This is a genomic window from Pedococcus badiiscoriae, assembly GCF_013408925.1.
GTDB classification, from domain to species: Bacteria; Actinomycetota; Actinomycetes; order Actinomycetales; family Dermatophilaceae; genus Pedococcus; species Pedococcus badiiscoriae.
In genome coordinates this window covers 284,893-340,659 of record NZ_JACCAB010000001.1, presented here as the reverse complement: position 1 = coordinate 340,659, position 55,767 = coordinate 284,893, and the positions used below count along the sequence as shown (strand labels likewise).

Genomic DNA, 55,767 nt, shown 5'->3' with positions numbered 1-55,767 from the left:
CTCGGGCAGTGTCGTCGTGTTCGCCGAGGACGACGACCAGGTGGGCAAGCTGTGGGAGCGGCGGGTCGACCTGCCCGAGATCACCCGCGTGGTGACCATCGACGGGACGTCCGACGGCGACTGGGTGATCAGCCTCGACGAGCTCGAGCAGATGGGCGCCGAGCTGCTGACGACGAACTCCTCGGCGGTCGACGACCGGATCGACGCCCTCACCAAGGACCAGCTCGCCACCATCATCTACACGTCCGGCACCACCGGGCGCCCCAAGGGCGTCCGGCTCAGCCACGACGCCTGGGTCTACGAGGCCGCGGCAGTCGACTCGATCGGGATCCTCAACCCCCGCGACCTGCAGTACCTCTGGCTGCCGCTGGCGCACGTCTTCGGCAAGGTGCTGCTGACGCTGCCACTGCAGGTGGGCTTCCCGACCGCGATCGACGGTCGCGTCGACAAGATCGTGGACAACCTGGCCGTCGTGCAGCCGACGTTCATGGGGGCGGCGCCGCGCATCTTCGAGAAGGCCTACGCGCGGATCACGACCACCGTCGCCACCGAGGGTGGCGTGAAGGCCAAGCTCTTCGGGTGGGCTACGGGTGTGGGCGCCAAGGTCGCCGACCTGCGCGCCAGGGGCGAGGAGCCCACCGGCCTGCTGGCCCGTCAGCACGCCGTCGCCGACAGCCTGGTGCTGCACAAGGTGCGCGAGCGTTTCGGCGGCCGGATCCGCTTCTTCATCTCCGGCTCCGCGGCGCTCAACAAGGACATCGCGACGTGGTTCGACTCCGTCGGCCTGGTCATCCTCGAGGGCTACGGCCTGACCGAGACCAGTGCCGCGTCGTTCGTCAACCGCCCGGCCAGCAACGTGATCGGCACGGTCGGCTGGGCGCTGCCCGGCACGGAGGTCCGGATCGCGGAGGACGGTGAGGTGCTCCTGCGCGGGCCCGGGGTCATGGAGGGCTACCACGACAAGCCCGAGGACACCGCGGAGGCCAAGGACCCCGACGGCTGGCTGCACACCGGTGACATCGGCACCCTCGACGCCAATGGCTACCTCACGATCACCGACCGCAAGAAGGACTTCTTCAAGACGTCCGGAGGCAAGTACGTCGGGCCGTCCCTCATCGAGTCGACCTTCAAGGGGCTGTGCCCGTACGTCAGCCAGTTCATGGTCTACGGGGCCGACCACAACTTCGTGACGGCGCTGGTCACCCTCGACGCCGACGCGATCAAGGAGTGGGCCGCCGTGCACGGCGTCACCGGCGACTACCGCGCGATCGTCACCTCCCCGGCGGTGCGGGACATGGTGCAGGTGTACATCGACAACCTCAACGTCACCCTCAACCGCTGGGAGCAGATCAAGAAGTTCACGATCCTCGACCACGACCTCACGATCGAGGACGGCGACCTCACCCCCAGCCTCAAGCTGCGCCGCAAGGCCGTGAGCGAGAAGTACCAGGCGACCCTCGACGCGCTCTACGACACCCAGTAGACCGCGCGGAAGGGCTAGTCGGTCACGAGGGGCACGAAGCGGTACCAGCCGTGCTCCTCGACCGTCGGCCCGTCGTCGCGTGCCACCACCCTCAGCATCCGTCCCGCGACGGGGATGACGAGGACCCCGCGCGGTGCCAGCTGCCGAACGAGCTCGGCGGGTAGGGTCCGCGCTTGGGCCGACACCAGGATGCGGTCGAACGGACCGTGTGCCGCGTGCCCGAGCACCCCTGGCACCGCCGCCTCGACGTGGGCCCACGGCATACCCCTCGATGCGAGGTTGGCGGCCCCGAAGGTCACCAGGGCGGGGACCCGCTCGATGCCCGTCACCCCGCCTGTCGGGCCGGTCAGGTGTGCGAGCAGGGCCGTGGACCAGCCCGACCCCGAGCCGACGTCGAGGATGCGGTCGCCGGGCTGGACGTCGAGCAGCTCGAGCATCTGGCGGACGGTCGTCGGCTGGCTGTTGGTCTGCCCGTGACCGATCGGGAGCGGCGCGTCGCGCTCGCTGTGGGGTCGCTGGTCCAGCGGCAGGAAGGCCAGACGGGGCACAGCCTGCATCGCCTCAGCCACTCGTTCGGCCGTGCTCGGCACCCTGCCAGTATCGCCGCAGGGGTCGGTCAGGGACCCACCGCCCGGCTATCAGCCTGCTCTCAACAGCCATGACGCATGCTTGGAGGGGGTGGCCCCGTCGTGGGCCCGTTTCGAGGAGAGTTCAATGCCGTTGCTGGGTTGGCCGCTGTTGGCCACGCTGGGGATGGCGACCGTGCTCTGCACCGTCCTTGCCCTGGTGCTGTGGTCCCGGGTGCGGGGTCCGGCGCCGCTGCGGGTGGCCCAGCGGGTCGCCCTGGTCGTGACGGGGCAGGTCACCGCGGTGCTGCTGGTTGCCGCCGCCCTGAACAACTACGGCTACTTCTACGGGACGTGGTCCGACCTGGTCAGCACCCCGACCGTGGCCGTCCCCGTGGCCCACACCAGCGTCCCCGCCCCGGTGCCGGACCACGCAGGGCTGCCGTTGTCGCTCACCCAGGACGCGTCGCTGTCGGGCCTGGACACCTGGTCGCCCCCGTCGCAGTGGGCGAGGCGGGGTCGGGTGGAGTCGACGAGGCTCACCGGAGCCCACAGCGGGCTGTCCGAGCCCGCCCTCGTGTACCTGCCGCCGCAGTACTTCCAGCCGGCATACGCCCGGTCGGTGTTCCCGGGGGTCGAGGTGCTGACGGGGTATCCCGGCGCAACGCGGGCGCTCGTGTCACGGTTCAAGTACCCCGATGTGCTGCTGTCGGAGATCGCTGCCCACCGGGCGCGCCCGATGGTCCTGGTCATGCTGCGACCGACCGTGGCGCCGCCACGGGACACCGAGTGCACCGACGTCCCGGCCGGGCCCCAGACGCTGACCTACCTCGGTGAGGACGTCCCCAGGACGGTGTCCAGGGCCCTGCGTGTCGCCCCGGTGGGCTGGGGCGCGATCGGTGACTCGACGGGTGGCTACTGCGCCACCAAGCTCCTGCTGACCCACGCGTCCGTCTTCACGACGGGGGCGGCCCTTTCCGGCTACTACCACACCATCAAGGACGGGACGACCGGCGATCTCTGGGGTGGGTCGCCGGTGGTGCGCGACCTGAATGACCCGGTCTGGCTGCTGCGCCACCAGCCTCCGCCCCCCGTCTCGCTGTTCGCGACCATCGGTTCCGGTGAGCACGGTCCCACCGGGATCCGTGACACCCGCCGGTTCGTCTCCCTGGTCCACGCCCCGATGTCCGTGACCAGCGTGGTCGTCCCCGGTGGGGGACACAACTTCGCGACGTGGTCGGCGCTGATGCCACGGGCCCTGGACTTCCTGTCCGACCACCTGCGGACCACCTGACCCACGGCCGCCCTGGCTCGATGGTCCGGTGCCGGGGTGGCGCCCTCAGCGGGGGGTCGCGTCGAGCAGGGCGCGGGCGATCACGTCGTGACCTGCCGCGTTCGGGTGGTCGCCGTCGTCGGCCAGCAGCGGGGTGGGGTTGCGGGTGCCGTCAGCGCTCAGGAACGGCACATAGAGGTCGACGCAGATGTCCCCGAAGGACTGTGCGGCCGCACAGATCGCCTGGTTGGCGGCCATGGTCACGCCGTGGCTCCAGTCGGCGAACCCCGACCCGCGCTGCTGGTCCGCGACGTCCCCGTCCTCGAACACGTTCCAGTAGGTCGTCACCTCGACCCGCTGGCCGGGGTGGCCGAGAGCCTTGATGCGCGCGAGGTCGGGAGCGAGCCTGCTCGCCATCGCAGCCACCGCCGGCCCCTGGCAGGCTGCGTCACACCCTCCGCTGTCCCACTGGTCCTCGAGGGCGCTCAGGTCGTTGGCGCCGATGGTCACGAGAACCGTGTCGGCGGCCGCCACCGCGGCAGAGGGTGCCGGCTCGCTCAGCTGCTGGGCCAGCGACGCGGTCGTCAGGCCCGGTACCCCGAGGTTCGTCGTCGTGACGGGGCGTCCGTCGCGGGCCGCGAGCATCGTGCCGTAGCGCTCCACGAACGATGCGCATGCACAGTTCGACCCGGCCGTGACCGAGTCGCCGAGACCGACCACCGAGAGCGGGGCCGGGGCGGACGACCTCGCGACTCGGGATGAGGCCGACGGGCTGCTCGGTCTCGCCGGGGAGGCATCCGACGCCGAACTGACCGGGTCGGGCGGCCTGACCCCGCCGAGCGTCGCCGCGAGGGCCACCCCCGCGGTCAGGACGCTCACCGCGAGGGCGACCGTCGAGGCCGTCCGCCTGGCTCGGTGCCTGGCGGACGTGCGGACCATCGGCTCGGGGGCTCCGTCCCGCGGTGGGTGGTGTCGGGGCACCCGCCGGATGCTAGGGGGCGCTGCTGTGAGAAACGTGAGAAGTCCGACCCTCGGCCGGGGCCCCGCGCCCTGACCGGCTCGTTTTCGGCGCCCGAGGCTGCCGCCGTTACCCTTGTACCACCATGACCCAGACCCCCGGTGCCTCCGTCTTCCCGCTGCTCGAGCCCCTTCTCGAGCAGGTCAGCAAGCCCATCCAGTACGTCGGGGGCGAGCTGAACTCGACGGTGAAGGACTGGAACTGCGGCGGTCACGGCCCCGGCGGCGAGGAGCTGACCACCCGCTGGGCCCTGATGTACCCCGACGCCTACGAGGTGGGTGTGCCCAACCAGGGCGTCATGATCCTCTACGAAGTGCTCAACGAGCAGCCCGATGCCCTGGCCGAGCGCACGTATGCCGTGTGGCCCGACCTCGAGGCCCTGATGCGTGAGCACGCGGTGCCCCAGTTCACCGTCGACGCCCACCGCTCGCTGCGTGACTTCGACGTCGTGGGGATGTCGTTCTCCACCGAGCTCGGCTACACCAACATGCTCACCGCACTGGACCTCGCCGGCATACCCCTGCATGCCACGGACCGCACCGACGACGACCCGATCGTCGTCGCGGGCGGCCACGCCGCCTTCAACCCCGAGCCCATCGCCGACTTCGTCGACGCCGCCATCGTGGGCGACGGCGAGGAGGCCGTGCTCGCGGTCACCGACCACATCGGCGCGTGGAAGGCGCAGGGTATGCCGGGTGGCCGGCGCGAGCTGCTGCTGCGCCTGGCGCGCACCGGCGGGGTGTACGTGCCGTCGCTCTACGACGTGTCCTACCTGCCGGACGGGCGGATCCAGCGCGTCGCTCCCCAGGCGGACGCCCACGGAGTGCCGTGGCGGGTCTCGAAGCACACCGTGATGGACCTCGATGCGTGGCCCTACCCCAAGCAGCCGCTGGTCCCGCTGGCCGAGTCGGTGCACGAGCGGATGTCGGTCGAGATCTTCCGTGGCTGCACCCGTGGTTGCCGGTTCTGCCAGGCCGGCATGATCACCCGTCCCGTGCGGGAGCGCTCGATCACCGGCATCGGCGAGATGGTCGAGCGCGGGCTCGCGGCCACCGGGTTCGAGGAGGTCGGCCTGCTGTCGCTGTCGTCCGCCGACCACTCCGAGATCGCCGACATCGCCAAGGGACTGGCCGACCGCTACGAGGGGACCCAGACGGGGCTGTCGCTGCCCTCGACGCGGGTCGACGCCTTCAACATCGACCTCGCGAACGAGCTCACCCGCAACGGTCGCCGTTCCGGCCTGACCTTCGCCCCCGAGGGCGGCAGCGAACGCATCCGCAAGGTCATCAACAAGATGGTGTCCGAGGACGACCTCATCAACACCGTGGCCGCGGCCTACGGGGCCGGCTGGCGCCAGGTGAAGCTCTACTTCATGTGCGGCCTGCCGACGGAGACGGACGAGGACGTGCTCCAGATCGCCGAGCTCGCCAAGAAGGTCATCGAGACCGGCCGCCAGGTCAGTGGTCGACGGGACATCCGCTGCACCGTCTCGATCGGTGGGTTCGTGCCCAAGCCGCACACGCCCTTCCAGTGGTGCGGCCAGCTCGGGGCCGAGGAGACCGATGCCCGGCTGGCCAAGCTCCGCGAGGCGATCCGGTCCGACCGCCGCTACGGCTCCTCCATCGGGTTTCGCTACCACGACGGCAAGCCCGGCATCGTCGAGGGACTGCTGTCGCGGGGAGACCGGCGGGTCGGCCGCGTCATCGAGCAGGTCTGGCGTGACGGCGGGAGGTTCGACGGCTGGAGCGAGCACTTCTCGTTCGACCGGTGGATGCAGGCCGCGGACGTGGCCCTGGCGCAGGAACCCGTCGACGTCGCCTGGTACACCACGCGCGAACGAGGCGAGACCGAGGTGCTCCCGTGGGACCACATCGACTCCGGGCTCGACAAGGAGTGGCTGTGGGCCGACTGGCAGGACGCGCTCGACGAGACCGAGGTCGACGACTGCCGCTGGACCCCGTGCTTCGACTGCGGCGTCTGCCCCCAGATGGGCACCGACATCGAGGTCGGCCCGACGGGCAAGACGCTGCTGCCGCTGACGGTCCTCGGTGCGGGTCGGGACGCGATGCTGGCAAGCAGCGCACCGCACTCGCACTGACCCAGCGTTCCCGCGGCATACCACGCTGAGAGTCCGCTGAGTGCCCCCAGGGAACTCACATGAAACGGGTGACAGTTGTCATGGGGGCCGTCGCTGTCGCCGTTGTCCAATGAGTGCAGCGGTCGTTTCCTCCTGACCGCACCCGGTCGCGGACCCCTTCTCCGCACCGGACCCCGGGAAGCTCGTGCGGAGAGCCACCGGATCTGGCGCCGCCCGCGCCCAGGCCCAAGGCCGGGACGCGGGCGGCGCACTCATCTCCGTGCGGGTCGTCAGCTCATCGCCATCCCGGCGGCCGGTGCGCTGGCGAACCAGGGACGGTGCAGGTCGAGGTAGCGCATGTCCCTCACCTGGGCCATCTCCTGCTCGAACTCACCACGCTGCGGGTCGGGCATCTCGAGCTGCTCACCCTTGCGCGCCTCGGCCTCGCTGCGGAACGAGATGGTCTCGGTGAACCAGCCGTCCTCGTCGATGGCGACCGTGCCGCCGATGATCTCGGGCCGCTGCTCGTGGAGCATGTCCATCGGCTGCTCCATGAAGTGCCGGAACCGCTCCGGGTCCTCGAGCCGGCCCTGGATGACCTGGACGAACCCGGCATCGTCGGATCCGCCGTCGAGGAACATCATGGAGTTGTCGCAGTCGTGGAAGGTCACGTCACCGTCGAAGCACTGCTCCATGCGGCTCCACCACTCGCCCTGCTCGGGTCTGGTCGAGTTCCTGGCCGCTGCCTCGCGGCTCTCGAACCGCACGATCCCCACGAACTCGTTGTCGTCGGTGATCCCGTAGGTCCCGCCGAGCCAGCCCTGGGCCCGTGGCGCCTGGGTCTCGCGCCACTCGTCGGTGAGCCGGTGCATCTCGTCGGCGTCGCGACACCTTCCCTGGATGATCTGGATGAACACCTCAACCCTCCGCTCTGTTGCAGGGGCCGCTTCCTGCTGAAGTGGTCCACCTGTCGAAGTTACGCCGGGGGCGGGGCGACGTCACCGGACATACCGGGCCGTGCGCCGAGCGGTCGCCCGCCCGGCGCGGCCCGGGGGTGTTCACGCGTAGAGCGCTCCGACGACCTCGCGGAAGGTGGCGGTGTGCAGGTCGACGTCGGCCCGGCTGGTCTCGGGGCACATCAGGGCCATGTTGTGGAACGGCGTCATGAGGATGCCGCGGTTGCACAGGGCGAGGTGGAGGTAGGCGTCCAGGACGTCGTCGGCCGCCGCTGCCGACTCCTCACCGCTGCGGGGGGCCGGGCGCGCGAAGCGGTACTCGGCGCGCGCGCCCAGCTGGCTTACCGACCAGGGGACCTCGAACTCGTCGAGGGTGGCCTGGACCCCTGCCGTGAAGGTCGTCGCCAGCTCGGTCATGTGGCTGAACGCGGGCTCCGTGAGCACCTCGCCGAGGGTCGCGCGCATGGCCGCCGTCGAGAGCGCGTTGCCGGCCAGCGTCCCTCCCACGCCTCCGACGTCGACGATGTCTGCGTCCCCGGCGTCGGTGTGGCGGGTGATCGCGTCGGCGACCTCGCGGGAGATGCCGTACGCGCCGCAGGGGATGCCGCCACCGATGGACTTGCCGATGACGAAGATGTCCGGCTCCAGTGCCCACTCGCGGGTCGCGCCGCCCCACCCGGCCGAGAACGTGTGCGTCTCGTCGATCATCAGCAGGGCGCCGTGACGGGTGGCGAGCTCGCGCAGACCGGACAGGAACCCCTCGTCCGGGAGCACGATCCCGATGTTGGTCAGGGCGGGCTCGGTCAGGATCGCTGCGACGTCGCCGTGCGCCAGGGCCGCCTCGACGGAGGCGAGGTCGTTCCACGTCGCGACGCGGGTCGTGACCGCGAGGTCGACCGGGGGAGCGACGTTGCCGGGACGGCTCTGGGCCTTGCCGTCGGGGCCGGGCAGCGCGAACGCCTCGTCCACGGAGCCGTGGTAGCAGTACGCGAACACCAGCACCTTGGGTCGGCCGGTGGCCAGCCGCGCCAGCCGGATCGCCCAGCGGTTGGCATCGGTCGCGGACAGCGTGAAGCTCCACAACGGCATACCGAAGCGGCGCTCCAGCTCGGCACCCACCCACTGGGCGTCCGCGGTCGGCAGCATCGTCGTGATCCCGCCGAGGTCGCCGGCCCGGCCCTGCACGGCGGCAACCGTGGCGGCGGGGGAGTGGCCTGCCATCGCGCCGGTGTCGCCGAGGGCGAAGTCGACGTAGGTGTGGCCGTCCACGTCGGTGACCCGGTTGCCGGTGGCGCGGTCGAGGTAGAGCGGGAAGCCGCCGGACCACATGTTCATCCAGGTCATCGGCACCCGGCCGAAGAGGTTGCCGGCCTCCTCGAACAGGGCGCGGCTGCGGGGGTGGTTGTCGGTGTAGGCGGCCTGCTCACGGTCCAGGAGCATGGTGAGCCGGGCGCGATCGATGGAGGGCATGCGCCCACGCTAGGACCCCGGCCGAGCCGGTCGCAGGCAAGTGCGGAATCCGTTGCGGCGCTTGTCAGCCCTTGACGTAGGAGAGCTTCTCGCTGATCAGCCCGTCCCGGAAGCGGATGACGTCGACCCCGCGGACGTGGCCGCGTCCGCCGTCCGGCTCGGTCCAGCCGTAGGACCAGCGGAACAGCGCGCGGTCGCCCGCCACGACCTGCTCCTCCGTCGTGAACAGCGGGTCGGTCGTGTCGGCGAACATCTGGGCCCAGACGCTGCGGACGGCATCCTTTCCCTCGTGGCGGACGCCGTCGGGCGCCGAACCGGTGGCCTCGAACACGCAGTCCGGGGTCATCTCGAGCATGATCGCATCCAGGTCGCCGTTGCCGAAGGCACGCAGGAACCGCGCTGCGCAGGCATGGTTGGGTCCCCACTCCGAGTCCCGTCCGAAGGAGGCGAGCAGGTCGCTCTGGCCCCCGCCGTGGGAGAGGCCCCTGGGTGCGACGGCCCCGGCGCCGCGGTAGGCCTCCTCGCGCTCGGCGAACCAGCCGGCCACGGCCGCCACGAGCGCCGGGTCCAGCCGCCGGTCGGTCCCGGTCGCCGCCGACAGGTCCCAGGCGTGGACGAGATGGTCGGACGCGAGCTGCCACACGTACTCGGACACGTCGGTGTCGCCGAAGGACAGCGGCACCGTGCCACCGCGGGGCAGTCGTTCGGCCACGGACGTGGTCGCCGCCTTCGCCGCGTCGATGGACCGGGCTACCGGCTCGTCGCCGAGCAGGTCCCCGTCGAGGCGCGAACCGACCTCCTCGATGGTGCTGCCGCCCATGAGCTCAGCGGTCCACAAGTCCTCGGACGTCACGTGGTTGACGAGGTCGCGCACGCTCCACTCGCTGCAGGGCGTGGGAGCGTCCCACTGGTCGTCCCGGACGGCGACGACGACGTCCGCCCAGTGCTCCAGGGTGCGGTGGTACAGCGTGTTGAGGTCCATCAGATCGCTCCGCTCTGCAGTGCCGTTCGGGTTGCCTGCACCCACCAGTCGAGGTCCGCGCGCTCCCGGGCCCGGACCACCGGGTCGGGGTGCTCCACCGCGTCGAGGGCCTTGTTCCACCCCAGCCAGACCATGGCGGACAGGAGCCCGAGGTGCATGGTCTGGTCGTCGCAGGCCGGCCCGGCCGCCGCGCGGTACCAGCCCAGCAGGTCCTCCCTCGTCGCATCCACGACGGAGGAGCACCCGGCGACGAACCTGGCCACGTCGAGGGTGCCGGGTCCTTGCGTCGCCATCGCCCAGTCGATGAGGACGAGGTCATCGCCCTCGAAGGCCATGTTGACCGTGGCGAGGTCACCGTGCGCCAGCGTCGTCGGCGCCCGCCGCAGGGCGGCGACCAAGGGTGCGGGCTCGTCGAGCAGGGCGAGCACGGGGCCGGCTACATCGGCCGGGACGGCGTCCGCGAACAGCTCCCACCCCCGCAGGGCCAGCCGCATCAGGTCGACGTCGGCGACGGCCGCCTCCCGGATGCGCCGGGGCGTGAACAGCGTCACGACGAGGTCCAGGGGTGCCAGGCCGGGTGGCGGATGGCAGAGGAACGAGCGGTGCAGCGAGGCGATCGCCGTCATCGTCCGTGCGGCTCGGTCGGCCGACAGCCTGTCGTCCCAGGACAGGACGCGGTCACCCAGGTCGCGAAGCACGAGCACGGTGCAGTCGCCCTCCACCCAGCCGTCCACGACCGCGTGACCGATCCCCGCCGGCAACCGGTCGAAGACCCCGTCGCGCCACAGCAGGAACTCCCGGGACGGGCCGCCGCCCGTCAGGGCGAGGGTCACGTCGTGCTGCGGATCGACCCGCTTGACCACCAGCGCACGGCCGTCCCGGAGCCGGACCCGCTCGAGTCCGGCCCCCGACTTGCCCACGTGGTCGGAGACCACCGTGCGTTCCACGACGTCGCGCAGGACGTCTCCCGCCGCCACGAGTCCACGGTGGCACGGTCTGCTCCGCCCCACCATGGCCCGATGTGGCCAGTCCGGTATGCCGCGTGGCGAAGCCGCCTGCGGGGGCCCCTTAGGCTTTCCCCATGGCCAGGCAGCGCGTTCCCGAAGGACCCCCACCCGCCCTGGCGGTGCAGAAGCTGCGGGTCCGGTACGCCAAGCGGGGGCGGCTCAGGTTCTCCTCCACCAGGGACTTCCAGCGGGCGCTCGAGCGCGCCCTGCGCCGGGCCGGGGTGCCGATGGCGTTCTCCGCCGGCTTCCACCCGCACCCGAAGATCAGCTACGCCAACGCGGCCCCGACCGGGACGGCCAGCGAGGCCGAGTACTTCGAGATCTCGGTGACCGAACGGGTCGACCCGGAGTCGGTGCGGGCGGCCCTCGACGAGGCACTGCCCCAGGGGCTGGACGTGCTCGAGGTCGTCGAGGCCGCCCAGGGCGCACTCGCCGACCGGCTCCAGGGCAGCGACTGGGTGATGGACTTCCCCGGCCTGACCGAGGCACAGCTGCAGCAGGCCGCCGACCAGCTCCTCGCGCTCGACCGGGTCGAGGTCAGCAGGACCTTCAAGACCGGGCCGAGGACGTTCGACGTGAGATCGGCCGTCGTGTCGATGACCACCGCGCCGTCCGAGCGCCCTGACTGTGCGATACTGCGGGTGGTTGTACGGCACACCACACCGGCCGTACGCCCCGACGACGTCCTGACCGCGCTGCGAGCAGCCACGGAGCTCACGCCACCGATGCCACCCCTGGTGACTCGACTGGCGCAAGGCCCGCTGCGACCCGCAACCGCTGGGGTGGCTGATCCACTGGCTGCCGACGAGGACGACGACGGCGCCTGACGTGGTGCCGCGCGAACTGCGCGAGCCTCGACGGGCGTAGCCCACCCGACTTCCGTGCCGACGGCACCCGCCACCGACACGACGCAACACCGCGCACCACATGGCCGATGGGAGAGTCTTCCGGACTCTCGGTGTGGCCTTCGCCCGTGGGTGACGGAAGGGCGCCACGGATGGCCTCCAACGAAGACCTGTTCGCCTCGAACCACGCGGAGACTGCCGACGCTGCGGCGCCGGAGCCCGCTGCCGAGGGCGACGTGAGCGCCCCGGCGCCGGCCCGCAAGCGCGCCCGCAGGGCCACCACGAAGGCGTCCGCCCCGGCGACGGTCGACGCCTCCGTCGACTCCGAGTCCGGCTCTGACGCCTCTGACGCCGGCTCCGCCGACGTGACGGACGCCGCCGACGAGCCCGCGCCGGCGAAGAAGACGGCCAAGAAGGCCGCGGCGAAGAAGACCACGAAGAAGGCCGCGGCGACGAAGGCGGCGCCCGCGAAGGCTGCCAAGGCCGTGAAGGCTTCGTCGGCCGCGGCCGACGAGGCGGCGGACGCCGGCACCGACACGAGCACCGACACGAGCACCGACACGAGCGCCGAGCCGCATACCGCAGGCGACACCGACTCCGCTGCCCGTGCCCCGAGGACCAGGTCCCGTCGAGCGCGCTCCGCCGCGGCCGAGCCGGCGCCCTCCCAGGGCGTCGTCGGCACCTCCGAGGACGAGGCGACGGACGACCCCGAGGTCACCGACGAGGTCACTGACGAGGTCACTGACGAGGACACGGCGCAGGCCGCGACTGACCAGGCGACCGCCGTCGTGCCCAGCTTCGGGGTGCTGTTCCAGGCGCCGGACCCGGCGGCTGGCCGTCCCACCCGCCGGAGAGCGGCCACCAAGGCCGCCGGACCGCCGCAGGTAGCAGCCGACGCCCCGGCCACCGCGCCCGACGAGGCCGCCACGGCCGACCAGGACACCACCGACACCGACAACGTCGCGGTCGACGAGGTGGCGCAGGGCCCCGCTCCGCGCCGTCGCCGCGGCCGCGGGACCAGGCAGCAGACCGGTTCCCCGGCTGAGGCCACGCGCGACAGCGCGGACGGCTCCGAGGACGCCTCGGGCGCCGACCAGGGTGACGACAGCCACGCGGACGACGACACCGAGGGCGGCTCCGACGGCGGTCGCCGCCGGCGTCGCCGCGGCGGCAAGGGCCGCGGCCGTGGCCGTGGGCAGACCGACTCCGACGCGGACTCCGAGTCCGCAGAGGGCGACGAGTCCTCGACCGAGGGCCCCGACTCCGACGCCGGAGACGACCAGCCCGGGGACGGCGATGCCTCGTCGAGCCGTCGTCGTCGTCGCCGTCGCCGCAGCGGGTCCTCCGCCGAGGGGGACGACCCGCCCGGCACCGTGACCCGCGTGCGCGAGGCTCGTCGCGACGAGCCGCAGAGCGTCAAGGGCTCGACCCGCCTCGAGGCCAAGAAGCAGCGTCGCCGCGAGGGCCGCGAGGCCGGCCGTCGCCGCACGATCATCACCGAGGCCGAGTTCCTGGCCCGCCGCGAGAGCGTCGAGCGCGTGATGGTCGTCCGGGAGCGGGAGGGCCGCACCCAGATCGGCGTGCTCGAGGACGACGTCCTGGTCGAGCACTACGTGTCCCGCGAGACCAACGTGTCGATGGCCGGCAACGTGTACCTCGGTCGGGTCCAGAACGTGCTCCCGTCCATGGAGGCCGCCTTCGTCGACATCGGCAAGGGCCGCAACGCCGTGCTGTATGCCGGTGAGGTCAACTGGGATGCCGCCGGCCTGGAGAACAACCAGCCCAAGCGCATCGAGAACGCCCTCAAGTCCGGTGACACCGTGCTCGTGCAGGTGACCAAGGACCCGATCGGCCACAAGGGCGCTCGCCTGACCAGCCAGATCTCCCTGCCCGGCCGCTACCTGGTCTACGTGCCCGAGGGCTCGATGACCGGCATCTCCCGCAAGCTCCCGGACACCGAGCGCAGCCGCCTCAAGGGCATCCTCAAGGAGGTCGTCCCGGACCGGGCCGGCGTCATCGTGCGCACTGCCGCCGAAGGGGCCAGCGAGGAGGAGCTGCGCGCGGACGTGGAGCGCCTCACCAAGACGTGGGACAAGATCAAGGCCAAGGCGGACTCCAAGGGCAAGGCCAAGGGCGGGGCGCCGTCCCTCGTCCACGGGGAGCCCGACCTCACCGTCCGGGTCATCCGCGACGTCTTCAACGAGGACTTCACGTCCCTCGTGGTCGCCGGCGACCAGGCCTACGCGGAGGTCAGTGACTACCTCGGCGACGTCGCCCCCGACCTCGCCGAGCGTCTCCAGCGGTGGACCTCCGAGGAGGACCTGTTCACCCACTACCGCGTGGACGAGCAGATCGCCAAGGCCATGGACCGCAAGGTCTGGCTGCCCTCGGGCGGCTCGCTGGTCATCGACCGCACCGAGGCGATGACGGTCGTCGACGTCAACACCGGCAAGTTCGTCGGCTCGGGTGGCAACCTCGAGGAGACGGTCACCAAGAACAACGTCGAGGCAGCCGAGGAGATCGTGCGTCAGCTCCGGCTGCGCGACATCGGCGGCATCATCGTCATCGACTTCATCGACATGGTCCTGGAGAGCAACCGCGACCTCGTGGTCCGCCGCCTCCTGGAGTGCCTGGGCCGCGACCGGACCAAGCACCAGGTCGCCGAGGTGACCTCCCTGGGCCTGGTCCAGATGACCCGCAAGCGCGTGGGATCGGGCCTCATCGAGGTCTTCTCCGAGACCTGCGAGCACTGCGGCGGACGCGGCATCATCGTGCACGCCGACCCGGTCGACAGGTCGTCCGGCGGCGATGGCCGGGACAACCGGGACAACCGAGACGGCCGTGACAGCGGTGGCGGTCAGGGTGCCGGCTCGAGCGGCCAGAGCTCCCGCAGCGGCCGCGGCCGGCGCGGGCGCTCCGGTTCCTCGGCTCCCGAGGCAGAGGCCCCGCCGCAGCCGGTCCACTCCGGTCCCACCCCGGCGCAGATCGCCGCCGCGGCCCACGCGGCGGCCCTCAAGTCCGCCGACCACCACGGCCACGACGACGACCACGACCACCACGGCCACGACGACGACCACCCGCAGGAGCACGGGTTCGGCGAGGTCGGGCAGGACACTCCTGTGCTCGAAGTGCGCGAGCACCTCGAGCAGGCGCTTCCCGAGGCCGCGGCTGCGCCGGCGCCGGAACCGACGCCGGAACCGACCCCCGAACCGACCCCCGAACCGGTCCGAGCAGCCCCCGAGCCGGTGGCACAGACCCCGAAGCGCCGCAAGCGCGGCCGCGTCGTGGCACCGGCCGGACCGCCCCGTGCGGTGGCCGGCGAGGCCGACGGCGGCCCGTCCGCGGAGGCGGCGGCCGAGCAGGCCTGAGCCGTTGCGGCATACGGGTGGGTGACCTGCCCGTGTGCCGCACGACCGCGGGTTTGGTCGGCAAGGCCCCTAGCCGGTAATCTTCATCCTTGGTGCGCCCACCATCCGGCGTCCGCGCGAGCGGGTAGCTGTCGGCTGGTCCAGACAGAGAGCGCGTGCCTCCCGAAGAAGAAAAGAGTTCCACGTGTACGCGATTGTTCGCGCTGGTGGTCGCCAGGAGAAGGTTTCCGTCGGCGACGTCCTCATCATCGACAAGGTCAGCGGCAAGGCCGGCGACAGCATCGACCTGACCCCCTTGCTCGTCGTCGACGGCTCGACCGTGACCAGCGACGCTGACAAGCTCGCCAAGGTGACCGTCAAGGCCGAGGTCGTCAAGCCCGCCAAGGGCCCGAAGATCACGATCATGAAGTACAAGAACAAGACGGGCTACAAGAAGCGTCAGGGCCACCGTCAGCACCTGACCCAGGTCAAGATCACCTCGATCGACGCCTGAGTTTCGGACCAGAACAAGACATAGGCAGGTACTGACATGGCACACAAGAAGGGTGCGTCCTCGACCCGTAACGGTCGCGACTCGAACGCACAGTTCCTCGGCGTCAAGCGCTTCGGCGGCCAGCTCGTGAACGCGGGCGAGATCCTCGTCCGCCAGCGTGGCACGCACTTCCACCCCGGTGACGGCGTCGGCCGTGGCGGCGACGACACGCTGTTCGCGCTCGTCGCGGGCAACGTCCAGTTCGGCACGAAGCGTCGGCGCAAGGTCGTCAACATCGTCCCGCTGGAGACCTCGGACGCCAGCTGATCCTCGGTATGCCGCGTGGCCCCGCCACGCGCCGCACCGCACCGGAGGGGGCGGGCCCGACACGGGCCCGCCCCCTCCGCACGTCTTCCGGGGCACACCTAGGATTTGCCCCACCCGACCAGAAAGAAGAGCCCCATGACCACGTTCGTCGACCGCGTCGTGCTGCACGTCGCTGCCGGCGACGGCGGACACGGAGTTGCCTCGGTCAAGCGCGAGAAGTTCAAGCCGCTCGGTGGGCCTGACGGCGGCAACGGCGGGCGGGGCGGCAACGTCATCCTGCGCGTCGACCCCAATGTCACCACGCTGCTCGACTACCACCACCACCCCCACCGCAAGGCGACCAACGGCAAGCCCGGCGCCGGGGACGAGCGCAACGGCGCTGACGGCGGCGACCTGGTGCTCACCGTGCCCGAGGGCACCGTCGTCAAGGACGCCTCCGGGGAGGTCCTGATGGACCTCGTCGGCCTCGACGCTGAGTTCGTCGTCGCCAAGGGGGGGCGCGGGGGCCTGGGCAACAAGGCGCTCGCCTCCGCCCGCCGCAAAGCCCCCGGCTTCGCCCTGCTGGGGGAGCCCGGTGATGCCCTGGACATCGTGCTCGAGCTCAAGTCGCTGGCCGATGTCGCGCTGATCGGCTTCCCGTCCGCGGGCAAGTCCTCGCTCGTGTCGGTGCTGTCCGCCGCCCGGCCGAAGATCGCCGACTACCCGTTCACGACCCTGGTGCCCAACCTCGGGGTCGTGCAGGCCGGGGACGCCCGGTTCACCATCGCCGACGTGCCCGGCCTCATCCCCGGCGCCAGCGAGGGCAAGGGCCTCGGCCTGGAGTTCCTGCGCCACGTCGAGCGGTGCTCGGTCCTCGTGCACGTCATCGACTGCGCGACGCTCGAGCCCAGTCGTGACCCGATGACCGACCTCGACGTCATCGAGCGCGAGCTCGCCCAGTACGTGCCGGATGCGACCCTGGGGGGCCGCCCCCTGGCCGAGCGGACCCGCATCGTGGTGCTCAACAAGTCCGACGTCCCCGATGCCCAGGAGCTGGCCGACATGGTCAAGCCCGACCTCGAGGCGCGCGGCATCGAGGTGTTCGTCGTGTCCGCCGTGGCGCACACCGGCCTGCGCGAGCTGACCTTCGCGATGGCCCGGCAGGTCAAGGCCGCCCGGGCCGAGATCGAGGCTGCCGCAGCGGCCGCCCCGCAGCGCATCGTGATCCGGCCCAAGGCCGTCGACGACACCGGCTTCACGATCATCCGCGAGAACACCGCCGACGGCGAGGTCTTCCGCATCGAGGGTGAGCGGCCCACCCGCTGGGTCCGCCAGACCGACTTCTCCAACGACGAGGCCGTGGGCTACCTGGCCGACCGGCTCGGCCGGGCCGGCGTGGAGGAAGCCCTCTTCAAGGCCGGTGCCGTGGCCGGAGCGACGGTGCTGATCGGTCCCAAGGACAACGCCGTCGTCTTCGACTGGGAGCCGACCCTCGTGGCGGGCGCCGAGCTGCTGGGGGCGCGGGGCACCGACCTGCGTCTGGAGGAGGCCGCCCGTCCGACCCGGGACGACAAGCGCGCCGACTACGCCGAGCGACGTGCGGCCAAGACCGCCGCTCGCGACGAGCTCGCGGCCGAGCGCCGGGCCGGTCACTGGGCCACGGCGAAGGACGAGGACGCCGAAGAATGAGCTCGGCGGCATGAGCACCGCTGACCGCCGGGGCGACGTGGCGCGTGCCCGGCGCCTCGTGGTCAAGGTCGGTTCGTCGAGCCTGACCGACGTGGGGGGAGGAGCCCTCGACGAGGAGCGGCTGGTGGCCCTCGTGGACGTGCTGGCCGCCCGGCGCCTCGCCGGGCAGCAGGTCGTGCTCGTCTCCTCGGGCGCCATCGCGGCGGGGATCGCGCCCTTGGGGCTGACCAGGCGACCGTGGGACCTCGCGACCCAGCAGGCGGCGGCCAGCGTGGGGCAGGGAGCCCTCGTGGCGGCATACCAGCGGGCCTTCGGCGTCCACGGGCTGACGGTGGGGCAGGTGCTGCTCACGGCCGACGACGTGACCCGGCGGTCGCACTACACGAACGCCCGCCGCACGCTGGACCGGTTGCTCGAGCTGGGCATCGTGCCCATCGTCAACGAGAACGACACCGTGGCCACCCACGAGATCCGGTTCGGCGACAACGACCGGCTCGCGTCCCTGGTGGCCCACCTCGTGCACGCGGACGGGCTCGTCCTGCTCACCGACGTCGATGCGCTGTATGACGGGCCGCCGAGTCGCGCGGGCGCGACGCGCGTGCCGACCGTGGTCGGTGGGGCGGGCCTGGAGGCGATCACGATCGGGGGCACGGGTTCGAGCGTCGGCAGCGGGGGCATGATCACCAAGGTCGAGGCGGCCTCCATCGCCAACGCGGCCGGGATCACCACCGTGCTCACCAGCGCGTCGCAGGTCGAGCGGGCCCTCGCCGGCGAGGACGTCGGCACGGTGTTCGTCCCCACCGGCTCGCGGCGCACGTCGCGCAAGCTGTGGCTGGCCCACGCAACCACTCCGATGGGCCGGCTGCTGCTCGACGCCGGAGCCGTCCGCGCCGTGACCGAGCGGCGGACGTCCTTGCTGCCTGCCGGGATCACCGGCGTCGAGGGCACGTTCTCCGACGGCGACCCGGTGGACCTGTGCGCCCCCGAGGGGCGCGTGGTCGGCAGGGGGCTGGTCAACTACAGCTCGGCAGAGCTGCCGGGCATGCTCGGCCGCTCGACCCACGACCTGGCCAAGGAGCTCGGTCCCGAGTACGAGCGCGAGGTCGTCCACCGCGACGACCTCGTCATCCTCTAGCCCGGCCGGATCCGCTGGCCCGGCCCCGGCAGGTCACCGGGCTGGTCCCTGCACCACCGACTGCCCGTCGGCCAGGCTGAGCACGGTCCGGTCGCCCAGCGGACGGCGCAGCGGGACCTCGACGCTGCGCCCGGCGCCGACGTCCGCGCACGCGATCTCCTGGCCGCTCGACTTCCGCGGGAGCTCGAGGACCGCAACGACGACGGCTCGGTCGGACTCGAACGCGACCCCGCGGTAGTCGGCCCCACACGGGCCCGGCTCGTCGTGCGCGCCGGTGAAGCTCACGGTGAGGGTCCGGCCACCGGGGGCCTGCTCGAACGACTCCGCGCGCAGGCCGTCGCCGGGCGCGGGGGTCAAGGGGACTGGCGTGCGAACCAGCGCGGACGGGGGCACCGCCACCCGCCGAAGCGTCACGGCGGTGCCCCGCAGCGAGAACCGCCAGGCTGGCACGGTGACGGTCCCGGCCGCGGTGCGCACGTCCATCGTGGTCAGCGTCGCCCCGGTCACCTCCAGGTCGGTGCACCCGCCGCAGCTGCTGCGCCGCGCGGTCATCGCGGCGAGGGCGGCACCCGCCGAGATCACGGTGGAGGAGACGCCTTGCCCCGCCCCGGTGAGCACCATGACGGGACCGGGCGCGGCCGGGAGTGTGGCGACCGCCACGAGGTGCCCGGTGAGCCAGGCGAGCTTGTCGTTCTCGCCGACAGCCGGCTCCCAGTCGCCGTCCTGCTGCTCGAGCTGGTCCCCGAGGTCGAGTGCCGGGGGAGCCGCCTCCGCCTTCGCGGCGGCATAACGGTCGGCCAGCTGGGCCGCCCGGTGGGCCAGGTCCTGGTCGCCCGAGGGGCTCGGCGCCGGGGAACCGCCCGACGCGTCCGTGCCGACCGACCCGCAGGCCGCCAGCGTGGCCACCAGCAGGGAGGTCGTCAGCACGCTGCCGACGCGGGGGAGCCAACTCATACCCGGTAGGACGTCGGGTCCGGCCGGAAGGTTGCGAGGAAGCTCAGCGCAGCTGGGTGACCTCGAACTGCAGGCGCGGTTCGGCGATGGTGGCCTGCGACTGGACGAGCTGGAGCTCGCGCTCGCCCGAGTCGAGGGTGAGCTGCAGGAGGTCGAAGACGCTGCTCGACGTCCGCGCCAGGGCCACCGCCGGGTCCGCGGTCGAGAGCAGGTGGGCGGTGAACAGGGCCGCTGTCACGTCGCCCGACCCGTTGGCCTTCATCGGCAGCCGGGGGGTCCGCACGATCCACGCGCCGTCGTCGGTCACGGCCATCATCTCGATGGTGTCCTGCGGTGCGTCCGGCTGCTCGACGCTCGTCACGAGGACGGTGGACGGTCCCATCGCCCGGACCAGCTCGACCGATGCGAGCGTCTCCTCGATGGTCCGTGGCTCGGTGTCGGTGAGGTAGCCGAGCTCGAACTGGTTGGGCGTGACGAGGTCGGCGGCCGGCACGACGCGCTCGCGCAGCAGGACGGGGATCGCGGGGTGGACGAAGCAGCCGCTCCTGGCGTTGCCCATCACCGGGTCGCACGCGTAGATGGCCGCAGGGTTGGCCTCCTTCACCCGGGCGACGGCGTCGAGGATGACGTCGCCGATGTCCTCACCGCCCTGGTAGCCGGACAGCACCGCGTCGACCCCGGGAAACACCCCCCGCTCCTCGACGCCCCGCAGGACCGCGCGCACGTCGTCGGCGGCCAGCAACGGTCCGCGCCACTCGCCGTACCCGGTGTGGTTCGAGAAGTGCACGGTGTGCACGGGCCAGACCTCGACCCCCAGCCGCTGGAGCGGGAAGACGGCGGCGCTGTTGCCCACGTGGCCGTAGGCGACCGAGGACTGGATCGACAGGATGCTCACGCCCGCATTCAACCAGCCGGCTGCCCCTGGACCACCCCGCCCTGTCGTCCTGCGGTCCGGACGGGCGCCACTCGCGTCCGCCGACGCGGCATACCCTTGGGGCATGGCTGAGATCGACCAGGCTGCCGTCGAGCAGGTGGCCACCGCCGCGCGCGCCGCGCGGGTGGCCTCGCGCCGACTGGCGCTGCTGTCCCGCGCCGACAAGGACGCGGCCCTGGTCGCGCTCGCCGACGGCCTCGACGCCGCCACGGACCAGGTCGTGGCAGCCAACGCCGAGGACCTCGGGCGCGGCCGCGGGTCGGGTATGCCGCAGGGCCTCCTCGACCGCCTGGCCCTCGACCCGCAGCGGCTCGCCGGCGTGGCCCAGGCACTGCGCGACGTGGCCGCCCTGCCGGACCCGGTGGGCGAGGTGGTGCGGGGCTCGACGCTGGCCAACGGCCTGCAGATCCGCCAGGTCCGGGTGCCGATAGGGGTCGTCGGCATGGTCTACGAGGCTCGGCCGAACGTCACCGTGGACGCGGCAGGGCTGGGCCTGAAGTCCGGCAACGCCGTCATCCTGCGCGGAGGTTCGGCCGCCGAGTCGACGAACCGGGCGCTGGTCGACGTGATGCGCGCCGGGCTGGAGTCGCAGGGGCTGCCCGCCGACGCGATCACCCTGCTGGAGGGAGGCCGTGACGCCGTGCGTGCGCTGCTGACCGCCCGGGGGCTCGTCGACCTGATCATCCCGCGTGGGGGAGCGGGACTCATCCAGACCGTCGTGACCGAGTCGACGGTGCCGGTCATCGAGACCGGCGTGGGCATCGTCCACGTCTACGTGGACGCGGCGGCGGACCTCGACAAGGCGCTGGCCATCACGGTCAACTCCAAGACCCACCGGCCGAGCGTCTGCAACGCGGCCGAGTCCCTGCTCGTCCACGAAGCGGTCGCGGCGGACTTCCTGCCCAAGGTCCTGGCCGAGCTCTCAGGTGCCGGGGTGGTCCTGCACACCGACGCGGAGTCGGGCGGCGCGGCAGATGCCGCCGGCGTGGCCCACCAGGGCGTCACCGAGGAGGACTACGCCACCGAGTACCTCGCGCTGGAGATGAGTGTCCGGGTCGTCCCCGACCTCGATGCGGCCCTCGAGCACATCCGGACCTACGGCTCGGGCCACACCGAGGCGATCGTGACCGAGGACCGCGCGGCAGCCCGACGGTTCACCAGCGAGGTGGATGCCGCCGCCGTCATGGTCAACGCCTCGACCCGGTTCACCGACGGTGGTGAGTTCGGTTTCGGCGCGGAGATCGGCATCTCCACCCAGAAGCTGCATGCCAGGGGACCGATGGCGCTCCCGGAGCTCACCACCACCAAGTGGATAGTGGAGGGCGACGGCCAGGTCCGCGCGTGAGGTCTCGACGCGGCATACCCGGGCATGTCGGGCTGCCCCACCGCCAACTGGCAGGATGAACCCCCGTGGAAGGCACTGAGGTACGCAAGCTGGCCGCGCTCGAGGACACCCACTGGTGGTACCGCGAGCGCCGGCACCTGCTGGGCCAGATGGTCGAGGGGCTGCGTCCCGGCACCGCCCTGGACATCGGGGCGGCCGGCGGAGGCAACACCCGCGTGCTGCAGCACCGTGGCTGGTCGGTGAGTGCGCTCGAGTACGGCGCGGACGGAGCCGAGGTGGCCGCCGAGCGTGGCCTTCCGGTGGTTCGCGGTGATGCGACCGCGCTGCCGGTGGACGACTCCAGCCTCGACCTGGTGGTGGCCTTCGACGTGCTGGAGCACATCCTCGACGACGACCTCGCCGTCACCGAGGTCCGCCGGGCACTGCGCCCGGACGGCACGTTCCTGATCGCGGTGCCCGCAGACCCGAGGCTCTGGTCCGACCACGACGTCGCAGTGGACCACGTCCGTCGCTACACCCGCGAGACGCTGCGGGCGGTGCTGGAGCGCAACGGCTTCGAGCTCGACTCGATGACCTCGTGGAACGTCCTACTGCGACCTGTCGTGGCACTGCGGCGGCGCAGGACCAGGGGATCGGACCTCGACACCGTCCACCCCCTCGTGAACCTGGCGCTGAGCTCGATCGTGACCGTCGAGCGCTACCTGCCCGTGAAGGCTATGCCTGGCGTGACGCTGCTGGTGCGGGCTCGTCCGCGGGTGTGACACCCTCGCCCGCGCCCGGAGCCGACTCGGCCACCAGCGGGGCAGGCTCGTCCGCGGGCGTGGCCGGCCCGGTGAGCGAGTCGTAGGCGATGTAGTAGGTCGGACGGGCCTGCAGCTGGGCGTACATCCGCCCGACGTACTCGCCGAGGATGCCCACGCACAACAGCTGCACCGCGCCAACTCCCGCGACCGCCACGACCGTGGACGTCCAGCCGGGCAGGGTCTGGCCCAGCGCGCCGGCGATGAGGGCGTAGGCGAGCAGGGCGAGGGCCCCGAGCCCACCGAGCAGCCCGAGCCACGTGGCCGCGCGCAGCGGGGCGGTCGAGAAGCCGGTCACGCTGTCGAGGGACAGCCGGATCATCTTCGACAGCGGGTACTTCGACTTGCCTGCGGCGCGCTCGTCGCGGCGGTAGGTCACCGACGTCGAGGGGAAGCCGAGGGTGGGCACGACGAACCGCAGGACGCGGTGGTGCTCCGGGAGCGAGTTGATGGCGTTGACGGTGGCCCGGGACATGAGCCGGTAGTCGCCGGCGTCGACCTGGGCGTGGGTGCCCGACAGGATGCGGATGAGCCGGTAGAAGGCTCGCGCGCTGAGCCGCTTGAAGGTCGAGTCGCTCGACCGGTCCGACCGCACGCCGTAGACCACGTCGGCCTTCTGGGCCCGGGCCTGGGCCAGCATCTCGGGGATGACCTCGGGCGGGTCCTGCAGGTCGGCGTCGAGGGTGACCACGTAGGCGCCCCGGGCGCTCGCCAGCCCTGCGGAGATGGCGGCCTGGTGCCCGGCGTTGGCACGCAGCCGGACGACCCGCAGCTGGGGCCACTCGCGTCCCATCCTGACCAGCACGGCAGGGGACAGGTCGTCGCTGCCGTCGTCGACCGCGACCACCTCGTACGTCGTGCCCAGCCCGTCGGCGACGGGCCGGAGGCGGGCGGCCAGCAGGGGCAGCACCTCCTGCTCGTTGTACACGGGGATGACGATGCTGAGCTCGGGGGGCATGAGCACCAGATTACGGGGCTCGGCGCCGTCATCGGGGTGGACGCGTCGCGGGGGGAAAGGTGAGGGCCCCTCGAAGTATGAGTTCGAGGGGCCCTCGGGTGGAGATCCTCCCTGCGGCTGGCAGAACCAGCTGCTGGGTGGATCACCGGTGCGGGTGCTGCCGTCACCGAGGTGACAGCCCTCCCCACGGATGGTGCAGCTCCTGGGCCGGCGGACCGGCCATGACTCTGCCCCTGTCGATCGCCCACCTCTTCCGGCGAACCGGACGATGTGGCCACTGCGACGATGGCGCCCTGTCTGCCCCGGCGAACCGGTGCACCCACGGCGATGCGATCTGGTCAACGGGCCCGGCGTTCCTCCGCGGCGTCGCCCGCGAACCTCTCAGCCCGAGGGCTTCGAGGACCCCTTCCGAGCGAACCCGGTCGAGGCGGTCGTCCGTTATCCGGCTGACCTGTGCTCCTGTCTCACGGCCGTCCCGGGTCTCCCCGTTTCGACCCTCCGACCGGAGCGCGTGAGAGATTTCTAGTGCCCGCATCCACTGCGCCGCAATAGGTTTCGCGAAAGATTATTCGTCCACGGGTTTCCCACACGCTTGTCCACATCCGGCCGTGCTCGCACGCGCTGTTGTGCACACCCCTGTGCACAACATCCGTGGACAGGCAGGGCTGTACGCTGTGGCGCATGTCGTTGTCTTCCGTGTCCCTGTCGTCGGTCTCGCACGTCGTCGTTGTCGCCGAGGGGCAGACCCGCGAGCTTCCGATGTCCCCCTACGCCTTCGGGGCCATCGCGTTCGTGTGCTTCCTCGTGCTCCTGGGCGTCGTGTGGATGTTCCGCGGCACCGCCCAGAGGATCGCCGTCGGCCACCAGGCACACGGCCGCGCCCACCAGCACGACGCCCACGGCGCGCACACCGAGCACCAGGGCAGACACCACTGACCATGCGGCTCGGGGTGATGGGCGGGACGTTCGACCCGATCCACCACGGCCACCTCGTGGCTGCCTCCGAAGTCCAGACCCGGTTCGGGCTCGATGAGGTCGTCTTCGTGCCCACCGGCCAGCCCTGGCAGAAGGACGAGCGCGAGGTGAGCGCGCCGGAGCACCGGTACCTCATGACCGTCGTCGCGACCGCCTCCAACCCTCGTTTCACGGTGAGCCGGGTCGACATCGAACGCCCGGGACCCACCTACACGATCGACACCCTGCGCGACCTGCACCACGAACGGCCCGACGCAGAGCTCTTCTTCATCACCGGCGCCGATGCCCTGGCCCAGATCCTGTCCTGGAAGGACGCCGACGAGCTGTTCGAGCTCGCGCACTTCATCGGTGTCACCCGCCCCGGGTACGTCCTGTCGGAGTCCGGCCTGCCCGCCGACCGGGTCACCTTGCAGGAGGTCCCCGCCATGGCGATCAGCTCCACCGACTGTCGGGCGCGCGTCGAGCGCGCCGAACCCGTCTGGTACCTCGTGCCCGACGGCGTCGTCCAGTACGTCAACAAATACCGCCTGTATGCCGCCGGCTCACCTGCCGGCGCACCGGCACGAACGTAGGAGTGCAGTGCCCGCCACCGAACGATCCCTTGACCTGGCCATCACGGCCGCCAAAGCCGCCGACGACAAGCTGGCCACCACCGTGGCCGGCATCGACGTCAGCGAACAGCTCGCCCTGACCGATGTCTTCGTCATCGTCTCCGCCAGCACCGACCGACAGGTCGGCGCCATCGTCGACGAGGTGGAGGACCAGCTCCGCGAGAAGGGCGCCAAGCCGATCCGCCGTGAGGGGGAGCGGGACGGCCGGTGGGTGCTGCTCGACTTCGGCGACATCGTCGTGCACGTCCAGCACGACGAGGAGCGCGAGTTCTACGAGCTGGAGCGGCTCTGGAAGGACTGCCCCGAGATCGACCTCGGCGTGCCCAAGCGCCGGGACGCATGAGCGGCGAGGCGTCGGCCTCGACCGCTGCGACGACCCCGACCGCTGCGACGACCTCGACGACTCCGAGGACCTCTGGTCGGCGCCGCGTCATCGTGCTGCGGCACGGCCAGACGGACGACAACGCCCGGGGCGTCTGGCAGGGGCAGGTCGACAGCGACCTGTCGTCGCTCGGCCGCGAGCAGGCGCGCGACGCGGCCGGCGCGCTCGCGGCATACGCGCCCTCCGTGGTGGTCGCCTCCGACCTGAAACGGGCGGCGGAGACCGGCGCGGAGGTGGCCAGGGCGTGTGGCGTGCCGATCAGCTATGACGCGCGGTGGCGTGAGATCCACGTCGGCCAGTGGGCGGGCATGACCACCGAGCAGGTGAGCAGCGAGTTCCCGGAGGAACGGCTGCGGCACCTGCGCGGGGAGGACTTCGTGCGCGGGGTGGACGGCGAGTCGTTGTCGGACGTGGCGCAGCGCGTCCGTGCCGCCCTGGACGACCTGCTCGACAGCCTTCCTCCGGGCCAGACGGCGGTGGTGGCGACGCACGGCGTGACCGGGCGGGTGGTCATCGCCGAGCTCGTCGACCTCGACCGGCTGACGGCCTGGCGGGTGCTGGGCGGGTTCGGCAACTGCCACTGGGCCGAGGTCGTCGAGGCCGAGAACGGGTGGCGGATCCAGACCTGGAACGCCTCGGCCTGAGGACAGGGCGCGACCCGTGCCCCGATTTGGAGATTGGGTGGGGGTACTGGGTAAACTTCCGCAGTCCCCTCACGGGGGCGTCCCACTCGGGAGACCGGGGCTGTGGCGCAGTTGGTAGCGCACTTCCATGGCATGGAAGGGGTCAGGGGTTCGAATCCCCTCAGCTCCACAAACGAAGAATGACCGGACACGCTTTTCGTCCGGTCGTTCTTCGTTTCTTGATGTGTATGGGGGGATTCGGGAGGAACGAGCGAGGAACGAGCGAGCGACGGCTCCCTCAGCTCCACCGCATGACGAAGGACCGGACACGGCGTGTGTCCGGTCCTTCGTGCATGAACGTCGGGTGAACAGGACCGTCCGGGCCGTGACCACCACCGGCGCGCGCCGTTGTCCCGGCATGACCATCACTCGCAGACACCTTCTCGCCGGCGCTGGCGCAGCGCTGGGCGGGGCCGCCCTGGGCGTGCCCGAGTCCTCGTCCGCGTCCGCCGCCGGCACCACACTGCCGAACCCGGCCCGCAGCGGCATCGAGCACGTCGTCGTCGTCATGATGGAGAACCGGTCGTTCGACCACTACCTCGGCTGGCTGCCCGGAGCGCGCGGTCGCCAGGCCGGCCTGACGTACACCGACCGGTACGGGGTGCCACACACGACGCACCACCTGACCGACTTCCAGGGCTGCGCGCACCCCGACCCCGACCACTCGTTCGAGGGGGGTCGCGTCGAGTACAACAACGGGCGCTGCGACGGCTGGCTCAAGGCAGGCGACAACGACACCTTCGCCATCGGGTACTACACCGACGCCGACCTCGCGTTCTACGGCCACGCGGCCCGCGACTGGACCGTCTGCGACAACTACTTCTCGGCCATCCTCGCCGAGACCTACCCGAACCGCTTCTACCAGCACGCCGCGCAGACCGACCGCATCCACAACTCGACCGCCATCGCGACCATGCCCACGATCTGGGACCGGCTCGCCGCCGCTGGCGTCAAGGGCACCTACTACTACTACGACACGCCCTTCACCGCGCTGTGGGGCAGCAAGTACCTCGACATCTCCAAGCCCTACCCGCAGTTCCTGGCCGACGCCGCGGCCGGCACGCTGCCTGCGGTGAGCTTCGTCGACCCGAAGTTCCTCGACGAAGGGACCGGCTCCAGCGCCGACGACCACCCGCACGCCGACATCCGCGCCGGGCAGCACTTCCTCGACCAGGTGTACAACGCCGTGACCACGGGTCCCGGCTGGGACAAGACCGTCCTGGTCGTCAACTACGACGAGTGGGGTGGCTTCTTCGACCACGTCGCCCCCACCGCAGCCCCGGATGCCCACCCCGCATGGGGCATGCGCGGCTTCCGGGTGCCCTGCCTGGTCGTCTCCCCCCTCGCGCGTCGCGCCCACGTCGCGAAGAACCTGTACGACCACACGTCGGTGCTGAAGATGATCGAGTGGCGGTGGGGGCTCCCCGCGCTCACCCCTCGTGACGCCGCGGCCCGCAACCTCGCGGAGGTGCTCGACTTCGCCAGCGCGCCGAACACCCACGCCCCCCGGTATGCCGTCCCCCCGTTCGTCAGCGCGCCCTGCCCGCCGGCGGGGACGGCCGACTACGAGGAGTGGCATGCGCTCAAGGACCTCGCCAAAGCCCACGGATGGAGCCTGTGATGACCGACCGCACCCCGAGCCCGCACATCCCCAATCCGAGCACCAGCCCGAGTAGCCGCTTGCGCGGTCGGCGAGGGCGCCTCGCCGTCGCAGTGGCTTCAGCCCTGGTGGGCCTCGTGGTCGTGGCGGCGACCGCGACGACCACCGCGCTGGGAGCCGCGGCCGCACCCGCCGCCAAGCCCGCGGCCAAGTCCGCGGCGGCGCCCGCGGCGAGGGCCGCGGCATACCTGCCCCCGGTCAAGCACGTGTTCGTCATCAACCTCGAGAACAAGGGCTACGACGAGACCTGGGGACCCGGGTCGGCCGCGCCCTACCTGTCCCAGACCCTCCGGGCGCAGGGGAACCTGCTCAGCCAGTACTACGGCACAGCCCACAACAGCCTGCCGAACTACATCGCCCAGGTCAGCGGGCAGGGTCCCAACCCCCAGACGCAGGGCGACTGCCAGGCGTTCAGTGACTTCGCCGGGACCGGCACGGTCGCCCCGGGTCAGTACGTCGGCGACGGGTGCGTCTATCCCACGACGGTGCCCACCCTGCAGGGCCAGCTCCAGGCAGCCGGCCTGACCTGGCGCGGCTACATGGAGGACATGGGCACCCCCTGCCGGCACCCCGCGGTCGGCGCCGCTGACGACACGCAGAAGGCGAAGGTCGGCGACCAGTATGCGACCCGGCACAACCCGTTCATGTACTTCCACTCCATCATCGACAACCCGGCCTCCTGCGCCGCCCACGTCGTCGACAGCACGGCGCTCACCAAGGACCTCGCGTCGGTCGCGACCACGCGCAACCTGACCTACATCACGCCCAACCTGTGCCACGACGGGCACGACACCCCCTGTGTGGACGGCCAGCCCGGCGGGCTGACGTCGGCGGACGCCTGGCTCAAGGCGACGGTGCCGGCCATCCTGGCCTCGCCGGCCTACCGGAGTGACGGCCTCCTGCTGATCACGTTCGACGAGTCCGACGGACCGCAGAGCGACGCCACTGCCTGCTGCGGCGAAGGGCCCGGCCCGAACACCCCGCTGCCCGGCATCACCGGGATGGGCGGCGGTCGCGTCGGCGCGCTCGCACTGTCACCGTTCGTCCGCCCGGGCAGTGTCAGCAGCACCTCGTACAACCACTACTCGCTGCTGGCCAGCATCGAGGACCTGTTCGGCCGGGCGCACCTCGGGTATGCGGCCCAGGCAGGCCTCAACCGGTTCGGCCTCGACGTCTACAACCGTTGAGGTGGGTGGCACCGACATAGGATGCCGAGGTGGCGACCGCCTTCGACTACGACAACACCAGTGGGCGTCCACCCGGCGTCGTGATGAGGGTGCTGTCGGCGGTGCTGCCCGGTGTTGCCAGCGTGGGCAGCCAGACCCAGCCGTATGCCGCGGCGTGGCGCGCCGGCAACGCCGCGGCCCTCGCGGCTGACGGACCGGGGGCGGACCCGCTATGGGTCGCCCTGGGTGACTCGATGACCCAGGGGATCGGCGCGTCCGCCCCTGACCGGGGCTGGGTCGGCCAGCTGGCCGACCACCTGGCGGCCGCGGGTCGTCCGCACCGCGTGGTCAACCTGGCGGTGACCGGCGCCCGGGTGCAGGACGTCATCGACCAGCAGCTGCCGGCCCTGCGTGACCTGCTCGACGCGGGGCTCGCCCCCGACCTCGTCACCGTGGTCATCGGCTCCAACGACGTCGTCTCCCCACGGTGGCGGTCCGGTCTGACTGAGCGCTTCAGCGTGCTGCTCGACGGCCTCCCGGACGGCGCCGTGGTGGCCAACCTCCCGAACCCGCACCGCGAGGCACGGCGCGTCGAGGCGCTGCTGCGTCAGCGCGAAGGGGAGGGGCGGCTGGTCGTGGCCGACATGCGAGCCCACGGACCCCGCAGCTGGCGCGGCAAGCTGGCGGCCGACACGTTCCACCCCAACGACGCGGGGTATGCCGCCATGGCCCACGTCTTCGACGTGGCCCTCGGTCTCGCGCAGCCACGGTGACCGACGACGAGACCGATCGCCTGCTGGCCGTGGTCTCGCGGCTGCGCCGACCTCAGTCGCCGTAGGTGTCGCGCACCGTCGAGTCCCAGCGCCAGTGCGGTGCACGGTTGTCGGGGGTGCGGTGCGTCGCGGTGAGGAAGTCGTGCCAGCCGTCGCCCGTGCGGGTGGCTCCGGGGAAGAGCCGGTTGAGGACGCGCTCGCAGATGTCGCCGTCGATGCGGAAGTCCAGGTCGTGGGCGCTCAGCACGTCCCAGGCGTGGGCTGCCCCCTCCACGATGCCCATGGCCGCGAAGCCGGACGCGTCGGAGCTGCCACAGGGGTGGTAGCCGAGGTGGCCCGGGGGAGCGGTGGTGGTCACGGCGACCAGCAGCCCTCCCGCAGCGTCGACACACCGGACGATGGCCGCAGTGCCGCCGGCCGGGTCGGGCCAGACCAGGTTCGGCGGGGTGGTGGGCTGCCACTGCGGCGGGTTGACGAGGGGGATGTAGCCGTCGAGGTGGACCTCACGGCTGGAGAGGTTCAGCGCGTAGGAGGCGAGGTCGTCGACGAGGTGGGCAGCCGTGTCGCGGCAGTCCCACGCGAGACCGAAGGCGGGGCGCGCCCAGCCGTCGTCGGGGACCTGTGCGAAGCCAACCATGATGGCGTCCACCACGGTGCGCAGGTCGGACGGCGTCGAGACGGGTGCGGTCATGGTCGTGAGCGTAGGACGTGACCCCGACAGGGACCCACCTCGGCGCGTCGGCCGACCCGCACACCGGCGGTTGTCCCCTGGCGCCCCAGCTGGTGCTGGGCGACGCAACCGCCGGTGTGGGGAGCCCGGCCCCCGTCAGGACCTCAGGCACCTACCTCCTGTGTGGAGCTACCTACTGCGCGGAGCGCACCGTGTCTGCGGAGTCCTGCGCCTGGGCCTTGACGTCCGCAGCGGTGCTCTGGCTCTCCTGGACCACCGTGTCCTTCGCGTCCGTGGCCGTCTGCTTGATGCTCTCGGCAGCCTGCCTGGCCGGCTCCTTGAGCTCCTGGGCGGTGTCCTGAGCCACGCTCTTGGCCTCGTCGACGAGCGGCTGGGCCTTGTCCTTCAGCGTGCTCGCGGCCTGCTTCTCCTTCTCGCTGGCGGGCAGCAGCGAGCCGAGGAGCCAGCCCGCGCCGAGGGCGATGAGCCCGGCAGCCAGCGGGTTGCCCTGCGTCGTGCTGCGCGCCTTGGTGGCCGCGGCAGCCGGTGCGTGACCCACGCTGGACGCGGCGTCGGACCCAGTGCTCGCCAGGTCGTCTGCCGTGCCCATGACGCGATCCTTGACCGATGCCGCGACGCCTGCCACCTTGTCGGCCTGGCGGCGGGCGACGTTGGACGGGCTCACCGTCTCGGTGAGCGCGTTGACGTCGCTGCTCAGCCGGCCACGGGTGTCCTCGATCTCCCGACGGATGTCATCCGGGTTGTTCGTCATCGCTTCTCCTCGTTCCCTTTGAGCGCGTCCGGGATCTCCCGTGCCGTCTCAGTCGTCTGTGGAATTCCCTTGACCTGCTTGATCTCTCGTCGTCCGATGCTGGCCAGCACGGCCGCGATGACGGCCCACACGGCTGCCACCACGAGGGCCGACCAGGCGCGGCCGATCTCGTTGCCGAGCCCCCACCAGACGGTGATCGAGAGGAAGAGCAGCACGAAGTGGCCCGCCAGCGCCGCGCCGCCGAGCATGCCCGCGCCCTTGCCTGCCCTGGTGGCCGACTGGCGCACCTCGGCCTTGGCCAGCTCGGTCTCCTGACGGATCAGGGTCGACAGGTCCCGGCTGATGTCGGCGAAGAGCTCGCCGACGTTGCTCAGCGACCGCGGCGGTGACTCGTCGAGCCGTGGTTCCTGGCTCATGCCGGGTACGCCTCGGGGTCCGCCGTGGCCGACACTCCGCTGGTCGGGCTCCCGCCGTAGGCGCCGCTGACAGCGCCGCCGCCGTTGCCCGTGGAGGCGCCGTAGCCGGTGGAGGTGCTGTAGCCGGTGGAGGCGTCGTAGCCCGGGGAGGCGGCGCGGTGGTCGTCGGCCGACTGGTCCTGGTGGTCGGCCACGAGGCCGCGGCTGAGCCGTCCGCCGACCAGACCGATGACGGCCGCGGTCGCCAAGAACGCCCCCGGCCGCTGGCGGGCGAACTGCTTGAGCTCGGTGACCAGGGAGCCGGGGTCGCGCTGGTCGAGCCAGCCGGCCACATCGCCGATGCGCTGCGAGGCCTGATGCGCCAGGTCGCTCGCCACGCCCTGCTGCTCGCTCTGGCGGGCCATGCCGGAGAGCTCCTGGCTCAGGGAGCGAAGTCCCTCGGCGAGGCGGGTCTGCTGCTGGGCGCTCTGCTCGAGCAGCTGGCTGCGGGTCTGCTCCCACAGCTCCTTGGCCTGCTGGCCGGTCTCCTGCGCGACGTTCTTGGCCTCGTCCTTACCCACCTCGGCGACGTGGCGGGCGCCTTCCTTGGCCTGCTGGCCGGTGGCCTTGGCCTCCTCCTTCGCGACGTCCGTCGTGGTGCCGGAGGCGATCGCGCTGTCGGTGCCATGGGTGTCCGTGCCATAGGCGTCCGTGCGGTAGGAGCCGGTGTCATGGGAGCCCGTGCCGGAGGCGGGGGAGACGTCCACCGTGCCCAGGTCTCGGCTCGGGTCGGCGGGGGTGCTGGTCGTTCCGTAGTTGTCGCTCATGTCCATTCCTGTTCTGTCAACGAGTGCTGGACGCGCGGTCTGTGCGGCCGCTGCTTCAGGAGGGATGCCCCGTCCTGACCTGCGCAAACGTCGAAACGTCCGATTTTCGATCGGCCCCCGGATCGTCGCCCAGCAGCGAGAGAAGGGTCCCGGCGTCATGCGGCGCGTGGCCCCGGGCATCGTTGTCGAAGTAGACATGGACGTCCCTGCCGTCCCGCTGCCACTCGCGGATGCGGGAGGCCCAGGCCTCCAGGGCAGCCTGGGAGTAGCCGCTGTGGTAGAGCTCGGTGTCACCGTGGAGGCGGACGTAGACGAGGTCACTCGTGACCACGTCGAACTGCGGCCAGGTGCCCGCACTGTCCGACACGACCATGGCGATCTCATTGCGCTCCAACACGGTGCGAACCTCGGGCGCGTGGAAGCTCTCGTGTCGCGGCTCGAGGGCGTGACGGATCGGAGCGCTGACCAGAGGCGTCGTCAGCGTGCGGCCCTCGGCCAGCTTCGCGTCGTGCTTCGTCGCCAGCTCACCAGCGGCCTCGGTGGTGCGCGGGAGCAGCTGGAAGAAGTCGGTGAGCAGCTCCTCGTCGAACGGCAGGCTGGCGGGCAGCTGCCAGAGGACGGGTCCGAGCTTGGGACCCAGGGCGAGCACCCCGGAGGCGAAGAAGTTGGCGAGGGGAGCCTCCACGTCGGCGAGCCGGCGCATGTGGGTGATGAACCGCCCACCCTTCACGGCGAACAGGAAGTCGTCGGGTGTCTGCTCCGCCCAGGACGCGTAGCTGCTCGGCCGCTGGAGCGAGTAGAAGGAGCCGTTGAGCTCGACGCCGGTGAGCTGGCTGGCCAGGTATGCCAGCTCGTCGCGCTGCCGCAGCCCGGCCGGGTAGAAGTCCCCGCGCCACGAGGGGTACCGCCACCCTGACGTGCCGATGCGGACCTCTCCCGAGCGGACCTCTCCCGAGCGGACCTCTCGCGGGCGGACCGACCCCGAGCCGCCCGGGCCGCGGGGGACGTCAGGCTTCCCCGTGGGTGAGTGGCCGGAGGTTCGCGTCATGGGTCAGGAGGGGTCCGTACTGGTCCTGGGCCCCGAGGGGCCGTCGGTCTGCCCCAGGTGCTCCAGGAGCTCCGCGAGGGACGAGAACTCGCGGGCCCGGGGCAGGGCCGCCAGGCGCCAGAGGAGGTGGCTGGGGGCGTGCCGGGTGCTCAGGATGGCGACCAGTCGGTCATGCGTCGCGGGAAAGCAGCCCGGTCCCAGGTGGTCAGCCAGCTGGTCCGCCCAGTCCGGGTCCTGGTCCGTTGGTCGGGTCGGGGTGGCCATGCGTCTCCTTGGGTCCCGTTGGCACCCGGCGTGCTCCATGGTGCTGTTCGGCCATTCCCCGCACGCACGACCTTTCAAACGGTCGCACCGACGGGGGTGACGCGCCACCCCTCCCGCGCTGTTGGAGACGGGCGACGCGCCCCAGGAAGCCCCCTACCCCCGGACCACGCCGGGAAACGGGCACGCGCACGTGACCTGGAGCGCATACCTCCGCCGTGCGGGCTCGTTTGCGCAGGGGACGACCGGGTAGCACGACAGGACATCCAGACAGTGAGGGCGGCCCACCGTGCACCACCACCAACGCGGTGACGTCCCCGAGGAGGGAAGTCACGTGCTCGACATCCAGCGACTCGGACCGGCCAGCCTGGTCCTGGTCCGTCATGGCGAAAGCATCGGCAACCTCGCGGACGCCAAGGCCAGGCAGGCCGGACAGTCCCGACTCGACCTGCACGAGCGCGACGCCGACGTCCCACTCTCCGACACGGGGCGTGAGCAGGCGCAGGCCCTCGGTCGGCACGTCGCGGACCTCCCGGCGACGGCCCGGCCCACTGCCGTCGTCAGCTCGCCCTACCGGCGCAGCGCCGACACGGCCCGACTGGCGCTCGACACGGCTGGGTCGACCGTCCCGGTGCTGCACGACGAACGGCTCCGCGAGCGCGAGCTGGGTGTGTTCGATGGACTGACCGGCACCGGGATCCGGGCGGAGTACGCCTCCGAGGCGCAGCGCCGCGAGCACCTCGGAAAGTTCTACTACCGGCCGCCGGGAGGCGAGAGCTGGTGCGACGTCGCGCTGCGGGTCCGGTCCTTCCTGCGTGACGTGGGCGCCGAACCTACGACGGACCGCCTGTGGGTCTTCACGCACCAAGCGGTGATCTCGTGCTTCCGCTACGTGCTCGAGGGGATGGACGAGGCGGCCGTCCTCGAGCTCGACCGCACCGTGGCCGTCCCCAACGCCTCCACGACCACCTACCGTCGTGGTCCTTCCGGGGTGCCCGAGCTGGTGCACTACGCGTCGTCCGGCGCCGTGGAGGCGGCCGGCGCCCCGTCGACGCACGAACCCGAGCACGCCGGCCGTGGGAGTACGTCATGAGCCTCGAGGTCCGCGACCTGGAGGTCGACCGGCTCAGGCAGTGGCCGCTGCCCGACCCGGCCGGGGGCAAGGAGGGGCGAGGACGGGTCGTGGTCGTGGGTGGCAGCCGTCGCACCCCTGGCGCCGTACTGCTGGCGGCGGAGGCTGCGATCAGGGCAGGGGCCGGGAAGCCTCAGGTCGCCACGGTGGAGAGCGTGGCCGTCGCCGTGAGCGTCGCGCTGCCCGAAGCCCTGGTGACGGACCTGGAGGAGACCGGTGAAGGCGAGATCGCGGCGAAGGCCGCCGGGCAGGTGCTCGACCTCGCCGACGGCTGTGACGCTCTGCTGCTGGGCCCTGGGCTGCTGTCGCCCGAGTCCGCCTGCGACCTGCTCGAGGCGCTGGTGCCACAGCTGGCGTGCCCGGTGGTGCTGGACGCGTTGGCGATGGCCTACCTGACCGAACACCCCGAAGGGGTCGCGCACCTGGCCGGCAAGGTCGTGCTGACGCCGAACGACTCCGAGCTCGCCCAGACCCTGGGGTACGACGAGGCCAGGGTCGCGGACCACACCGCCGACTGCTGCGCGGAGCTCGCGCGGCGATCCGGTGCCACGGTGGTGGCAGGTGGCGAGACGACCTACGTTGCCACCCACGGTTCGGACGTCGTGTGGCGCCACCCCGGGGTGCCGGGGCTGGGCGTGGCAGGGTCGGGTGACGTGAAGGCCGGCGTCATCGCCGGACTGCTCGCCCGGGGCGTCCCGGCCCAGGGCGCCGCAGCCTGGGGGGTCATGCTCCACCGGGCCGCGGGCAGCGCCGTCAGCGAACAGCAGGCGCCGTTGGGTTTCCTTGCCCGTGAGGTGCTTCCGTGGATCCCGAAGGTGATGGCGCAGCTGACCTCCGAGGCCGGCTGACCACCGCACCGGCGTGACGTCGGCGCTTCGTCGCCCTCGGGAGCTCGGGGGCTCAGGGCAACGTGGCCTGCTGGCTCTCGTTGATCTTGTCCGCGAGTGCCGCGAGCTTGGTGTTCGTGCGGCTGGAGGCGCCGCGCAGGATCTCGAAGGCTTCCTCGGCGGAGACCGAGTGGGCAGCCATCAGCAGGCCGATCGCCTTGCCGATCTCCCGGTTGCTCTCCAGTCCCTTCCGGAGGTTTTCCGCAGTGGCCTGGCGTTCGGAGGCGGCAAGGGCGACAGAGGTGAACGCGGCGAGCACGGCGCCGATGTCGACCGACTCCTGGGTGAGCGCTCCGGGCGTGTCCGAGAAGACGTTGAAGGCCGCCCGGCTCCCGAGACCCTCCAGGAGCTGGTAGCCCAGCATCCCGCGCACCGGCGTGCGGCTGACGGTCAGCTCGGCCAGGCGGGGCCACTTGGTGCCGTCGGTGATGTCGGCGTCGTGCTGGACGGAGTCCTCGAGGATGCTGTCGAGGCACGGACCTTCGTCGGCCTCCGACTCGAGCTTGTCCATGAGGGCGGCGACGTCGTCGGTGGCACCCTGGGTGTGCAGCTTCCTGCTGTCGTCGAGGGTCGAGATGCACGCGTGGTCCGCCCCCGGGATCACCTCCAGCGCGGTCTGGCAGATCGCCGAGAGGATCTCTTCCGTGCCGCCGCCCGCGTAGACGAGCTTGGCAAGGGAGGCGAACGCCTCGGTGGCCTCCCGGGGGATGGGTTTCTGCATGGCGTCAGTATCCCCCGTCAGGCCTCCGCCGGTCACGGCGTCCTCCACAAGGCGCACCTCGGGTGTGAGCTGGTCGCCGCTCACGCGCCCGGCACCCCCGTCCCGGTCGCGGCCGCGCCGGCGTCTCCTGCAGCCGTCACCGAGAACTCGATGGGCTTGCACACGCCGCCGTTGGACTTCTCGGCCGAGCAGGCCGTGAGCCCGACGTGCAGGTCCATCTCGGCCCGCACCACGAACCGGTCACCGGCCACCGACGTCGGCGGGTCGATGTGCAGCTCGCCACCCGGCTCGGGCCACACGTTCATGAAGATGTTGAGGGTCGTGCCGATCTGGTCGGGCTTCACCCCGAAGGGTTCCAGACCGGTCGAGAGGTTCTCCAGGCAGCTGGGGTGGTAGGCGCCGTCGAACTCCGGGTAGAGCAGGTCGAAGGTGTCCTGGCTGCACGGGGTCAGGAGGAAGTCGTGGCGGCCGCAGGTGTCCTCGACCACTGTCAGCATCGGGCGGCTGCGGTTGCTGTAGAGAAGGTGGCCGGTCGTGAGGAAGATCGTGTTGGCATAGTCGATCGTGCGTCCGCTGGACAGCTTCTCGTCGTGGTCGTCGGCCGCGAAGCAGAAGAGGTCGCTGACCTGCCCGCCCTGCGGGTCGATGACGGTCAGCACGTCGCCCGCCCGGAGCAGGAACCCGGTACCGGTCTGGGGTGCCAGGGTGGTGGTCTCGCTCATGCTGACGTCTCCTCGTCCTCGAAGCTGGCCGGCGCCTCCCAGTCTTCCGGCACGGAACGTCCCGAGTACTGCCGGGCCTCGGAGCTGCGTCCGTGGTCGGCGACCATGGGGTTCAGCGACCCCTGCAGCTCGGTGTCGCGCCGCCTGATCGTGTCGCGCATGCGGCTGAACCGGTCCGACGCGCGCAGCTCCTCGAACTGCTCGTGGAGGTTGAAGACCAACGTGGGCAGCGGAGTCCGTCGTGCGATGCGGGACGACTGCGGGTGCAGCCCGACGACGAAGAACGCGGTGCCGCCCACGCTGAAGGCGAAGTGCGGGTTGTCGGGGTCGTCGGACACCCGCGGGTCCCAGGGCTGGCTGTCGGCCTCGTAGAGGAGCTCCAGCTGCCGCCACAGCAGGGTCTCGAAACCGGCCTCGTCCGCGATCTCGGCGGCTCGGAAGACGGCGACGAGGGAGGCGAAGCCGGCGCTGCGGTCGGTCTCGGCGCCGAAGTCCGTCAACGCCTGGAGGAGCGTCTCCGTGGCTTCCTCGGTCGCCATCCGCTCCAGGACGACCAGGGTGGCACGGTCTCGGTTGAAGACCGAGCGAGCCCCCAGGCACGGGTAGTCGGGGTGGAGCACCATCGACTCGACGGCAGCGGCGATCTCGTCGGGCGGAGTGTCTGCGTCGTGCGCCCGGGCCAGGTGCTCGAGGAGCTCCGGCAGGTCGGGACCCTCATGGGCGGGTTGGCCCACTCTCAGGACACCACCGCGTCGACGGCCTTCTTGAGGGCGCTGGGCTGGGCCGGCGAGCGCGGTGCCCTGCGCTTGGCCTCCAGGAGTCGCGCGCCCAGGTCCTGGAGCTGGTTGCGACCGAGCCCCTCCCGCACCTTCGGGAACCAGTCCTGCTCCTCCTCCTCCATGTGATGCCGGACGCTCTCGATGAGGACCGTGGTCTTGGCCTCGAAGCGCTCGTCACCGGGCTTCAGGGTGGAGAGCTCCATCACGAGGACGTCGGCGACGTGGTGCTCCTCGTAGGACTCGAGCACGTCGTCCTCGAGCTCGGGGAGCAGGCGACGTACCTCGGGGTACATCACCTCGTTCTCGATGTAGGTGTGGACGGTCAGCAGCTCGATGACCTTCGAGACGATCGCGCCCTTGCGGGCCTTCGTCGTGGTGGACTTCTCGAACTCGCGGAAGAGCGCGCGGACCTCTTTGTGGTCGTCCTTGAGGATGACGATGGCGTCGGTGGACATGGGTTCTCCTGGCGTTAGGGGGGCGGTGAAGGGGTGGAGCGGGATGTGAAGGGGGCAGTGAAAGGGGTCCGGGCGCAGAGTCGTTCGCGTCCCGGAGCTGTGCCCTACCCCGAGTTGCGGCAGGGCAAACGTGGTGGCGAAACAGGCTCCGACGAGCGGCCCCGGTCGAGGGTCCTCCAGGTCCTCGGGTCGCCATTGTCGGCCCGACGTGGTTGTGTTGAGGGGTAAACCACGTGGTCCAACAGCGGTGCCACCGTCCTCTCCAGAGACGGGACCACCATGTCCACGACCACCCGGGCGACAGCCCGAACAACCACGGCGGCGACAGCCCGAACGGCCGCTCTCGACGCGGTGCCCACCCCGCCGACGAGCCAGCCCACGACCCAGCCCACGACTCCGCACGACCGCGCGGACGCCCTGCTGCTGCTCGCGCTGAGCGCCGCTGACGAGCGCGACGCCGAGTCCCTGCGCGACGAGGCCGTGCTGCTCACCCTCGACCTGCCCGAGCAGGTGGCCCGGCGCTACGCGGGCCGCGGGATCGAGCACGACGACCTCGTCCAGGTCGGTCGGCTCGGGCTGGTGAAGGCCGCAGCCGGCTACCGGGCCGGGATCGGCAGCTGCTTCGCCGCCTATGCCATGCCGACGATCTCTGGAGAGGTCAAGCGACACTTCCGCGACTGCGGCTGGTCCGTGCGTCCGCCCCGCAGGCTCCAGGAGGTGCGCGCCCTGCTCGGTGCCGAGGAGGAGCAGCTCGCCCAGCAGCTGCATCGCACCCCGACGCGTCACGAGGTCGCGGAGCGGCTCGGGATCGACCCGAGCGAGGTCACCTCGGCGAAGCTGTGCGGTTCGGCCTACTCGGCCGTGTCCCTGGACGAGCCCGACGACCGCGGCGCCGCGCGGGTCGAGGTGTTCGCGCAGGAGAGCGCCGACATCGACCGGATGCTCAGCCTCAGCGCGTTGCAGACCGCACTCGGGGTCCTCACCGACCGAGAGCTGCTCATCCTCCGGTTGCGCTTCGTCGAGGAGCGCACCCAGTCGGAGATCGGACGGGTGCTCGGAGTGAGCCAGATGCAGGTCTCCCGGCTGCTCACCTCCATCCTCGCGACGTTGCGCGAGGGGCTGGCGGACCCGGCCTACGCCGCCTGACCCTCCGGCGGTCGCCCGAGCCCTGCGGTAGCCTGTGCCCATGGCACGGTCGCTGCTTCTTCCCGAGCCGCGTTGACGATCCGGACCACCAGGTCCACGTCACCGCGGCCAACCCCTCCTGCGTGAGGGGTTGTTCTGTGTAACGGCCCGGTTCGCACTGGCTCGGGTGCGCAGGACGAAGGGGAGCGGGCACGACCAACAGACGTGAGGATGAGATGAGCGAGACGCCGTACCGCTACACCGCCGAGCTGGCCCAGACGATCGAGCTGGACTGGCAGGACCGCTGGCAGCAGGAGGGCACCTTCCACGCGCCCAACCCTGCGGGGCCCTGGGCCGAGCCCGACAAGGTTGCCGGTCGCGAGAAGCTGCTCGTCCTCGACATGTTCCCCTACCCCAGCGGTGCGGGCCTGCACGTCGGTCACCCGTTGGGCTACATCGCGACCGACGTCTTCGCGCGGTACCACCGGATGACCGGCAAGAACGTCCTGCACTGCCTGGGCTACGACGCCTTCGGCCTGCCCGCGGAGCAGTTCGCCGTGCAGACCGGCCAGCACCCGCGCAAGACGACCGAGGAGAACATGGTCGTGATGAAGCGCCAGCTGCGCAGGCTGGGGCTCGGTCACGACGACCGTCGGACCATCGCGACGATCGACCCCGGCTACTACAAGTGGACGCAGTGGATCTTCACCCAGATCTACAACGCCTGGTACGACCCGCAGGCCGTCCGTCCGGACGGTGGGCAGGGCCGCGCCCGGCCGATCTCGGAGCTCGTCGCCCAGTTCGAGTCCGGCGACCGCCCTACCCCGGACGGTCGGGAGTGGGCTGCGCTGTTGCCTGCCGAGCGCTCCGACATCCTCGACGAGTTCCGGCTGAGCTACACGTCCGAGGCGCCGGTGAACTGGGCTCCCGGGCTCGGCACCGTGCTGTCCAACGAGGAGGTCACCAACGACGGCCGCTCCGAGCGCGGCAACTTCCCCGTCTTCAAGACCAACCTGCGCCAGTGGATGATGCGGATCACCGCGTATGCCGACCGGCTGGCTGACGACCTCGACCGCGTCGACTGGCCGGACAAGGTCAAGGCCATGCAGCGCAACTGGATCGGGCGCAGCCAAGGGGCCCGGGTCGCCTTCCCGGTGGTCGGTCACGACGCGAGGATCGAGGTCTTCACCACCCGTCCCGACACGCTCTTCGGTGCGACCTTCATGGTGCTGGCACCGGAGCACCCGCTGGTGGAGGCGATCGTGTCCCGGGGCGACTGGCCCGCCGGCACCAAGCCGGCCTGGACGGGCGGCGAGTCGTCCCCGGCAGCCGCCGTCGCGGCATACCGGTTGGCGGCGTCGCGCAAGAGCGACGTGGAGCGCCAGACCGAGGGCAAGGACAAGACCGGCGTGTTCACCGGCGCCTTCGCCACGAATCCCGTGAACGGACAACGGATCCCGGTGTTCATCGCCGACTACGTGCTGATGGGCTACGGCACCGGGGCCATCATGGCCGTGCCGGGCCAGGACCAGCGCGACTGGGACTTCGCGAAGCAGTACGGCCTGCCGATCATCCGCACGGTGCAACCGTCGCAAGGCCACCCGGAGGACGAGCCGTTCACCGGTGAGGGACCCGCGATCAACTCGTCCAACGACGAGGTGTCCTTGGACGGGATGGCGGTCCCGGAGGCCAAGGCGACCATCATCGAGTGGTTGGCGAAGAAGGGGTTCGGCGAGCCCACGGTGAGCTACAAGCTGCGCGACTGGCTGTTCAGCCGGCAGCGCTACTGGGGCGAGCCGTTCCCGATCGTCTTCGACGAGGACGGTGTCAGCCACGCGGTGCCGGACTCGATGCTGCCGGTCGAGCTGCCCGACGTCCCGGACTACTCGCCCAAGACGTTCGAGCCCGAGGACGCGAGCAGCCAGCCCGAACCGCCGCTGGGCCGGGTCGAGGACTGGGTCAACGTCGAGCTCGACCTGGGGGACGGCCGGGGCGTCCGCAAGTACCGGCGCGAGACCAACACGATGCCCAACTGGGCCGGGTCCTGTTGGTACTACCTGCGCTACCTCGATCCGGCGAACGACGAGGCCTTCGTCGACCCCGAGAACGAGGCCTACTGGATGGGCCCCCGCCCGACTCCCGTCCTGGGCGCACCGGACGGCGCCGTCGACCCCGGTGGTGTGGACCTCTACATCGGTGGGGTGGAGCACGCCGTGCTGCACCTGCTGTATGCGCGCTTCTGGCACAAGGTGCTCTACGACCTGGGCCACGTCACCAGTGACGAGCCGTTCCGCAAGTACTTCTCGCAGGGGTACATCCAGGCGCCCGCCTACCGCGACGACCGCGGTCAGCCCGTCGAGGCCTCGGAGGTCGAGGAGGTGGTCGACCCGGCCACCGGCGAGCAGTCGTTCACGTGGCACGGCCAGCCCGTCACCCGTGAGTTCGGCAAGATCGGCAAGTCGCTCAAGAACGTCGTCAGCCCGGACGAGATGTTCGAGCAGTACGGCGCCGACACGCTTCGGGTGTACGAGATGTCGATGGGTCCCCTCGAGCTCAGCAAGCCGTGGGAGACCCGTGCGGTCGTGGGGGCGCAGCGGTTCCTGCAGCGCTTGTGGCGCAACGTCGTCGACGAGGAGACCGGAGACGTGAGGGTGGCCGACGCGCCGCTGGACGACGCGACGGCCAGGACGCTGCACCGCACGATCGACGCCGTCTCCACGGACTTCGCGACCCTGGGCTTCAACACGGCCATCGCACGGTTGATCGAGCTGAACAACGCGCTGACCAAGCTCGACGCCGTGCCGCGCGAGGCGGCCGAGAAGCTGGTCGTCATGGTGGCGCCACTGGCTCCGCACATCGCGGAGGAGCTGTGGCAGCGGCTGGGTCACGACGAGTCGATCACCTTCGAGGCATTCCCGGTGGCCGACCCGGCTCTGCTGGTCGAGGACACGGTCACGTGCGTCGTGCAGATCAAGGGCAAGGTCCGCGACCGGCTGGAGGTTCCCGCCGACATCACCGAGGACGCCCTGCGCGAGCAGGTCCTGGCGCTGCCCAAGGTCGTCGCGGCGACCGAGGGCGGCATCCGCACGGTCATCGTCCGGGCCCCCAAGCTCGTCAACATCGTCCCCCTGTGAGGATCGTCGCCTCGTGAGGCTGGGCTGCACCGATGACCGCCACCGGTAGCCTGCGCTCGTGAGCATCGCGATCGTCACCGACTCCACGGCATACCTGCCGGCCGCGGAGCTCGATGCGCACGCGATCCAGGTGGTGCCGCTGCACGTCATCGTGGGCGGCACCGAGTTCAGCGAGGGTGTGGACATCACGACCGCGGAGGTTGCGGCGGCGCTGCGTGCGTTCAAGCCGGTGTCCACGTCGCGACCCTCACCGCAGTCGTTCCTCGACGCGTACGAGAAGGCAGCCGCAAGCGGCGCCGACGGCATCGTCTCCGTGCACATCTCGGCCGACATGTCCTCGACGATCGAGTCGGCGCACCTTGCGGCACAACGCTCCCCGGTCCCCGTGACGGTCGTCGACTCACGGTCGCTCGGCATGGCCATGGGGTTTGCCGTGCTGTCCGCCGCAGAGCTGGCCGAACAGGGTGGGTCGCTGGAAGACGTTGCGGCTCAAGCGAGTTCGCGAGCCGAGGCCTCCACGGTGGTGTTCTACGTCGACACGCTGGAGCACCTGCGACGCGGTGGCCGGATCGGCTCGGCCTCCGCGTTCCTGGGCTCGGCCCTGGCGATCAAGCCCATCCTGGGCCTCGTCGACGGGCAGATCAGGCCGCTGGAGAAGGTGCGCACCTCGTCCCGCGCGCTGGCCCGGCTCGAGGAGCTCGCCATGTCGGCGGTCGACAAGGCAGGGTCGGCGGTCGACATCGCGGTGCACCACCTGGACTCGCAGTCCCGCGCCGACTCCCTGGCAGCCCGACTGGCCGATCGCCTCGACGGGCTGCCGGACGGGGGTGCCGTGCGCGTCGTCGAGCTGGGCGCTGTCGTCGGAGCCCACGTCGGTCCGGGGACCATCGCCGTCGCGGTCTGTCCGCGACCGAACCCATGACCGCAGTCGCGGGGCTGTCGGCGTCAGGGCTCGTCGAAGCCGCCCTCGCTTCGGCCGTGGCCTTCGTCATCGGTGCGGTCAACCCGGCGACGATCCTGGCGACGATCTTTGGGAAGGACCTGCGGCACTCCGGTTCGGGCAACCCCGGCGCCACCAACGCCGGCCGGGTGCTCGGGGCGCGGTGGGGAGTCGTGGTCGGAGTCTTCGACGTGCTGAAGGGTCTGGTCCCCGTGCTCGTCGCCCAGCATTTCCTCGGCACGGTCACCGCCCTGTGCGTCGGGCTGGCCGTGGTGCTCGGCCACATCTGGTCGCCATTCCTGCGCGGGCAGGGCGGCAAGGGCGTGGCGACGTCGCTCGGAGCGATCCTGGCGGTCCAGCCGTGGTTCGGGCTGGGGATGCTCGTGGTCTTCGGCCTGCTGCTGTGGCGGACGCGCTGGGTCGCCGGGGCCTCGGTGTCCGCGTGCCTCGTGCTGCTGGTGCTGGGGGTGCTGACGTGGTTCCGGTGGGTGCCGGTGGGCACCCGCGAGACGGGGGTCTGGTGCGTGCTCCTCGCGCTGCTCGTCATCTACCGGCACCGGCGCAACATCGAGCTGTGGATCTCGGCGCGACGGGATGCCTCGTCCACAGGCTGAGGTGGCGTGGCTCGCCGTCCACAGGGCCGCCCCAGCGAGGTGCCCCGTGCGGTGCCGCCTTCCTAGCGTGCGGGTATGCCGTCTCGTCGTCGACCGTCCGAGTCCTCGGTCCGCGTGCGGGCCCTCCTGGAGTCCGCAGACCGTGCAGCCGAGCGCACAGCCGAGCGCGCGGCGGGGCCCGCTGCGTCACCCGGGGTGCTGCCGTCGCCCCCTGCTGCGGTGGTGCCGTGGCTGCCCGACCGAGGGTGGATCGAGACGGGCACCACGAGTCGCGCGCCTGAGCGGTCGGGCAAGTCCGAGGGGCGCGCGGGCAAGTCCGAGGGGCGCGCGGGCAAGCCGCAGGGGCGGTCGGGCAAGCCGGAGGTCGCGCGCGGCGGCCGCCATCGGCGACCGGTCCCGCCCGGCCCGCGTTTCCTGACCATCCCCGCGTCCCTGCGCGGCGCACGCCTCAGCGGGCCGCGTGCGGCTGCGGCAGGCCTGCTGCTGGTGGTGCTCGTGGCCGCGGCGGGCTTCGGGGTCCGGGTGGCCTGGGCCAAGGCGGCCAGCACCCCGCAGGTCGTGGCGCCGGCGCGACCCGGTTCGGCGCTGGGCGCCGGTGCGTCGACCGGCAGCGGGTTCGCCTCGTCGAACACCGCCTCAGGAGGTGGTGGGCCGCCCGCCGCCGTCACTGTGCACGTGGTCGGCCAGGTGGCCCACCCAGGTGTCTTCAGGCTGCAGGCGGGCTCCCGCGTCTCCGACGCCGTGGCCAAGGCGGGCGCGCGCGCTGGCGCCGACCTGGCCGCGATCAACCTGGCGCGTCCGGTGGTCGACGGCGAGCAGATCCGTGTGCCGAAGCCGGGCGAGGTCCTGTTGGGAGTGGCTGGGGGAGCCGGCTCGGCGGCGGGGTCCGCAGGCACCGGGAGCACCGGCGGCAGCGCGGGAGGGAGCGCTGGAGGGAGCGCGGGCGGGGGTGCCGGGGCCGGGCGGGTCAACCTCAACTCCGCGACTGCCACCGAGCTCGAGGCACTGCCAGGGGTCGGGCCGGTCCTGGCCCAGCGGATTCTCGACTGGCGCACCGAGCACGGTCGGTTCGCATCCGTCGACGAGCTCGGCGAGGTCAGCGGGATCGGCGAGAAGATCTTCGCCGCGCTGCAACCCAAGGTGACGGTGTGAACGACCGGCCCGGGCAGGTCCGGGACGGTGCCGTCCAGCCACGCCTGCTCGACCTGCGGATGCTCGTCCCGGCTCTGACGTCGTGGGTCGTCAGCGCCGCCACGCTCGGTATCGCGCCCCGGGTCCTGGCGGTGGCAGCCGTGTGCAGCGCCGTCGTCGCGGGCGTCCTCGTGTGGGGCCCGCCCCGTCGGCGCTCCGGACGCTCCGGGCGCTCGGCGAGCCTCGTCGCGATCGTCCTGGGTGCGATCACCCTGGTCCTGGCGGCGACGGCAGGGCAGGTCTCTTCGCGCGAGGCCGGACCGGTGCGGGCCCTGGCCGCTGAGCGTGCCTCGGTCACCATGACGGGCGTCGTGACCCGCGATCCGGTGGTCGTGGGCGGCCGACGGCTGGACGGCGCGACTGTGCGTCTCACCCTCCGCGTGGAGGAGGTCGTCGGACGGGGGAGGGTGGCCCGGGTCTCCACGCCGGTGCTCGTCGTGGCCGACCAGCGCTGGGAGACGGTGCGCTGGCACGAACGGGTACGGGTGCAGGGGACGCTGGTCGCGGCCGCACCGGGTGACGGCGTGGTGGCCGTCCTGCGCCCCCGTGGCGCACCGCGTTCGCTCGCGGCTCCGGGACTGGTCGCCAGAGGCGCCGAGCACCTCCGGTCGGGACTGCGCGAGGCGGCGGCGCCACTGCCTGCCGACGCCCGTGGCCTCCTCCCCGCGCTGGTGATCGGGGACACCAGCCGGACCCCGCAGGACCTCACGGACGCGATGCTCGCGACCGGGATGACCCACCTGTCGGCGGTCTCGGGGAGCAATGTCAGCGTGATCCTGGCGTTCGCCCTGGGAGGCGCCTCGCTGGCGGGCGTACGCCGTCGCTGGCGGCCGCTCGTGGCGGTGGTGGTGCTGGCGGGGTTCGTCGTCCTCGCCCGGCCGGAGCCCAGCGTCCTGCGGGCCGCGACGATGGGGACCATCGGGCTGATCGGGCTGAGCCGGTCGCGGCGGGCGGCCGGCATACCCGTCCTGTCCGCGGCGGTGGTCGCTCTGCTCGTCGTCGACCCGTGGCTGAGCAGGTCGTACGGCTTCGCCCTGTCCACGCTCGCCACGCTGGGGCTGTTGCTGTTCACCCGCAGCTGGGGAGACGCGGTCGGGCGACGGCTCCCGACCCGCATCCGAGGTTGGGGTCCCGCCATGGCCATTCCCGTTGCGGCACAGGCGATGTGCGCACCTGTCGTCGTGCTGCTCCAGGGATCGGTGTCGGTGGTCGCCGTGGTGGCCAACCTGCTCGCCGCTCCGCTGGTGGCCCCTGCGACGGTCACCGGTGTGACGGCCGCCGCCGTGGCCCCGCTCTGGCCGTTCGGGGCATCGCTGCTGTGCTGGGTCGGTGCCCTGCCCGCGCTGGGCATCGCCTGGGTGGCCCGCACCTGCGCCACCGTGCCGGGTGGCACGCTGCCGTGGCCGGACGGTGCGCCCGGAGCCATCCTCCTCGCCGTCCTGACCGTGTTCGTGCTGGTCAGTGGCAGGTGGTGGACGCACCGAGCGCGGCTGCACCCGGTCATCGCAGCCAGCGTGTGCCTGCTCGTCCTGGCAGGGGCTGCCCCGACGTCGGCGGTCACCTGGCCGCCGACGGGCTGGCGCTTCGTGGCGTGCGACGTCGGGCAGGGCGATGGCCTGGTCCTGGCCACGACGCCCGGTCATGCCGTGCTGGTGGATGCCGGGTCGGACCCGGCGGCGATCAACGCGTGCTTGCGTCGACTTGAGGTGTCAGTGCTGGATTCCATTGTCCTGAGCCATTTCCACGCCGACCACGTCGATGGCCTTCCCGGTGTACTGGCGGGCCGCGATGTCCGTGAGATCCTCGCGACTCCGATTCGCGACCCTCCCTACCAGTGGGTGCAGGTGCAGGGGTGGGCCCGGGCACGCGGCATACCGGTCCGCGACCTGTCCGCCGGTGACCACCTGACCTGGCCGGGTCTGACGGCCGAAGTGTGGTGGCCGGCACGACGGATCGCCTCCGGGTCCGTGCCGAACAATGCCAGCGTGGTGATGGCGGTGCGCTCCGGTCCGGTCGACCTGTTGTTGCTGGGGGACGTCGAGCGCGAGGCGGCCCACGCCGTGCTCCTCGAGCTGAGACGCAGCCAGGCGATGTCGACGCAGGCGTCCGCGTTCGACGTCGTGAAGGTCGCCCACCACGGCTCGGGCAACCTCGACGAGGGACTCATCGAGGCCGTCCGCGCGCCGCTGGCTGTGATCAGCGTGGGCAAAGACAACGACTACGGACACCCGTCACCCAAGGCCCTGGAGGTGTTGCAGCGCAACGGGTATGCCGTCTACCGCACCGACCAGCGCGGGGACGTCGCCGTGGTGGCGGACGGCGACGGCGTGGCGGTCACGTGGCGTCGCCGATGAGGCTCAGGTGCTCGCCAGGACGCGGGGTTTGGCCTTCGCCGCCTCGACGAGGGCGTCGATGGTGGCCTGGACCGCTGGCACGCGCTGCAGGTCGGCCGTCGTGACCACGCTGATGGACCGCCGGGAGGCCGGGTTGATCGGGAGCGTGACGACGTCGCGGTGGTGGGCCGTGCGCAGGATGAGATCGGGGATCAGGGCCACCCCCAGCCCCTCGGCGACGAGGCCGAGGACGGCCACGTAGTCCTCGGTCTCGAACCCGACATGGGGAGAGAAGCCGGCGGTCGCGCACATCTGCAGCAGGTGGCCCCGGCAGCGCGGGCAGCCGGCGATCCAGTTCTCCTGCGCGAGCGCGGACAGGTCCACCATGTCCAGCGCCGCGAGGGGGTGCTCACGGGGGAGGGCGAGGCGGACCTCGTCATCGAGGAGCTTGTGGGTGACGAAGAGCTCCAGATCCTCCTCGCCGCGGCCCACGTCAGTGCCCTCGTACGCGAAGGCCACGGCGAGGTCGCACTCGCCGGCCTTGAGGGCGGCGAGGGACTCGGGCGGTTCGGCCTCGGTGAAGGTGACCTGGACGTCGGGGAACCGCTGCTTCACGAGGGCGAGCGCCCGGGGGACGAGCGTGGCCGAGCTGGAGGGGAAGGCCATCAGGCGGACCCGCCCGGCACGCAGCCCGGCGATCGCGGCGACCTCCTCCTCGGCGGCGTCCAGAGCGGAGAGCACGGCGACGGCGTGGCGCGCGAGGACCTGCCCGGCCTCGGTCAGGCGGACGTTGCGTCCGACGCGCTCGACCAGCACGGTGCCGGTGCGCTGCTCGAGGCGGCGCACCATCTGCGAGATCGCTGGCTGGGAGTAGCCCAGTGACAGGGCTGCACCGGTGAAGCTGCCCTCATCGGCAATGGCCTTCATGACACGGAGACCTGCGGCGTCGATCATGGTTAAAGCATAACGGCTCGTTATCCAGATCGTTAGTTGTCGATCCATTCGTGATGGTTCACCGTTGGCGACGTGCCTCCGCCCCGCGACGTGTGCGCCGCCCGACGTAGCCTTGCCCCGTGACGCAGACCGCCGCCGTGACCGACCAGCTGGCTGTGATCGCCGGCCTGCTCGAGCGGGGGAACGTCCTCGTCCTCACCGGCGCAGGCATCTCCACCGACTCGGGCATCCCGGACTACCGCGGCCCGGATGGCACCCGTCGGGTGACGCCCATGCAGTACTCCGAGTTCGTCGGGTCGTCGCAGGCGAGGCAGCGCTACTGGGCACGCAGCTACGTCGGGTGGCAGCGGTTCAACCGCGCTCGGCCGAACTCAGGCCACGAGGCCGTGGCGAGGCTCCAGGATCGCGGTCTGGTCGCGTCCGTCATCACCCAGAACGTCGACGGGCTGCACCAGCGCGCCGGCGCGACCGACGTCGAGGAGCTGCACGGGTCGCTGGCCCGCGTGGTGTGCCTGACCTGTGGGGACCGGACCTCCCGCTGGGACCTCGACGAGCGCATGCGGGAGAGCAACCCGACCTATTCGGTCACCAGTGACGAGATCCGCCCCGACGGCGACATCGCGCTGAACGACCTCGACGTCACCGCCTTCCGCACACCGCTGTGTCTCGTCTGCGGCCACGACACCCTCAAGCCCGACGTCGTCTTCTTCGGCGAGTCCGTGCCGAAACCCTTGGTGGAGAGGTGTTTTCGCCTCACCGAGCAAGCCAGCGCGCTGGTGGTGCTGGGCTCAAGCCTCAAGGTCATGAGCGGATACCGGTTCGTCCGCCGGGCTGCCGCGCTCGACATCCCCGTCGCGATCATCACCCGCGGGCCGACCCGCGGCGACGGCGAAGCCATGGCACAGGTCGACGCACCCCTCGCGCCGACTCTCGAGACCCTGCTCCGTCGCCTGGCCGCCTGACCCACGTCAGGCGGGGCTCAGGCCGGGCTCGCCGGGGCCCGACGCGGGGCTCATCGGGGGCTCACCGGGACTCAGGTGAGGCGCCGGGCCACCAGCACGACGTCGATCGCGTCACCCTGGTCGGTGGGCCGCACGTACTCCTCGCAACGCTCGATCTGCAGGTCTCCCGCCGCGGCGCGCAGCTGCTCCGGGGTGTGCAGCAGGGCAGGGTCGGAGGGGCCGCCCACGCCCTCGGTGAGGTTGCGCAGCCCGTGCCCCACGACCACGAGTGCACCGCCCGGCGCCAGCCAGGTCCGCGTGCGCGAGACCACGTCCGAGGGCAGGTGCAGGTACGACACCAGGACGAGGTCGAAGCGGGTCTGGGGAGCGGGGTGCCAGGACCGGGCATCCGCCACGACCCAGTCGACCCGGACCCCGCGGCGGGCGGCCTCCTTCTCGCCCTTGGCCAGGCCCACCGCCGAGAAGTCGACGGCCGTCACCCGCCAGCCCAGCTCCGCCAGCCACACGGCGTGACGACCCTCGCCGGCGCCCAGGTCGAGGGCCCGGCCGGGTGCCCAGCTGCCCACGATGCGCTCCACCTCGGCGTTGGGCGTCGCGCTCCAGACGTGCTCGTGCGCGGCATACCGCTCGTCCCAGAGGGCTTGGCGGTCCGTGGGCGTACCGCGGTCGGGGTCAGGGAGCTTCGCCCCGCCGCTCGAGGCGTCGGTGCCATGGGTGTGCCCGGGCTCGTGGTCCATCCCCCTAGCATCGCCGACATGAGCAGCATCGGCCCGACCAGCGACGCGTCAGTCCTCGTCCGGGACGCGACCGGGGACGACCTGCCCGCGATGGCGGCCATCTACGACGAGCAGGTCCGCACCTCGGTGGCGACGTTCGACACCGAGCCCCGCGGCGCGGCATACCTCAGCGAGAAGGTCGCGGCCACCGACGAGGGCAACGTCGTCCTGGTGGCCTGTGCGGACGACGCGCTGCTCGGCTACGCGTACTCGGGCCCGTTCCGCCCGCGGCCGGCCTACGACGGCACCAAGGAGGTGTCCGTCTACCTCGCGGAGGGCGCCCGCGGCCAAGGCCTCGGCCGCACCCTGTATGCCGCGTTGCTGGCACGGCTCGACGCCGCCCCCGGGGTGCACACCCAGGTCGCGGTGATCGCCCTGCCCAACGACGCGAGCGTGGCCCTGCACCTGTCGTGTGGCTTCGAGCGGGTGGGAGTGCTGCGGGAGGTCGGACACAAGTTCGGTCGATACGTCGACACCGCCTGGTACCAACGGATGAGTCCGCACGACTAGGGCTGGCGTGTCGCCGCGTCTCTTGGCACCCTCGAAGCAGCAGCTAGTCGCACGCGGGAGGTTGGGAGATGGGCGCCAGCGGAGCGGGGCCGTTCGAGAACGACGACGCGCTCGACTTCCTCGACGAGCTCGAGGAGTCCGAGCCGGACGTCCGGCGCAAGAGGGTCGAGTCGGCGCTCGACAGCGTGGTCCGCGCGTCGGGCTACATCGAGGCGCCGGCCATGTCGCAGGCGGTGGCTGCCGCCGTGCTCGTGGCTGCCTGTGACGACCTCGAATCCGTTGTCGGAGAACGCAATGTGCCCTGGTGGGTCGACGACGAACCCATCGACGTGGACGAGGAGCTCGAGGAGCTCGCCACCCAGGCCCTGCACCGGGCTCTCCAGTCCGAGGACAACGAGCTCTGGGAGCTGTGGGCCGACGGTGATGGCGGCGAACGCTTCGCCACCAAGCTCACGCACTACCTCGACGCCCTGGGCGACTAGTCCAAGAATCTGCCCGGCGACCTGCTGCGCGACTAGCCGAGGGACTGGCTGGCCGACGTCCCGGGGGACGCTGCGGCGAGGCTCGGGGCCGGACCCAGCTGCGGACAGAGCCCCAGCGCCGCATCTATCTGGTCCGGGTCCAGGTGCGCGCAGGCCCGGCTCGCGGCGTCGATCAGGTCCGCGAGCAGCTCGATCTCGGACCCGAGCACCTGGTCGGTGAGCTCGGCATCGGGATGGTTCTGCATGTCGGGTCAACGTCCCGGCGCGCTCACCCGTCACGGGGCAGGCACCGCTTCCACCCGTCCCCGCCGTGGTTCGGACCGTTCGGCGGACTGGCCATCGGCCGAACAGGCGAGCTCAGACCCGGCGAAGCACCGCCGTGACCTTGCCGAGGATGGTGGCGTGGTCTCCGTCGATGGGGTCGAAGGCGGTGTTGTGCGGCATCAGCCACACCTTGCCGTCCTTGCGCTTGAACGTCTTGACGGTGGCCTCGTTGTCGAGCATCGCCGCGACGATGTCGCCGTTGTCGGCCGTGGGCTGCTGACGCACGACGACCCAGTCGCCGTCGCAGATGGCGGCGTCGATCATCGAGTCCCCGACGACCTGGAGCAGGAACAGCTGCCCCTCGCCGACGATCTGGCGGGGGAGCGGGAAGACGTCCTCCACGGTCTCCTCGGCCAGGATCGGGACGCCGGCGGCGATGCGACCGAGCACCGGCACGTAGGTCGCCGCAGGGCGCTGGTCGCCCGAATCCGTCTCGTCGTAGGTCGCCGTCTCGTCCTCGGCCGAGGCGCCGCCACGGTAGCCGCGCATGTCTGCGGGGGAGTCGGGGGAGACGACCTCGATGGCACGCGGCCGGTTGGGGTCGCGCCGCAGGAAGCCCTTGCGCTCGAGGGTGGACAGCTGGTGGGCCACAGAGCTGGGGGAGGTGAGCCCGACGGCCTCGCCGATCTCGCGCAGGCTCGGCGGGTAGCCGCGCCGGTCGACCGAGTTGCGGATCACCTCGAGCACCCGTCGCTGGCGGACGGTGAGTCCGTCGCCGCGATCGCGGTCGGGGAGTTCCTTGACGTTGTCGTCGCTCATGCCGCTTCCTCGTTTCCGCAGGTCAGGTGCCGTATGCCGGGTGCTCGGCGAGGCGTTGTCAGTGGCCTCTGATGTGCTTGCGGCATGAACACAGCGTATGGCCTTCGAACGTCTGTGCCAAACATGTGTTCGACGCGTGTCTTGATTGGTTCGAACATGCGTGCTAGAAATCAGCTACGCAGTTCTTCGCACATCCGTTCGAGGAACGCCGCAGAGATCGCCACGATGGAGGACCTGATGAGTGCAGCAGTCGCTTGGGACGTCGCCCCCGCACCGGTGCGGGTTCCCGTTCGCCCGACTCGGCCCCACCTGGTCTCGGTGCCCACCGGGCGCGCCGTCACGACCCCGGCCACGCCGCTGCGGTTGACCCGCGCGGCGCGTCTGGCGCTGACGCTGACCGTGGTTGTGGCGGCCGTCGCGCTGGCGCTCGCCCTGTTCTCCGGCGGCGCCTCGGCCATGGTGATCGACCACTCCACCACGGTGCAGTCAGGGCAGACGCTGTCGCAGATCGCTGTCCAGCAGCTGCCCCAGCTGCCGATGGCGGAGGCTGTCGCCCAGATCCAGATCGCCAACGACCTGACCGGCACCGACGTCCACGCCGGGCAGACGCTGCTCATCCCCAGCGCTGGCTGATCCGCCGGGGCGAGCCGCTGACCGTCGGCCCGCCGTGATGCGCGCTCGGAGTGCATCGTCGCTGGTCGGAGGCGTGCGAGTGCGCAACTGAGTGGCCGTGTCCGAGGTGCTCACGTCGCAAATGTGTGGCATGTTCGGATCGAGGTCGTTCGGACGACGTGGCGGACCAGGCGCTGGAGGTTGCGGTGGATGCAAGGCGGACGTTCCTGTCCTGGCCCGTGGTGCGTCAGGTCACCAGTGGGGACCTCCTCGGTCGCGGCCCGTCGGTGACATCGCGCCAGACTCGCGAGCTCGAGCCCCGCACCTCCACGGCCGACCGGGTCGTGCAGAGCGTGTGCCCCTACTGTGCGGTCGGCTGTGGGCAGCGCGTCTTCGTCAAGGACGCGCGGGTGGTGCAGATCGAGGGCGACCCCGACTCGCCGGTGTCCCGTGGACGGCTGTGTCCCAAGGGTTCGGCGAGCGAGCAGCTCGTCAACAGCCCCGGACGACAGCGCAAGGTGCTCTACCGTCGGCCCCGCGGCACCGAGTGGGAGAGCCTCGACCTCGAGACGGCCATGCAGATGATCACCGACCGGTTCGTGGCGAGCCGCAGGGCGGGTTGGCAGGACCGGGACGAGCATGGTCGACCCCTGCGTCGGACGATGGGGATCGCCTCCCTCGGAGGCGCGACGCTCGACAACGAGGAGAACTACCTCATCAAGAAGCTGTTCACGGCGGCGGGCGCCATCCAGATCGAGAACCAGGCTCGTATTTGACACTCCTCCACGGTCCCCAGTCTGGGGTCCTCGTTCGGACGCGGCGGCGCCACCCAATACGTGCAGGATCTGTCGAACTCTGACTGCATCGTCATCCAGGGTTCCAACATGGCCGAGTGCCACCCGGTCGCCTACCAGTGGGTGACCGAGGCAAAGCTCAAGGGTGCCAAGGTCATCCACATCGACCCGCGGTTCACCCGCACGTCCGCGACAGCCGACCGGCACGTCCCGATCCGGGCCGGCAGTGATGTCGTCTTCCTCGGTGCACTGATCAACCACGTGCTGTCCAACGAGCTGTTCTTCAGGGAGTACGTCGTCTCGTACACCAACGCCGCGACCCTGGTCAGCGAGGAGTTCCGGGACACCGAGGAGCTCGACGGCCTGTTCTCCGGCTACGACGACGAGCGCGGCGCATACGACTCCAAGAGCTGGGCCTACGCGTCGGCGGACGCCGAGCAGGAGGGCGGATCGGACGACCGGTCGGGCGGGGAGATCGGCGACCCCGACTCGGGTCACGTCCACGGTGAGCAGCGGTCGGAGCACTCGGCCGGCGACCAGCACGGCTCGGGCGGCCCACCGCTGGAGCACGCGCGCGTGCTGCGCGACGAGACGCTGCAGGATCCCCGCACCGTCTTCCAGATCCTCAAGCGGCACTACGCCCGCTACACCCCTCAGATGGTGGCTGACACGTGCGGCATCTCGGTGGACGACTTCGAATACGTCGCGCGGGCGGTCACCGAGAACAGTGGCCGCGAGCGGACGACCGCCTGGGTCTACGCGGTGGGCTGGACACAGCACACCCTCGGCGCCCAGTTCATCCGGACCTCCGCGATCCTCCAGCTGCTGCTGGGCAACATGGGCCGTCCCGGCGGGGGCATCATGGCCCTGCGTGGCCACGCCAGCATCCAGGGGTCCACGGACATCCCCACGCTGTACAACCTGCTGCCCGGCTACCTCGCGATGCCGGTGGCGGGCCAGCACGACACCTGGCACGACTACCTGTCGGCCATCGGGAGCAAGAAGCAGAAGGGCTTCTGGACCCATGCCGACGCCTACGCCATCAGCCTGCTCAAGGCGTGGTGGGGGGACAAGGCAACTGCGGAGAACGACTGGGCCTTCGACTACCTTCCCCGGCTCAGCGGTGCCCACGGCACCTACCAGACGACGATGGCGATGCTGGATGGCGAGGTCGAGGGCTACTTCCTGCTGGGTCAGAACCCCGCTGTCGGGTCCGCCCATGCGCGGATGCAACGCCAGGGACTGGCCAAGCTGAAATGGCTCGTCGTGCGCGACCTCAACATGATCGAGTCCGCGACCTTCTGGAAGGACTCGCCCGAGATCGAGACCGGCGAGCTGTCGCCGCAGGACATCGAGACCGAGGTCTTCTTCCTGCCGCCGGCTTCGCACGTGGAGAAGGACGGGAGCTTCACCCAGACCCAGCGGATGCTCCAGTGGCACCACAAGGCTGTCCAGCCGCCGGGTGACTGCCGCAGCGACCTGCAGTTCTTCTTCGACCTGGGCAAGCGCCTCAAGGCCGCCCTCGCGGACTCCACCGACGAGCGGGACCGGCCACTGCTCGACCTGACCTGGGACTACCCGCAGGACGAGCACGGCGACCCCGATGCCGAGGCGGTCCTCCGGGAGATCAACGGCGTCCACCTGAGCGGTGACAAGGCCGGCCAGCCCCTGTCGATGTACACGGACATGAAGCCGGACGG

The 55,767-nt window shown here is 71.3% G+C and carries 54 protein-coding genes and 1 tRNA gene (2 of these 55 cut by a window edge); 32 read left to right on the top strand and 23 right to left on the bottom strand.

Features of this window, described 5'->3' with window-relative positions; genetic code table 11:
- Window positions 1-1,483, top strand: partial view of an AMP-dependent synthetase/ligase gene (locus BJ986_RS01605; RefSeq protein WP_179420412.1) — the 3' portion only. The gene continues 386 nt to the left of window position 1, outside the view; only the last 1,483 of its 1,869 coding nucleotides appear in the window; its start codon lies beyond the left edge, outside the window; it ends in the stop codon at window positions 1,481-1,483.
- A gap of 14 nt (window positions 1,484-1,497) precedes the next feature.
- On the opposite strand, the gene BJ986_RS01600 is transcribed toward BJ986_RS01605, so the two are convergent.
- Window positions 1,498-2,073 carry a protein-L-isoaspartate O-methyltransferase family protein gene (locus BJ986_RS01600; protein ID WP_337794651.1) on the bottom strand — a complete coding sequence of 192 codons (576 nt, stop codon included), beginning with the start codon at window positions 2,071-2,073 and terminating at the stop codon, window positions 1,498-1,500.
- Between the two features lie 124 nt (window positions 2,074-2,197).
- On the opposite strand from BJ986_RS01600, the gene BJ986_RS01595 reads away from it, so the two are divergent.
- On the top strand, window positions 2,198-3,343 hold the full coding sequence (locus BJ986_RS01595; protein WP_179420411.1) for an alpha/beta hydrolase: 1,146 nt from the start codon (window positions 2,198-2,200) through the stop codon (window positions 3,341-3,343).
- Between the two features lie 45 nt (window positions 3,344-3,388).
- On the opposite strand, the gene BJ986_RS01590 is transcribed toward BJ986_RS01595, so the two are convergent.
- A complete protein-coding gene (locus tag BJ986_RS01590) occupies window positions 3,389-4,303 on the bottom strand; it encodes a GDSL-type esterase/lipase family protein (RefSeq protein WP_179420410.1) in 915 nt (304 codons plus the stop codon).
- 122 nt (window positions 4,304-4,425) lie between these two features.
- On the opposite strand from BJ986_RS01590, the gene BJ986_RS01585 reads away from it, so the two are divergent.
- The gene (locus tag BJ986_RS01585; RefSeq protein WP_179420409.1) at window positions 4,426-6,438 is read left to right on the top strand and encodes a TIGR03960 family B12-binding radical SAM protein; all 2,013 of its coding nucleotides are present in this window, start codon (window positions 4,426-4,428) and stop codon (window positions 6,436-6,438) included.
- A 269-nt stretch (window positions 6,439-6,707) separates the two neighbouring features.
- Here BJ986_RS01585 and BJ986_RS01580 read toward each other — a convergent pair whose 3' ends face one another.
- From BJ986_RS01580 to BJ986_RS16525, 4 genes are all read right to left on the bottom strand, one after another.
- Complete coding sequence (locus BJ986_RS01580; protein ID WP_179420408.1) at window positions 6,708-7,334, bottom strand: hypothetical protein; 627 nt, start codon at window positions 7,332-7,334, stop codon at window positions 6,708-6,710.
- 141 nt (window positions 7,335-7,475) lie between these two features.
- The gene (locus tag BJ986_RS01575) at window positions 7,476-8,843 is read right to left on the bottom strand and encodes a transaminase (protein WP_179420407.1); all 1,368 of its coding nucleotides are present in this window, start codon (window positions 8,841-8,843) and stop codon (window positions 7,476-7,478) included.
- A 64-nt stretch (window positions 8,844-8,907) separates the two neighbouring features.
- Window positions 8,908-9,825 (bottom strand): TIGR03086 family metal-binding protein, encoded by a 918-nt coding sequence (locus BJ986_RS01570; protein WP_179420406.1) that lies wholly within the window; start codon window positions 9,823-9,825, stop codon window positions 8,908-8,910.
- The gene (locus tag BJ986_RS16525; protein WP_179420405.1) at window positions 9,825-10,802 is read right to left on the bottom strand and encodes a phosphotransferase family protein; all 978 of its coding nucleotides are present in this window, start codon (window positions 10,800-10,802) and stop codon (window positions 9,825-9,827) included. Before BJ986_RS16525 ends, BJ986_RS01570 begins: the two co-directional genes overlap by 1 nt.
- Before the next feature lie 104 nt (window positions 10,803-10,906).
- On the opposite strand from BJ986_RS16525, the gene BJ986_RS01560 reads away from it, so the two are divergent.
- The 6 genes from BJ986_RS01560 to proB all read left to right on the top strand — a co-directional run bounded on the left by BJ986_RS01560 (window position 10,907) and on the right by proB (window position 18,647).
- The gene (locus tag BJ986_RS01560; protein WP_179420404.1) at window positions 10,907-11,659 is read left to right on the top strand and encodes a TIGR03936 family radical SAM-associated protein; all 753 of its coding nucleotides are present in this window, start codon (window positions 10,907-10,909) and stop codon (window positions 11,657-11,659) included.
- A gap of 170 nt (window positions 11,660-11,829) precedes the next feature.
- Window positions 11,830-15,045, top strand: coding sequence for an Rne/Rng family ribonuclease (locus BJ986_RS01555; RefSeq protein ID WP_179420403.1), 3,216 nt, complete (start codon window positions 11,830-11,832; stop codon window positions 15,043-15,045).
- Between the two features lie 184 nt (window positions 15,046-15,229).
- Window positions 15,230-15,538 carry a 50S ribosomal protein L21 gene (gene rplU / locus BJ986_RS01550; protein ID WP_179420402.1) on the top strand — a complete coding sequence of 103 codons (309 nt, stop codon included), beginning with the start codon at window positions 15,230-15,232 and terminating at the stop codon, window positions 15,536-15,538.
- 36 nt (window positions 15,539-15,574) lie between these two features.
- Entirely contained in the window at window positions 15,575-15,844 is a 270-nt protein-coding gene (gene rpmA / locus BJ986_RS01545; RefSeq protein ID WP_179420401.1) for a 50S ribosomal protein L27, read from the top strand.
- A gap of 135 nt (window positions 15,845-15,979) precedes the next feature.
- Window positions 15,980-17,512, top strand: a complete 1,533-nt coding sequence (obgE, locus tag BJ986_RS01540; protein ID WP_179420400.1) for a GTPase ObgE — start codon at window positions 15,980-15,982, stop codon at window positions 17,510-17,512.
- Window positions 17,513-17,522: 10 nt separating this feature from the next.
- The gene (gene proB, locus BJ986_RS01535) at window positions 17,523-18,647 is read left to right on the top strand and encodes a glutamate 5-kinase (protein WP_179420399.1); all 1,125 of its coding nucleotides are present in this window, start codon (window positions 17,523-17,525) and stop codon (window positions 18,645-18,647) included.
- Window positions 18,648-18,680: 33 nt separating this feature from the next.
- Here proB and BJ986_RS01530 read toward each other — a convergent pair whose 3' ends face one another.
- Together BJ986_RS01530 and pdxY are read right to left on the bottom strand one after the other, a co-directional pair.
- A complete protein-coding gene (locus tag BJ986_RS01530) occupies window positions 18,681-19,601 on the bottom strand; it encodes a hypothetical protein (RefSeq protein ID WP_179420398.1) in 921 nt (306 codons plus the stop codon).
- Window positions 19,602-19,644: 43 nt separating this feature from the next.
- Entirely contained in the window at window positions 19,645-20,496 is an 852-nt protein-coding gene (gene pdxY, locus BJ986_RS01525; RefSeq protein ID WP_179420397.1) for a pyridoxal kinase PdxY, read from the bottom strand.
- A gap of 103 nt (window positions 20,497-20,599) precedes the next feature.
- Between pdxY and BJ986_RS01520 the strand changes: the two genes are divergently transcribed.
- Both BJ986_RS01520 and BJ986_RS01515 read left to right on the top strand, forming a co-directional pair.
- Window positions 20,600-21,880, top strand: a complete 1,281-nt coding sequence (locus BJ986_RS01520) for a glutamate-5-semialdehyde dehydrogenase (RefSeq protein WP_179420396.1) — start codon at window positions 20,600-20,602, stop codon at window positions 21,878-21,880.
- Between the two features lie 65 nt (window positions 21,881-21,945).
- A complete protein-coding gene (locus tag BJ986_RS01515; protein ID WP_179420395.1) occupies window positions 21,946-22,641 on the top strand; it encodes a methyltransferase domain-containing protein in 696 nt (231 codons plus the stop codon).
- Here the strand turns inward: BJ986_RS01515 and BJ986_RS01510 are convergent.
- Window positions 22,595-23,638 (bottom strand): glycosyltransferase family 2 protein, encoded by a 1,044-nt coding sequence (locus tag BJ986_RS01510; RefSeq protein WP_179420394.1) that lies wholly within the window; start codon window positions 23,636-23,638, stop codon window positions 22,595-22,597. The two genes, BJ986_RS01515 and BJ986_RS01510, sit on opposite strands and share 47 nt — an antisense overlap.
- A gap of 681 nt (window positions 23,639-24,319) precedes the next feature.
- Here BJ986_RS01510 and BJ986_RS01505 point away from each other — a divergent pair.
- The 8 genes from BJ986_RS01505 (at window position 24,320) to BJ986_RS01470 (ending at window position 29,888) form a co-directional block, all read left to right on the top strand.
- Window positions 24,320-24,574 carry a hypothetical protein gene (locus BJ986_RS01505; protein ID WP_179420393.1) on the top strand — a complete coding sequence of 85 codons (255 nt, stop codon included), beginning with the start codon at window positions 24,320-24,322 and terminating at the stop codon, window positions 24,572-24,574.
- Between the two features lie 2 nt (window positions 24,575-24,576).
- Entirely contained in the window at window positions 24,577-25,185 is a 609-nt protein-coding gene (nadD, locus tag BJ986_RS01500; RefSeq protein WP_179420392.1) for a nicotinate-nucleotide adenylyltransferase, read from the top strand.
- A gap of 7 nt (window positions 25,186-25,192) precedes the next feature.
- Window positions 25,193-25,567: a ribosome silencing factor gene (rsfS, locus tag BJ986_RS01495; protein WP_179420391.1), complete on the top strand. Its 375-nt coding sequence runs from the start codon at window positions 25,193-25,195 to the stop codon at window positions 25,565-25,567.
- A complete protein-coding gene (locus BJ986_RS01490; protein WP_179420390.1) occupies window positions 25,564-26,250 on the top strand; it encodes a histidine phosphatase family protein in 687 nt (228 codons plus the stop codon). The genes rsfS and BJ986_RS01490 overlap by 4 nt, the downstream gene beginning before the upstream one ends.
- A 96-nt stretch (window positions 26,251-26,346) precedes the next feature.
- Window positions 26,347-26,419: transfer RNA gene (locus BJ986_RS01485), tRNA-Ala, on the top strand.
- Between the two features lie 228 nt (window positions 26,420-26,647).
- The gene (locus BJ986_RS01480; RefSeq protein ID WP_179420389.1) at window positions 26,648-27,910 is read left to right on the top strand and encodes an alkaline phosphatase family protein; all 1,263 of its coding nucleotides are present in this window, start codon (window positions 26,648-26,650) and stop codon (window positions 27,908-27,910) included.
- Entirely contained in the window at window positions 27,910-29,136 is a 1,227-nt protein-coding gene (locus tag BJ986_RS01475; RefSeq protein ID WP_179420388.1) for an alkaline phosphatase family protein, read from the top strand. The genes BJ986_RS01480 and BJ986_RS01475 overlap by 1 nt, the downstream gene beginning before the upstream one ends.
- A gap of 29 nt (window positions 29,137-29,165) precedes the next feature.
- Complete coding sequence (locus BJ986_RS01470; RefSeq protein WP_202881155.1) at window positions 29,166-29,888, top strand: GDSL-type esterase/lipase family protein; 723 nt, start codon at window positions 29,166-29,168, stop codon at window positions 29,886-29,888.
- 52 nt (window positions 29,889-29,940) lie between these two features.
- Here BJ986_RS01470 and BJ986_RS01465 read toward each other — a convergent pair whose 3' ends face one another.
- From BJ986_RS01465 to BJ986_RS16520, 6 genes are all read right to left on the bottom strand, one after another.
- Window positions 29,941-30,579, bottom strand: coding sequence for a hypothetical protein (locus BJ986_RS01465; protein ID WP_179420387.1), 639 nt, complete (start codon window positions 30,577-30,579; stop codon window positions 29,941-29,943).
- A gap of 172 nt (window positions 30,580-30,751) precedes the next feature.
- Entirely contained in the window at window positions 30,752-31,330 is a 579-nt protein-coding gene (locus tag BJ986_RS01460; protein ID WP_179420386.1) for a DUF3618 domain-containing protein, read from the bottom strand.
- Entirely contained in the window at window positions 31,327-31,746 is a 420-nt protein-coding gene (locus tag BJ986_RS01455; RefSeq protein WP_179420385.1) for a phage holin family protein, read from the bottom strand. The genes BJ986_RS01460 and BJ986_RS01455 overlap by 4 nt, the downstream gene beginning before the upstream one ends.
- Complete coding sequence (locus BJ986_RS01450) at window positions 31,743-32,552, bottom strand: hypothetical protein (protein WP_179420384.1); 810 nt, start codon at window positions 32,550-32,552, stop codon at window positions 31,743-31,745. Before BJ986_RS01450 ends, BJ986_RS01455 begins: the two co-directional genes overlap by 4 nt.
- Before the next feature lie 55 nt (window positions 32,553-32,607).
- Window positions 32,608-33,600 (bottom strand): DUF72 domain-containing protein, encoded by a 993-nt coding sequence (locus BJ986_RS01445; RefSeq protein ID WP_179420383.1) that lies wholly within the window; start codon window positions 33,598-33,600, stop codon window positions 32,608-32,610.
- Window positions 33,601-33,603: 3 nt separating this feature from the next.
- Entirely contained in the window at window positions 33,604-33,864 is a 261-nt protein-coding gene (locus tag BJ986_RS16520; protein ID WP_179420382.1) for a DUF2795 domain-containing protein, read from the bottom strand.
- 286 nt (window positions 33,865-34,150) lie between these two features.
- Between BJ986_RS16520 and BJ986_RS01435 the strand changes: the two genes are divergently transcribed.
- Complete coding sequence (locus tag BJ986_RS01435) at window positions 34,151-34,954, top strand: histidine phosphatase family protein (protein ID WP_337794650.1); 804 nt, start codon at window positions 34,151-34,153, stop codon at window positions 34,952-34,954.
- Window positions 34,951-35,841 (top strand): NAD(P)H-hydrate dehydratase, encoded by an 891-nt coding sequence (locus BJ986_RS01430; RefSeq protein WP_179420381.1) that lies wholly within the window; start codon window positions 34,951-34,953, stop codon window positions 35,839-35,841. Before BJ986_RS01435 ends, BJ986_RS01430 begins: the two co-directional genes overlap by 4 nt.
- Before the next feature lie 52 nt (window positions 35,842-35,893).
- On the opposite strand, the gene BJ986_RS01425 is transcribed toward BJ986_RS01430, so the two are convergent.
- From BJ986_RS01425 to BJ986_RS01410, 4 genes are all read right to left on the bottom strand, one after another.
- Complete coding sequence (locus BJ986_RS01425; protein WP_179420380.1) at window positions 35,894-36,601, bottom strand: GAF and ANTAR domain-containing protein; 708 nt, start codon at window positions 36,599-36,601, stop codon at window positions 35,894-35,896.
- 80 nt (window positions 36,602-36,681) lie between these two features.
- Window positions 36,682-37,323, bottom strand: coding sequence for a DUF1989 domain-containing protein (locus BJ986_RS01420; protein WP_179420379.1), 642 nt, complete (start codon window positions 37,321-37,323; stop codon window positions 36,682-36,684).
- The gene (gene gntA, locus BJ986_RS01415; protein WP_202881154.1) at window positions 37,320-38,057 is read right to left on the bottom strand and encodes a guanitoxin biosynthesis heme-dependent pre-guanitoxin N-hydroxylase GntA; all 738 of its coding nucleotides are present in this window, start codon (window positions 38,055-38,057) and stop codon (window positions 37,320-37,322) included. The genes BJ986_RS01420 and gntA overlap by 4 nt, the downstream gene beginning before the upstream one ends.
- 2 nt (window positions 38,058-38,059) lie before the next feature.
- On the bottom strand, window positions 38,060-38,557 hold the full coding sequence (locus BJ986_RS01410; RefSeq protein WP_179420378.1) for a hemerythrin domain-containing protein: 498 nt from the start codon (window positions 38,555-38,557) through the stop codon (window positions 38,060-38,062).
- Window positions 38,558-38,836: 279 nt separating this feature from the next.
- On the opposite strand from BJ986_RS01410, the gene BJ986_RS01405 reads away from it, so the two are divergent.
- The 6 genes from BJ986_RS01405 to BJ986_RS01380 all read left to right on the top strand — a co-directional run bounded on the left by BJ986_RS01405 (window position 38,837) and on the right by BJ986_RS01380 (window position 47,915).
- Window positions 38,837-39,703, top strand: a complete 867-nt coding sequence (locus BJ986_RS01405) for a sigma-70 family RNA polymerase sigma factor (protein WP_179420377.1) — start codon at window positions 38,837-38,839, stop codon at window positions 39,701-39,703.
- 215 nt (window positions 39,704-39,918) lie between these two features.
- On the top strand, window positions 39,919-42,816 hold the full coding sequence (leuS, locus tag BJ986_RS01400) for a leucine--tRNA ligase (protein ID WP_179420376.1): 2,898 nt from the start codon (window positions 39,919-39,921) through the stop codon (window positions 42,814-42,816).
- Window positions 42,817-42,874: 58 nt separating this feature from the next.
- Window positions 42,875-43,738, top strand: a complete 864-nt coding sequence (locus BJ986_RS01395) for a DegV family protein (protein WP_179420375.1) — start codon at window positions 42,875-42,877, stop codon at window positions 43,736-43,738.
- Entirely contained in the window at window positions 43,735-44,370 is a 636-nt protein-coding gene (gene plsY / locus BJ986_RS01390) for a glycerol-3-phosphate 1-O-acyltransferase PlsY (RefSeq protein WP_179420374.1), read from the top strand. The genes BJ986_RS01395 and plsY overlap by 4 nt, the downstream gene beginning before the upstream one ends.
- A gap of 75 nt (window positions 44,371-44,445) precedes the next feature.
- On the top strand, window positions 44,446-45,522 hold the full coding sequence (locus tag BJ986_RS16000; RefSeq protein WP_202881153.1) for a ComEA family DNA-binding protein: 1,077 nt from the start codon (window positions 44,446-44,448) through the stop codon (window positions 45,520-45,522).
- The gene (locus tag BJ986_RS01380; protein ID WP_337794649.1) at window positions 45,519-47,915 is read left to right on the top strand and encodes a ComEC/Rec2 family competence protein; all 2,397 of its coding nucleotides are present in this window, start codon (window positions 45,519-45,521) and stop codon (window positions 47,913-47,915) included. Before BJ986_RS16000 ends, BJ986_RS01380 begins: the two co-directional genes overlap by 4 nt.
- 3 nt (window positions 47,916-47,918) lie before the next feature.
- Here BJ986_RS01380 and BJ986_RS01375 read toward each other — a convergent pair whose 3' ends face one another.
- Window positions 47,919-48,848, bottom strand: a complete 930-nt coding sequence (locus tag BJ986_RS01375) for a LysR family transcriptional regulator (RefSeq protein ID WP_179420373.1) — start codon at window positions 48,846-48,848, stop codon at window positions 47,919-47,921.
- A 119-nt stretch (window positions 48,849-48,967) separates the two neighbouring features.
- Between BJ986_RS01375 and BJ986_RS01370 the strand changes: the two genes are divergently transcribed.
- A complete protein-coding gene (locus BJ986_RS01370; protein WP_179420372.1) occupies window positions 48,968-49,810 on the top strand; it encodes an NAD-dependent protein deacetylase in 843 nt (280 codons plus the stop codon).
- Window positions 49,811-49,881: 71 nt separating this feature from the next.
- Here BJ986_RS01370 and BJ986_RS01365 read toward each other — a convergent pair whose 3' ends face one another.
- Window positions 49,882-50,547: a class I SAM-dependent methyltransferase gene (locus BJ986_RS01365; protein WP_179420371.1), complete on the bottom strand. Its 666-nt coding sequence runs from the start codon at window positions 50,545-50,547 to the stop codon at window positions 49,882-49,884.
- 18 nt (window positions 50,548-50,565) lie between these two features.
- Between BJ986_RS01365 and BJ986_RS01360 the strand changes: the two genes are divergently transcribed.
- The gene (locus BJ986_RS01360) at window positions 50,566-51,096 is read left to right on the top strand and encodes a GNAT family N-acetyltransferase (RefSeq protein ID WP_179420370.1); all 531 of its coding nucleotides are present in this window, start codon (window positions 50,566-50,568) and stop codon (window positions 51,094-51,096) included.
- Between the two features lie 68 nt (window positions 51,097-51,164).
- Window positions 51,165-51,578 (top strand): DUF4259 domain-containing protein, encoded by a 414-nt coding sequence (locus BJ986_RS01355; RefSeq protein ID WP_179420369.1) that lies wholly within the window; start codon window positions 51,165-51,167, stop codon window positions 51,576-51,578.
- Between the two features lie 32 nt (window positions 51,579-51,610).
- On the opposite strand, the gene BJ986_RS01350 is transcribed toward BJ986_RS01355, so the two are convergent.
- Window positions 51,611-51,823 carry a hypothetical protein gene (locus tag BJ986_RS01350; protein ID WP_179420368.1) on the bottom strand — a complete coding sequence of 71 codons (213 nt, stop codon included), beginning with the start codon at window positions 51,821-51,823 and terminating at the stop codon, window positions 51,611-51,613.
- A gap of 112 nt (window positions 51,824-51,935) precedes the next feature.
- The gene (gene lexA, locus BJ986_RS01345) at window positions 51,936-52,661 is read right to left on the bottom strand and encodes a transcriptional repressor LexA (RefSeq protein ID WP_179420367.1); all 726 of its coding nucleotides are present in this window, start codon (window positions 52,659-52,661) and stop codon (window positions 51,936-51,938) included.
- Window positions 52,662-52,898: 237 nt separating this feature from the next.
- On the opposite strand from lexA, the gene BJ986_RS16155 reads away from it, so the two are divergent.
- A complete protein-coding gene (locus BJ986_RS16155) occupies window positions 52,899-53,294 on the top strand; it encodes a LysM peptidoglycan-binding domain-containing protein (protein WP_238338041.1) in 396 nt (131 codons plus the stop codon).
- A 185-nt stretch (window positions 53,295-53,479) separates the two neighbouring features.
- Window positions 53,480-55,767, top strand: the 5' portion of a protein-coding gene (gene fdh, locus BJ986_RS01335) for a formate dehydrogenase (protein WP_179420366.1). The gene runs 1,033 nt beyond the window's last position; only the first 2,288 of its 3,321 coding nucleotides appear in the window; the start codon lies at window positions 53,480-53,482; the stop codon falls past the right edge of the window.

What these genes read in the sequence shown, in the direction of transcription:
- BJ986_RS16155 (WP_238338041.1), top strand. Translation starts at nt 52,899, where the DNA reads ATGAGTGCAGCAGTCGCTTGGGACGTCGCCCCCGCACCGGTGCGGGTT.
- obgE (WP_179420400.1), top strand. Translation starts at nt 15,980, where the DNA reads ATGACCACGTTCGTCGACCGCGTCGTGCTGCACGTCGCTGCCGGCGAC.
- plsY (WP_179420374.1), top strand. Translation starts at nt 43,735, where the DNA reads ATGACCGCAGTCGCGGGGCTGTCGGCGTCAGGGCTCGTCGAAGCCGCC.
- leuS (WP_179420376.1), top strand. Translation starts at nt 39,919, where the DNA reads ATGAGCGAGACGCCGTACCGCTACACCGCCGAGCTGGCCCAGACGATC.
- BJ986_RS01595 (WP_179420411.1), top strand. Translation starts at nt 2,198, where the DNA reads ATGCCGTTGCTGGGTTGGCCGCTGTTGGCCACGCTGGGGATGGCGACC.
- BJ986_RS01570 (WP_179420406.1), bottom strand. Translation starts at nt 9,825, where the DNA reads ATGGACCTCAACACGCTGTACCACCGCACCCTGGAGCACTGGGCGGAC.
- BJ986_RS01505 (WP_179420393.1), top strand. Translation starts at nt 24,320, where the DNA reads ATGTCGTTGTCTTCCGTGTCCCTGTCGTCGGTCTCGCACGTCGTCGTT.
- BJ986_RS01490 (WP_179420390.1), top strand. Translation starts at nt 25,564, where the DNA reads ATGAGCGGCGAGGCGTCGGCCTCGACCGCTGCGACGACCCCGACCGCT.
- BJ986_RS01460 (WP_179420386.1), bottom strand. Translation starts at nt 31,330, where the DNA reads ATGACGAACAACCCGGATGACATCCGTCGGGAGATCGAGGACACCCGT.
- nadD (WP_179420392.1), top strand. Translation starts at nt 24,577, where the DNA reads ATGCGGCTCGGGGTGATGGGCGGGACGTTCGACCCGATCCACCACGGC.
- BJ986_RS16520 (WP_179420382.1), bottom strand. Translation starts at nt 33,864, where the DNA reads ATGGCCACCCCGACCCGACCAACGGACCAGGACCCGGACTGGGCGGAC.
- BJ986_RS01530 (WP_179420398.1), bottom strand. Translation starts at nt 19,601, where the DNA reads ATGAGTTGGCTCCCCCGCGTCGGCAGCGTGCTGACGACCTCCCTGCTG.
- BJ986_RS01375 (WP_179420373.1), bottom strand. Translation starts at nt 48,848, where the DNA reads ATGATCGACGCCGCAGGTCTCCGTGTCATGAAGGCCATTGCCGATGAG.
- BJ986_RS01445 (WP_179420383.1), bottom strand. Translation starts at nt 33,600, where the DNA reads ATGACGCGAACCTCCGGCCACTCACCCACGGGGAAGCCTGACGTCCCC.
- BJ986_RS01425 (WP_179420380.1), bottom strand. Translation starts at nt 36,601, where the DNA reads ATGCAGAAACCCATCCCCCGGGAGGCCACCGAGGCGTTCGCCTCCCTT.
- BJ986_RS01420 (WP_179420379.1), bottom strand. Translation starts at nt 37,323, where the DNA reads ATGAGCGAGACCACCACCCTGGCACCCCAGACCGGTACCGGGTTCCTG.
- BJ986_RS01465 (WP_179420387.1), bottom strand. Translation starts at nt 30,579, where the DNA reads ATGACCGCACCCGTCTCGACGCCGTCCGACCTGCGCACCGTGGTGGAC.
- lexA (WP_179420367.1), bottom strand. Translation starts at nt 52,661, where the DNA reads ATGAGCGACGACAACGTCAAGGAACTCCCCGACCGCGATCGCGGCGAC.
- BJ986_RS01455 (WP_179420385.1), bottom strand. Translation starts at nt 31,746, where the DNA reads ATGAGCCAGGAACCACGGCTCGACGAGTCACCGCCGCGGTCGCTGAGC.
- BJ986_RS01475 (WP_179420388.1), top strand. Translation starts at nt 27,910, where the DNA reads ATGACCGACCGCACCCCGAGCCCGCACATCCCCAATCCGAGCACCAGC.
- proB (WP_179420399.1), top strand. Translation starts at nt 17,523, where the DNA reads ATGAGCACCGCTGACCGCCGGGGCGACGTGGCGCGTGCCCGGCGCCTC.
- BJ986_RS16000 (WP_202881153.1), top strand. Translation starts at nt 44,446, where the DNA reads ATGCCGTCTCGTCGTCGACCGTCCGAGTCCTCGGTCCGCGTGCGGGCC.
- BJ986_RS01360 (WP_179420370.1), top strand. Translation starts at nt 50,566, where the DNA reads ATGAGCAGCATCGGCCCGACCAGCGACGCGTCAGTCCTCGTCCGGGAC.
- BJ986_RS01555 (WP_179420403.1), top strand. Translation starts at nt 11,830, where the DNA reads ATGGCCTCCAACGAAGACCTGTTCGCCTCGAACCACGCGGAGACTGCC.
- BJ986_RS01355 (WP_179420369.1), top strand. Translation starts at nt 51,165, where the DNA reads ATGGGCGCCAGCGGAGCGGGGCCGTTCGAGAACGACGACGCGCTCGAC.
- BJ986_RS01480 (WP_179420389.1), top strand. Translation starts at nt 26,648, where the DNA reads ATGACCATCACTCGCAGACACCTTCTCGCCGGCGCTGGCGCAGCGCTG.
- BJ986_RS01365 (WP_179420371.1), bottom strand. Translation starts at nt 50,547, where the DNA reads ATGGACCACGAGCCCGGGCACACCCATGGCACCGACGCCTCGAGCGGC.
- BJ986_RS01410 (WP_179420378.1), bottom strand. Translation starts at nt 38,557, where the DNA reads ATGTCCACCGACGCCATCGTCATCCTCAAGGACGACCACAAAGAGGTC.
- BJ986_RS01450 (WP_179420384.1), bottom strand. Translation starts at nt 32,552, where the DNA reads ATGAGCGACAACTACGGAACGACCAGCACCCCCGCCGACCCGAGCCGA.
- BJ986_RS01430 (WP_179420381.1), top strand. Translation starts at nt 34,951, where the DNA reads ATGAGCCTCGAGGTCCGCGACCTGGAGGTCGACCGGCTCAGGCAGTGG.
- BJ986_RS01520 (WP_179420396.1), top strand. Translation starts at nt 20,600, where the DNA reads ATGGCTGAGATCGACCAGGCTGCCGTCGAGCAGGTGGCCACCGCCGCG.
- BJ986_RS01575 (WP_179420407.1), bottom strand. Translation starts at nt 8,843, where the DNA reads ATGCCCTCCATCGATCGCGCCCGGCTCACCATGCTCCTGGACCGTGAG.
- BJ986_RS01405 (WP_179420377.1), top strand. Translation starts at nt 38,837, where the DNA reads ATGTCCACGACCACCCGGGCGACAGCCCGAACAACCACGGCGGCGACA.
- BJ986_RS01585 (WP_179420409.1), top strand. Translation starts at nt 4,426, where the DNA reads ATGACCCAGACCCCCGGTGCCTCCGTCTTCCCGCTGCTCGAGCCCCTT.
- BJ986_RS01560 (WP_179420404.1), top strand. Translation starts at nt 10,907, where the DNA reads ATGGCCAGGCAGCGCGTTCCCGAAGGACCCCCACCCGCCCTGGCGGTG.
- BJ986_RS01350 (WP_179420368.1), bottom strand. Translation starts at nt 51,823, where the DNA reads ATGCAGAACCATCCCGATGCCGAGCTCACCGACCAGGTGCTCGGGTCC.
- BJ986_RS01510 (WP_179420394.1), bottom strand. Translation starts at nt 23,638, where the DNA reads ATGCCCCCCGAGCTCAGCATCGTCATCCCCGTGTACAACGAGCAGGAG.
- rpmA (WP_179420401.1), top strand. Translation starts at nt 15,575, where the DNA reads ATGGCACACAAGAAGGGTGCGTCCTCGACCCGTAACGGTCGCGACTCG.